The organism is Bacteroides sp. 3_1_13, assembly GCF_001185845.1.
Lineage (GTDB): Bacteria > Bacteroidota > Bacteroidia > Bacteroidales > Bacteroidaceae > Bacteroides > Bacteroides xylanisolvens.
Genome location: NZ_KQ236956.1, coordinates 1,226,164 through 1,283,834 on the forward strand (window position 1 = coordinate 1,226,164; position 57,671 = coordinate 1,283,834).

General features: G+C 40.0%; 36 protein-coding genes and 1 pseudogene (2 of these 37 only partly in view). 13 read left to right on the forward strand and 24 right to left on the reverse strand.

Annotation, left to right across the window (positions count from 1 at the left end; all coding sequences use genetic code 11):
- The 3 genes from HMPREF9009_RS17605 to HMPREF9009_RS17615 all read right to left on the reverse strand — a co-directional run.
- Positions 1 to 438, reverse strand: partial view of an AraC family transcriptional regulator gene (locus HMPREF9009_RS17605; RefSeq protein WP_004314666.1) — the 5' portion only. 408 nt of this gene lie to the left of the window's left edge; 438 of the gene's 846 nt are visible here — the first part of the coding sequence; the start codon lies at positions 436 to 438; the stop codon falls past the left edge of the window.
- A gap of 199 nt (positions 439 to 637) precedes the next feature.
- Positions 638 to 4,849, reverse strand: a complete 4,212-nt coding sequence (locus HMPREF9009_RS17610; protein WP_049702867.1) for a beta-d-glucuronidase/beta-L-arabinofuranosidase — start codon at positions 4,847 to 4,849, stop codon at positions 638 to 640.
- Between the two features lie 312 nt (positions 4,850 to 5,161).
- Positions 5,162 to 7,861 (reverse strand): alpha-d-galacturonidase, encoded by a 2,700-nt coding sequence (locus HMPREF9009_RS17615; RefSeq protein ID WP_049702868.1) that lies wholly within the window; start codon positions 7,859 to 7,861, stop codon positions 5,162 to 5,164.
- Positions 7,862 to 8,077: 216 nt separating this feature from the next.
- On the opposite strand from HMPREF9009_RS17615, the gene HMPREF9009_RS17620 reads away from it, so the two are divergent.
- Both HMPREF9009_RS17620 and HMPREF9009_RS17625 read left to right on the forward strand, forming a co-directional pair.
- Positions 8,078 to 10,510: a sensor histidine kinase gene (locus tag HMPREF9009_RS17620; RefSeq protein WP_049702869.1), complete on the forward strand. Its 2,433-nt coding sequence runs from the start codon at positions 8,078 to 8,080 to the stop codon at positions 10,508 to 10,510.
- A gap of 114 nt (positions 10,511 to 10,624) precedes the next feature.
- On the forward strand, positions 10,625 to 11,155 hold the full coding sequence (locus HMPREF9009_RS17625) for a GNAT family N-acetyltransferase (RefSeq protein ID WP_049703370.1): 531 nt from the start codon (positions 10,625 to 10,627) through the stop codon (positions 11,153 to 11,155).
- Between the two features lie 122 nt (positions 11,156 to 11,277).
- On the opposite strand, the gene HMPREF9009_RS17630 is transcribed toward HMPREF9009_RS17625, so the two are convergent.
- Positions 11,278 to 13,482 (reverse strand): alpha-L-rhamnosidase-related protein, encoded by a 2,205-nt coding sequence (locus HMPREF9009_RS17630; protein WP_049702870.1) that lies wholly within the window; start codon positions 13,480 to 13,482, stop codon positions 11,278 to 11,280.
- A gap of 285 nt (positions 13,483 to 13,767) precedes the next feature.
- Here HMPREF9009_RS17630 and HMPREF9009_RS17635 point away from each other — a divergent pair, with 285 nt between their 5' ends.
- Entirely contained in the window at positions 13,768 to 14,919 is a 1,152-nt protein-coding gene (locus tag HMPREF9009_RS17635) for an ISAs1 family transposase (protein ID WP_008018700.1), read from the forward strand.
- A 37-nt stretch (positions 14,920 to 14,956) separates the two neighbouring features.
- Here the strand turns inward: HMPREF9009_RS17635 and HMPREF9009_RS17640 are convergent, their stop codons facing one another.
- From HMPREF9009_RS17640 to HMPREF9009_RS17665, 6 genes are all read right to left on the reverse strand, one after another.
- On the reverse strand, positions 14,957 to 16,816 hold the full coding sequence (locus HMPREF9009_RS17640) for a right-handed parallel beta-helix repeat-containing protein (protein ID WP_049702871.1): 1,860 nt from the start codon (positions 16,814 to 16,816) through the stop codon (positions 14,957 to 14,959).
- Between the two features lie 35 nt (positions 16,817 to 16,851).
- A complete protein-coding gene (locus HMPREF9009_RS17645) occupies positions 16,852 to 18,948 on the reverse strand; it encodes an aceric acid hydrolase (RefSeq protein WP_049702872.1) in 2,097 nt (698 codons plus the stop codon).
- 140 nt (positions 18,949 to 19,088) lie between these two features.
- Positions 19,089 to 19,823 carry a DUF5131 family protein gene (locus tag HMPREF9009_RS17650; protein WP_004318385.1) on the reverse strand — a complete coding sequence of 245 codons (735 nt, stop codon included), beginning with the start codon at positions 19,821 to 19,823 and terminating at the stop codon, positions 19,089 to 19,091.
- 421 nt (positions 19,824 to 20,244) lie between these two features.
- A complete protein-coding gene (locus tag HMPREF9009_RS17655) occupies positions 20,245 to 22,194 on the reverse strand; it encodes a protein-disulfide reductase DsbD family protein (RefSeq protein WP_049702873.1) in 1,950 nt (649 codons plus the stop codon).
- 58 nt (positions 22,195 to 22,252) lie between these two features.
- A complete protein-coding gene (locus HMPREF9009_RS17660) occupies positions 22,253 to 22,744 on the reverse strand; it encodes a hypothetical protein (protein WP_032848910.1) in 492 nt (163 codons plus the stop codon).
- A 2-nt stretch (positions 22,745 to 22,746) separates the two neighbouring features.
- The gene (locus tag HMPREF9009_RS17665; protein ID WP_049702874.1) at positions 22,747 to 23,997 is read right to left on the reverse strand and encodes an RHS repeat domain-containing protein; all 1,251 of its coding nucleotides are present in this window, start codon (positions 23,995 to 23,997) and stop codon (positions 22,747 to 22,749) included.
- Positions 23,998 to 24,174: 177 nt separating this feature from the next.
- Here HMPREF9009_RS17665 and HMPREF9009_RS17670 point away from each other — a divergent pair, with 177 nt between their 5' ends.
- Positions 24,175 to 25,338, forward strand: coding sequence for an IS4 family transposase (locus HMPREF9009_RS17670; protein ID WP_049702635.1), 1,164 nt, complete (start codon positions 24,175 to 24,177; stop codon positions 25,336 to 25,338).
- A gap of 12 nt (positions 25,339 to 25,350) precedes the next feature.
- On the opposite strand, the gene HMPREF9009_RS17675 is transcribed toward HMPREF9009_RS17670, so the two are convergent.
- On the reverse strand, positions 25,351 to 27,123 hold the full coding sequence (locus HMPREF9009_RS17675; RefSeq protein WP_157446488.1) for an RHS repeat domain-containing protein: 1,773 nt from the start codon (positions 27,121 to 27,123) through the stop codon (positions 25,351 to 25,353).
- 233 nt (positions 27,124 to 27,356) lie between these two features.
- Here HMPREF9009_RS17675 and HMPREF9009_RS17680 point away from each other — a divergent pair, with 233 nt between their 5' ends.
- The 7 genes from HMPREF9009_RS17680 to HMPREF9009_RS17715 all read left to right on the forward strand — a co-directional run bounded on the left by HMPREF9009_RS17680 (position 27,357) and on the right by HMPREF9009_RS17715 (position 33,427).
- The gene (locus HMPREF9009_RS17680) at positions 27,357 to 28,589 is read left to right on the forward strand and encodes a site-specific integrase (RefSeq protein ID WP_049702876.1); all 1,233 of its coding nucleotides are present in this window, start codon (positions 27,357 to 27,359) and stop codon (positions 28,587 to 28,589) included.
- Between the two features lie 17 nt (positions 28,590 to 28,606).
- Positions 28,607 to 28,999, forward strand: a complete 393-nt coding sequence (locus tag HMPREF9009_RS17685) for a hypothetical protein (protein ID WP_049702877.1) — start codon at positions 28,607 to 28,609, stop codon at positions 28,997 to 28,999.
- Between the two features lie 599 nt (positions 29,000 to 29,598).
- The gene (gene mobV, locus HMPREF9009_RS17695) at positions 29,599 to 30,966 is read left to right on the forward strand and encodes a MobV family relaxase (protein WP_049702879.1); all 1,368 of its coding nucleotides are present in this window, start codon (positions 29,599 to 29,601) and stop codon (positions 30,964 to 30,966) included.
- Positions 30,967 to 31,304: 338 nt separating this feature from the next.
- The gene (locus HMPREF9009_RS17700) at positions 31,305 to 31,760 is read left to right on the forward strand and encodes a hypothetical protein (RefSeq protein WP_049702880.1); all 456 of its coding nucleotides are present in this window, start codon (positions 31,305 to 31,307) and stop codon (positions 31,758 to 31,760) included.
- A 25-nt stretch (positions 31,761 to 31,785) separates the two neighbouring features.
- Positions 31,786 to 32,439 (forward strand): exodeoxyribonuclease X C-terminal domain-containing protein, encoded by a 654-nt coding sequence (locus HMPREF9009_RS17705; protein WP_049702881.1) that lies wholly within the window; start codon positions 31,786 to 31,788, stop codon positions 32,437 to 32,439.
- A 19-nt stretch (positions 32,440 to 32,458) separates the two neighbouring features.
- Positions 32,459 to 33,028, forward strand: a complete 570-nt coding sequence (locus HMPREF9009_RS17710; protein WP_049703371.1) for a hypothetical protein — start codon at positions 32,459 to 32,461, stop codon at positions 33,026 to 33,028.
- Positions 33,029 to 33,040: 12 nt separating this feature from the next.
- Positions 33,041 to 33,427, forward strand: a complete 387-nt coding sequence (locus tag HMPREF9009_RS17715; RefSeq protein ID WP_049702882.1) for a hypothetical protein — start codon at positions 33,041 to 33,043, stop codon at positions 33,425 to 33,427.
- A gap of 89 nt (positions 33,428 to 33,516) precedes the next feature.
- Here the strand turns inward: HMPREF9009_RS17715 and HMPREF9009_RS17720 are convergent, their stop codons facing one another.
- From HMPREF9009_RS17720 to HMPREF9009_RS17775, 12 genes and pseudogenes are all read right to left on the reverse strand, one after another.
- Positions 33,517 to 36,720: an FG-GAP-like repeat-containing protein gene (locus HMPREF9009_RS17720; protein ID WP_049702883.1), complete on the reverse strand. Its 3,204-nt coding sequence runs from the start codon at positions 36,718 to 36,720 to the stop codon at positions 33,517 to 33,519.
- Between the two features lie 129 nt (positions 36,721 to 36,849).
- The gene (locus HMPREF9009_RS17725) at positions 36,850 to 38,694 is read right to left on the reverse strand and encodes a S41 family peptidase (RefSeq protein ID WP_049702884.1); all 1,845 of its coding nucleotides are present in this window, start codon (positions 38,692 to 38,694) and stop codon (positions 36,850 to 36,852) included.
- 35 nt (positions 38,695 to 38,729) lie between these two features.
- Positions 38,730 to 41,270 carry a PL29 family lyase N-terminal domain-containing protein gene (locus HMPREF9009_RS17730; RefSeq protein ID WP_049702885.1) on the reverse strand — a complete coding sequence of 847 codons (2,541 nt, stop codon included), beginning with the start codon at positions 41,268 to 41,270 and terminating at the stop codon, positions 38,730 to 38,732.
- 82 nt (positions 41,271 to 41,352) lie between these two features.
- On the reverse strand, positions 41,353 to 43,578 hold the full coding sequence (locus tag HMPREF9009_RS17735) for a hypothetical protein (RefSeq protein WP_049702886.1): 2,226 nt from the start codon (positions 43,576 to 43,578) through the stop codon (positions 41,353 to 41,355).
- A gap of 21 nt (positions 43,579 to 43,599) precedes the next feature.
- Positions 43,600 to 44,655: an Omp28-related outer membrane protein gene (locus tag HMPREF9009_RS17740; RefSeq protein WP_049702887.1), complete on the reverse strand. Its 1,056-nt coding sequence runs from the start codon at positions 44,653 to 44,655 to the stop codon at positions 43,600 to 43,602.
- Positions 44,656 to 44,664: 9 nt separating this feature from the next.
- The gene (locus HMPREF9009_RS17745; protein ID WP_049702888.1) at positions 44,665 to 45,783 is read right to left on the reverse strand and encodes an Omp28-related outer membrane protein; all 1,119 of its coding nucleotides are present in this window, start codon (positions 45,781 to 45,783) and stop codon (positions 44,665 to 44,667) included.
- A gap of 5 nt (positions 45,784 to 45,788) precedes the next feature.
- A complete protein-coding gene (locus tag HMPREF9009_RS17750) occupies positions 45,789 to 46,886 on the reverse strand; it encodes an Omp28-related outer membrane protein (RefSeq protein ID WP_049702889.1) in 1,098 nt (365 codons plus the stop codon).
- Positions 46,887 to 46,921: 35 nt separating this feature from the next.
- Positions 46,922 to 48,526: a DUF6029 family protein gene (locus tag HMPREF9009_RS17755; protein WP_049702890.1), complete on the reverse strand. Its 1,605-nt coding sequence runs from the start codon at positions 48,524 to 48,526 to the stop codon at positions 46,922 to 46,924.
- A gap of 33 nt (positions 48,527 to 48,559) precedes the next feature.
- A pseudogene (locus HMPREF9009_RS17760) lies at positions 48,560 to 49,047 on the reverse strand (TlpA family protein disulfide reductase).
- A 36-nt stretch (positions 49,048 to 49,083) separates the two neighbouring features.
- Positions 49,084 to 49,977, reverse strand: a complete 894-nt coding sequence (locus HMPREF9009_RS17765) for a Calx-beta domain-containing protein (protein ID WP_049702891.1) — start codon at positions 49,975 to 49,977, stop codon at positions 49,084 to 49,086.
- Positions 49,978 to 50,014: 37 nt separating this feature from the next.
- A complete protein-coding gene (locus tag HMPREF9009_RS17770) occupies positions 50,015 to 51,598 on the reverse strand; it encodes a RagB/SusD family nutrient uptake outer membrane protein (RefSeq protein ID WP_232313602.1) in 1,584 nt (527 codons plus the stop codon).
- Between the two features lie 20 nt (positions 51,599 to 51,618).
- Positions 51,619 to 54,588, reverse strand: a complete 2,970-nt coding sequence (locus tag HMPREF9009_RS17775) for a SusC/RagA family TonB-linked outer membrane protein (protein ID WP_049702893.1) — start codon at positions 54,586 to 54,588, stop codon at positions 51,619 to 51,621.
- 936 nt (positions 54,589 to 55,524) lie between these two features.
- Between HMPREF9009_RS17775 and HMPREF9009_RS17780 the strand changes: the two genes are divergently transcribed.
- A complete protein-coding gene (locus tag HMPREF9009_RS17780) occupies positions 55,525 to 56,013 on the forward strand; it encodes a hypothetical protein (RefSeq protein WP_008775756.1) in 489 nt (162 codons plus the stop codon).
- Positions 56,014 to 56,137: 124 nt separating this feature from the next.
- Here HMPREF9009_RS17780 and HMPREF9009_RS17785 read toward each other — a convergent pair whose 3' ends face one another.
- Positions 56,138 to 57,202, reverse strand: coding sequence for a hypothetical protein (locus HMPREF9009_RS17785; RefSeq protein ID WP_049702894.1), 1,065 nt, complete (start codon positions 57,200 to 57,202; stop codon positions 56,138 to 56,140).
- A gap of 304 nt (positions 57,203 to 57,506) precedes the next feature.
- Between HMPREF9009_RS17785 and HMPREF9009_RS17790 the strand changes: the two genes are divergently transcribed.
- A protein-coding gene (locus HMPREF9009_RS17790) for a GNAT family N-acetyltransferase (RefSeq protein ID WP_049702895.1) crosses the window boundary here: on the forward strand, positions 57,507 to 57,671 show its 5' portion. 333 nt of this gene lie beyond the right edge of the window; only the first 165 of its 498 coding nucleotides appear in the window; the start codon lies at positions 57,507 to 57,509; its stop codon lies beyond the right edge, outside the window.

A 57,671-nucleotide genomic window follows, 5' to 3' on the forward strand; every position in this document is an offset into this window, starting at 1 on the left:
CTTATTTTCGCGCGTCCTAAGTGAAGCGTATGAAAGAATAGATGATTCATAAAACATTTTATAACTACAGGCCTGAAGTGGAGATAAAGCAACTATCGGATTCTCCATAATTACCGGAAGAAGGTGCTGGGTAGCTTTCATCAAATTTATACTTTCTATAAAATGAGATGAAAAGCCTGCATAATAAATCTGGATATCGGATGAGAATGTGTGCACCTCTAATATGCAATTAGGCGGCAAAGTTATTAAATCATTTTCACTGATATGATGGGTATTGGTATTGATCGTCACCTCCATAGTGCCTTTTATACAAAGAATAAATAAGCCGGATTCAATCTTACATGGAAAATTCTTATAGCTCTTCAGTAAATCTTTTGCGAATCCCTCTCCTACAATATAATCAACCGGCAAATCATACTTTGGTATATTACTTTCCATTATTGCTCTTTTTGTTTGTCCTCAAAGATAGAGATTATTTAATTCCTATCTTTTAAATAATTAAAATCGGAACATTGAATCATAAAAAAATAACATCTATATTCTATTTCTAAGAAAATGATCCGAATATAAAGAAACGGGATGCGGAAAGTTTACCTTATCCGTATTCCGTTTTATTGAAATCAATTGATAGAAAGATTTATTGAATATCCAATGCATCAAAAGCAATTCCGTCCATATTTTCTGCCGAAAGTAATACTTTGTAATGTCCGGCATTGATAAAGGTTCCGGTAGTAGTGCTCATCATCTTCCACTTATCCGGTGTTTCCGGGAAGTTCAATACGTCCTCTTTCAATACTACTCCTTTTGAATCAATGAATTTCATTAAGACAGGTATTGGCTTTCCGGTAGTGTTCATATATTTAAAGCGAAGGGCGTACACTTGCGCCAACCCGGTAGAAACATTCCATTCAATGCTGTTGCCTTTTCCTTTACCAAAAAACACTCCCATCTGTTTGCGATGTTCTTTCTTTTGGAATTTGCCTTTCAGTACAGCCGTTTCTGCTTCGTATGATATACTGACACGAGCATTTTTGTCTTCCGGAAGTAACTCTTTCGGAGTCTTTTCCATTACTTCTTTATCCGCCTTTTCCCAACTCCAGCCGGACGCAGGGAATACCGTCGGTTTCAGCTCCCGATCTGTGCTGGCAATAGCAATGCCTGAAATCAAGGCTTGTCCTGCTTTCACTTCCGGGAAATGAATTTTCAACATTCCACCCTTCACTGTGGCATATACTACTTTCTTACAAACTCCGTCATGACCGCTTTCAGCCCAAATATCCAAGTCGTCTAATACAACAGAATCATTCACGGCAACATCAAATATACGCAGTCCTTCACAGTCGGTAAAAGCGCTTCCGCCCGTACCATGCCAAGGCTCTGTGAAATACAGTTCAATACGATATGTTCCGTCTGCCACAGGGAAACGATATTCCAGCTGATGACGTCCGAAGCGGAAATGTTGGAATAACGTCCAGTCGTGGGTGCCACGAATCGGATCATTGGTAGTACGTTGACTGGCAAGATAAGGATTCAGATCCTTGAAATTCTCCGCCCATGAACGCGAATAATTCGTATTGTCCTGTAACCAGAGCTGTCCGAAGCTATCTGTATAATCATCCCCTCCACAGTTGAGACGATACAGATAATTATATCCTGCCTCTCCTTTCAATATCTTTTTATCATCCTGATAAAGAAGTTCGAAGTTAGGGGCTTGTTCCAGGCCATTTAATAGGATCAGGTCTTCTGCCACCGGCTTACCTTTATAATATCCTACTGCACGAAGCACGTTATAACGAATATCCCGGTTTTCCCACATAAAATGAGTGCCTGTTCCGTTGTTCTTTTTACGTCCGAGGAAGGTTGCCTTTTCATTTGTCAGATCGTTGTATAGCAATACAGAATCACAATTGCTGTAAGCCTCGATAGTGGCACGGCGACGTCCTTTTTCAAAGCGGTTGGCCCATGTATGTGATATCAGGTAAACCATCGGGTCTTTTGCAGCCGGAACATAGTTGGCGCGATACATATAATATACGTCCAACGGTTCTTCCCACGGAGTAACCAATCCTTTATAATTGAACGGACCTACTTTATCTATCTTGCGATACGCTTCATCCGGTTGGCGGCGTCCGGGATTGTCATGACTGCTATATATCCACTGGAATTGTCCGCAAACACTATCTTTAGCCTGTTCTGCCAAACGGATTTTAGTTTCCATCAGCTGACACATACGGTCTTCACTCCACACTCCGTTCACCTGGAAATCTCCCGGCTCCGTATGTAGGTCGATGCTTCTCCACGCTCCATATTCTCCGTTCAACAATTGGTTCGCTTGAGAGAGCTCACGACCGTATTTCGTCACATCTCCTCCATACGTACCACTCCAATTTTGAATTACATTCCAGTCTGTACCTTCACCGCCATTACAGGTTGTTATGACACGCATTGTCTTGGCAGTCGGGTCCATCTCCCGGATAAGGTCACTGCACTCTTGTGCAAACTCACGAGGCAAAGTGCTTTCATTCTGCAATCCCCACATCACCACTGACGGAGAATTACGACGCTCTTTCACCCATTGACGAAGCAACTTTTTAAAGTTCTCACGAAACTCCGGAGTGTCATACCACACGTGGGCGGAAAATTGTGTCCAAAACAAGATTCCCTCTTCATCCCAGTACTTCTGATAATCGAGATGATGGGGCTGATGAGCATCGCGGAATGCATTGAAACCGGCTGCACGTATCTGTTTTACCCTTGCGGCAACCTGTTCATTACTGAACGCATGGCTTTGTCCGAACTGATGCTCATACTCACATACTCCATTGATAAACACCGGCTTTCCATTCAGGTAAAAACGTCCGTCTCCATCGTTTCGTTTTACTGGCCAGCTAATGGTACGAATACCGAAGGGTGTCGAAATTTCATCCGTTGTCTTCGTATCGCGCTTAATCATGCTAGCCAATTTATAGAGATATGGATTTTCTGTATTCCACAAGACAGGATTCTCAACAGGAGCCTGCTGGCGAATCACTTTCATTTCTCCCGGAGCTAAAGTTACTTTTTCAACCAAACGGAAAACTTGTTTTCCATCGGCATTGCTTAGTTTATTGACTAACTCTACCGTTTCTGTTGTTTTACTATAATTCTTAACCTCTGTTTCTACAAATACGTTAGCAGCCTTTTCGTCATTCCAAATATGTACACCGAAAGGTTCTATGCGAATCTCATCCGTTACTTCCAATACCACAGGACGGAAGATACCTAACGGTTGGGAACCCTCACTGAATCCCCATTCCGATGAACATCCTCCACATACCCAAGGCATATCGGCAATCATTTCAGGATGCTCGGCTTTCACTTCCAGGCTATTTACTCCCTGTTTCAATTCATCTGTGACATCCAAAGTCAACGTAGTGCGCCCTATGGGATGACGACCGAAGTCCTTTCCGTTCACTGTAATGGTGGCGTATGTACCTACTCCGTCAAAACGAAGGAAATATTTTTTAAGTTGAGAGTTGAGAGTTGAGAATTGAGAGTTGTTGAGGGTGAAGTCCTTTTTGTAAAGAACGGTTCCGTGAAGATTGCCGTGAGTCAATTGACGATACCCATAATAATCATCCCAGTTATGAGGTATATTCACAGTCTTTTCACTCTCAACTCTCAACTTTCCATTCTCAACTCTCCAAGTTTTCCAGCCTTCATTTAATTCAATAATTTGCCGGCGGTTCTTGATTTCCGGTTTCGGGAAACGGACAGCCGAACGTCCCATCGGCTTACTGGTAGCAATGGCAATGCCACGTTGCTCTGCGTTGTTTACCGCACAATAGAAATGATAAACCACTCCGTCATGTTTCACCACATAGCTCTTATGAGCAAACAGTTCATCGTAGTTCTTGGAGGGGATAATCAGGTCGGCCCCTTTCCAGTCGGTCCAGTTCACTAAATCATAGCTGGCGGCAAATGTATTGAATGCTTTATATTTACGCGAAGGTTCAAAAGCAGAGAAATAAAACATCACATACACATCTCCCATCTTTTGGATATGCGCATCTCCTGTAATGGTTCCATCAGCTTCATGCGCAAAGACCGGATTTCCGGAGTAGCGTTTCCATGTTTTCATATCTTTGGAAAGCGCAATGCCGACACGTTCGCCCTTTAAATTCGTTTCCGGATGATGCCCGCCCGCGTTGTAATACATCACAAACGGAGCTCCCAATGTTTTATCTTTATCCCAATAAACGGTACTCTTATATTGAGTCAGTTTTTCCCACCATTGGGCATCTTTATCATGGATGCTCAAAATCGGTTTGTCCAGAGATTCCCATTCATGTGCCGTAGAAATATCTCCTTTCGTCCATGCCAGTCCGACATAAAGCGGAGCTTTTACAGCTTCGTAGCCCGTTCCTTCACCACCGATATAAGTCATCCAATGGCGACCTTTATAAGTCTGAAGCTCATAGCTTCCACCCCATTCCATATCCGGCAATGCAGGAAATCCGCCACGCTGATTGCAGTCCCATTTTCCATCCCGATAAGAAAGAACCCGTCCCAAAGTGCGCCATTCGAGCAAATTATCACTTTCTGCTATCCAGGTTTCATAACCACGACCATCGGTTCCACCTTTACCGTTGTAAACCACATAAGTCATCAGCCACTTGTCTCCCTGGCGAAAAACGGTAGGACAATCAATCTTATGATAATTGTCTGCCGGGGCAACTGCGAGCCCGTACTTGTATGGTGTCTTTACTTCCTCGTAAATCTGCTCCATTCGTTCCTGCGGAACTTCCCTTTGCGCATACAGAGAGAAAGTGGTGGCTATACTAAAAACTGCCAGCAATAACTTCTTCATGATACTTTTTCTAATCGTTTAATACTTAAATAGTGCATAACCACTAAATGATAATTTTGCGGAGTGCCCTGAAAGGGCTTAATTATATAGCGTAGGGCAACGCCCTACGTAAAAACGACAATCTGAATTTGCGCCCTGAAAGGGCATAATTGTATACAGTTCCGCCCTTTCAGGGCTTGTGGCTGATGTGCCTTTTTCGTAGGGCGTTGCCCTACGCTATATAATTAAGCCCTTTCAGGGCACCCCAATAAATATATAATTGTAAGGCTTTCAGCCTAACCGATAAATTCCCATTTAACTGCTAAATTCCCATTAATAAAACAACCAATCCATTGTCTCTTCATCCCCGGCAAGCCCGGCATTACGAACTTTCGTTTCCGCAGCCGTGAATCCTAACACTTGCAGATAACCTTTGGGTAACATCAATGTATGCTTTCCAGCCGGAAAACTATATGCATGCACATTTGCCAAAGGCATTCCGTTGATACGGACAGCATTCGTCAACACGGGTTCCGCCTGACCGTAATCATTGGCTGATGCATCAATTTCCAGTTTCGGAGCTTTTGCATACTTTTTCTGGTCGTCTTTGAAATAAGCGACTAACAATTTCACCGGAGCATCCGTTTCGAAAGTGATGCTTGTGCCTTTCTCTCTCTGCTCATTTCCATTGAAGCGGAGCGCCTTCATTCCTTTCAATTCCGGAGCTACTGCTTCTATCTTACCTGGGACATCCACAAATAAAGAAATACCCTCATCCACTTTCACTGTCGGATAATTAGAGATCAGTTTCACGTTTGCAGGAGTCCAGGCAGCAATCTCGATAGTTTCAGTCACCGCATTTCCATTCTGTTTTTCTTTCAACAAAGCGAGGTTGGCTTTGAAATTTTCCAATTCCTTCTCATAGTGTACCAGCAATTCTTTCCAAGTCTTATTCTTTCCATCATCTCCACCAATAGGAATACGACGTTGGGCAGTCTGCATACTGTTGGCATACAAGTAATGTTCGTTCGTCAGTTCCACCAATTTGCGATAGTGTTCCAAGCTTTGTTCCATCAAAGGAATAGCTTCTTCAAGATTCTTAATCTCTTTTCCCCATTGATAATCCAATACCAGTTTGGCAGCTTTCACTTTCAGGTTGAACGCATACGCAAATTCACGATAACAATGCATATCATTCTGCAAACGTGCAAATTCATCCTTATTTGAAGAGACGGAACCTGCTGCTTTATCAATAGCCGCTACTGCTTTATCTCCATGTTCTATTACTTGAGCAACAATATCCAAAGGCATTTCACCTACATGAGGTTGCTTTTTCCATTCTTTTTCTACATACTCTATCAGCTTCTCTCCTTCCGGTCCGCAACTTTCATAGAATCCCGGATAGATCGTATATTTGTACGGATTGACAAGCTGACTCATAAACATACCCAGCAATAACGTTTGGCGATTTCCTTCTGTGATACCGAAACGACGCAATAACTTCGGAGCAATCTCACCGCTTTCTTCATAAGCTACACGGATATTGCTTGCATTTTCGTCAGATGTTCCGTAGAATTTGCCTAACTGATGGTTCCAGTAACCCATTTCATCTGTACGGTCGCGATGGCAGTTCCACGCATAGCGTCCCCAGGTCTGATACCAAATCCAGTCACGATCCAATTGGAACTCACGCTCATTGTTCGGCAATTTATCAGCAGTATAAGGCCAATCCCAATATGAAGCCTGTGGATAAAGGTGCAATGCATTGGCACCATGTACATTGTGCATGGCAGTTACCGCCTTCTGAACGAAATCCGGAGATCCCCAGCGGAACGGTTCCAAATTTGCCAGAATATGCACGTTACTGATGTGAATGGAACCCAACGAACTCAAATCTGTATGAATTTTCGCCCAGGGACCACGAGGCTCATAGGTAGTCAACGATTCACCATTATACTTATGCATCGTATAAAGATTCTTATAGAGTGGCAGTGCAGCATCCATCACCAGTTTACAGTCCGTATCGTGTGCACGCAATAAAAGGGGCGGTTCATCCGTACGTCCCAAAGCCTGTAATCCGTCTTTCACTCCCGGAATAATTGTTTTTGTAAACCATTCTACATCGTCCTCAACTGTACACATCGCTTCACCCAGACAAACAAGTAATCCTACATTGGGATATTTTTCAATGAAAGCAGCAATGCTCTTGCGTGTATAATCGGCAATCAGAGGAGTAATGGGACGGTTACGATCCTGTGTTTTCAGTCCGTAATGTTCAGCAAAAGGTTTGGAAAGAATAATATTATAAAACATCTGTATCACAAAGATACCGCGTTTGTCCGCTTCTTCTGTGAGGAAAGAGAACATTTCTTCATTCATCTTGAATGTTTCTTCATCTACTTCCAGTGCAAACGGATAATCTTCCAGTTTCACCAATGACGCAAACGGATGACCGTTCCAAAGGTACAGCGAATTCATGCGGTTGGCAACCAACATATCCAAGTATTTAATCCATTGTTCTTTATCATAAAACCAGGGGAAACTTTCCGGCGTATACGGATATTCGTATACACCATGTCCCGGCAGGTAGGTCATCTTCTGTAATCCTACACATGCACCACGCAATACCATTTCAGGACCGTCTTTCAGTTCCTCCGGGAAGTTCAACTTACCATCCGAATCATTCACACGGTCAATCAGTTCACGGCATCCGTAAATGACACCACTCCCATCCCTGCCGGACACTCTGGTCAGATTGCCCGTCGTCGAAATATGAAAACCTTCTTTCTTGAGTGTCGTGTCATTTACTTCCGTCAACAGAATCGTTTTGATTTCAGGATCGGAGAATGTCGTGTCTCCCTGTTGCATCATTACCTGATAACCGGCTTTATCCAAGGTAGTCTGTAACTGCTCCGCACCAAACAAAACACGATTTGACGCATCCGGCGGAGTCATAATCTTCACGGTTTGCCTGCCACACGCTGCCAAAAAAAGTGTGCATGCCGCAAACATGAATAATCTGGTATTTTTCATTCTTCTGATATATATTATAGATTATATAATTCACTTCTTCACTAAGAGAAAGACGAAATAATCCCCTGTTTGTACTCATTTGTCTCTTTTTCCACTTTTCAGCACCAAATTTCCACTTTCATCCTGCTGTGATATGCAAACGCCTCATTATTTAAAAGTTATGCTTATCTTTGCCGGCTAGCTTATAATATAAAACAGAAAACAAGAGCAAACAATATGAAAGAACAAACAAATTATGACTATGAAAAATACGTTCAGATAGCAAAAATGGCCAAAATGGGATGGTGGGAATCTGATTTGAAGAATCAAGAATATATCTGTTCCGACTTTATTGTTGACTTACTCGGTCTTGAAAGTAACCGCATCAGTTTCACCGAATTTCACCAAAGAATACGTGAAGATCACCGGCTGCGTCTTAAAAATGAATATATGTCTCTTTCTTATCTGGAGACATACGAACAAATGTTCCCAATCCGGGCAAAAGACGGGGAAATATGGGTGTACTCTAAGATTAATTTCCAAAAGCCCGATAAAGAGGGATATAGGAATATGACGGGCTTTCTGCAATATATTGACAGACCGATCGATACTACGAATGAAAACATTGATTTCTTTCAAGTGAGCAATCTGCTTTACCAACAAACTAATATTTCATATTCATTGCTTGCTTTTCTGCAATGTGATGATGTCACTCAAGTGGTTAACAAGACATTAGGAGATCTCCTCAACCAGTTTTTGGGCGATCGTATCTATATCTTCGAAATAAACCGAAAAGAACAACGCCAGGATTGCACTTATGAGGTTACCGCCGAAGGAATATCCAAGGAACAGGAATTCTTGAGCAATATTCCCTGGGACCCTTCTACCTGGTGGAATCATCAGATAGCCGAAAGAAGGGCTATCATTCTGAACACGCTGGACGACATGCCCGAAGAAGCTGCGGAATATCGTCAGACGTTGGAGATACAAGATATCAAGTCGCTGATGGTAGTTCCGCTAATCTCTAAAGAAGAGGTATGGGGCTATATGGGAATTGATATGGTAAGAACGCAGCGTAGCTGGAGCAATGTGGATTATCAATGCTTCTCCTCTCTTGCTAATATTATCAGTATTTGCATCGAATTGCGAAAGTCGGAATTACAAGCCAAAGAAGATCGTCTAGCTTTGGACAACAGCGAAAAGATATTGAGAAACATCTATAAGAATCTTCCGGCTGGCGTCGAACTTTATGACAAAGACGGTTATCTGGTAGATATTAATGATAAAGAGCTTGAAATATTCGGCTTGTCTGACAAGAATGAAGCATTAAGAGTTAATTTGTTCGATAATCCCAATATTCCTTCAGAAGTAAAAGAGAAATTAAGAGCGAAAGAAGATGTCGATTTCTCCATTGATTATGATTTCTCAAAAATAAGCCAGTATGTGAACACCCGGAGAAATGGGATTATCAATCTTACTACAAAGGTTACTGCTCTCTATGATTCTCAAAATCAGTTTATCAACTATCTGTTTATCAACATAGATACGACGGAAACGACCAATGCATACACCAAGATACAGGAATTTGAGAATCTGTTTCTTCTAATTGGTGATTACGCCAAGGTAGGATTTGCTCATTTCAATGTATTGACAAGAGACGGATATGCCCAAGATACATGGTACAGGAATTTGGGAGAGAAAGAAGGTATTCCCATGCCACAGGTTATCGGAGTATATGCACATGTGGTTCCTGAAGATCAGGCTGTTCTGAAAAACTTTGTAGGTGAAGTGAAAACGGGAAAGGCAACCAGTTTGCGTAAAGAAGTTCGTGTATGCAGGGAGAATGGCAAATATACATGGACCAGCATTAACGTAATGGTCAGAGATTATCGTCCGCAAGACGGCATTATTGAGATGTTGTGTATCAATTATGACATCACGCCTTTGAAAGAAACTGAACAGAAATTGATTATTGCCCGCGATAAAGCGGAAGAACTGGATCGTCTGAAGTCGGCTTTCCTAGCTAACATGAGTCATGAGATCCGTACTCCTCTCAATGCTATTGTCGGTTTTTCCAGTCTTCTGGCAGAAACGGACAGCAGAAACGAACGGCAGGAATATATCAAGATTGTGCAAGAGAATAATGAACTTCTCTTGCAACTGATATCGGACATTCTCGATCTTTCGAAAATCGAAGCGGGAACATTTAATTTTGTATATACCAATGTGGATGTAAATGAGACGTGTGCTGAAATCATCAAATCAATAAGTATGAAAGTGAGTAAAGGTGTTGAATTGATTTTTGAGGAACCATTCCCGGAATGTTATATCTATACGGATAAAAACAGATTCACCCAAGTAATCAGTAACTTTATAAATAACGCGTTAAAGTTCACCCAGCAAGGCAGTATCACCCTGGGATATGAACAAGTATCCCATCAGAAAATAAAATTCTATGTGCGCGACACCGGAATGGGAATACCGGAAGAAAAGCAAAAGAGCGTATTTGAACGTTTTGTGAAGCTCAATACCTTTGTTCAGGGTACAGGACTTGGACTTTCTATCTGCAAAAGCATTGTTTCCCAAATGGGAGGAGAAATTGGCGTGGATTCGACCGAAGGAATAGGTTCCTGCTTCTGGTTTACACACCCGTACCATGCTGCTGACTAGACTGACCATAAGTGAAGAGGGGATTCAATGAATAATAGTTAATACTTATAATAATGAATAACCTCCAACAAGGAAAAAAGAATTGTATCTTTGCATTCCATTATTATCATTATTATGCAAAAGTATATAGAAACACCCCGTCTGATTCTCCGCGACTGGAAAGAAGAAGACATCCCGTTTTTTGCCCGTATGAATGCCGATCCGAATGTGATGGAGTTTTTTCTTAGTTCATTGTCATCGGAAGAATCATTTGCCTTTTATCAGCGTATTCAAAATGAGTTCCAAACCTGTGGCTTCGGTTTGTATGCTGTAGAACGAAAAGAAGATCATGCTTTTATGGGCTATACCGGACTACATCAGATTACATTTGATGTAGACTTTGCTCCGGGCATAGAAATAGGCTGGCGGTTAGCACACGAATATTGGGGACAGGGTTATGCTCCTGAAGCTGCAACAGCTTGTTTGGAGCATACACGCAATAAAATGGATATAAAAGAACTCTTTTCTTTTACTTCCCTTCTCAACCAACGGTCAGAACGTGTAATGCAGAAAATAGGAATGGAACGAGTAAGGGAATTCGATCATCCGCTTGTCCCTGGTGAACATCCGTTGTGCAGGCATGTGTTGTATCACATCAAATTTTAAAAAGCTATTGACTTTCCTCTTTTAATTTCGTATATTCCAATAAAAAAGTCCCCGATTAACAATCCCCATTAAAATGAGGAACCGTTAATCAAGGACTACTCCACTAACTAATTAACAATGTATTATAAATGATAGGTAACAATTCTTTCTTCGGGTGAATCGATCCAGAGGCGCCATACTCCTACCGACACTTTTTCCGGTGTTCCGATATTTGCTTTAGGTGGACGACGGCTTTTGATGGTCAGATAGCCTTTCCCTTCTGTTGCTTTCACTTTCATCGTTTTGCTGTTCATATAGACATGGATATTGCCATTTGGAGTGGGCACAGTGCCTTCCATCCATTTCAATCCTCCCAATACAGGAGCAATAGCAAACTCTTTATATCCTTCTTTTACAGGTTTCACTCCCAGATAATATTTGCCCAACAGGTAGATAGGACTCGCTCCCCAGGCATGGCACAAACTCTTTCCGTATGGACGGCCATACATGGCAAGATGTTGCGTTCCGGTTTCTTCCGGGTTATATTTTTCCCAGAAGGAGGTAGCTCCTTCCTTCAACATTCCTCCCCAATAGGCTTTCATTTCTTTCATTACAGCATCTTGTTCGCCAAGAGCACAAAGTGCTTCCAGTTCGTAAAAACGCATATAGGGAGTCGTTATTTTCAGAATACTGTCATTTAGCAAAACAGACTGTTTAATGGCTTGTTGCTTATCTTCATTCAAATATTGAAAGAAGACAGAAAACATATTCGCATAACGGGTGACCGCATCACTTTGCTGACCGTTGACGCAGTTATGTACAAATGCCTGTTTCTCGTTATTCCAGAAGGCAGGTTCTAACTTTGCTTTCAAAGCAGCAGCCAGTTTCTCGTATTTCTGTTTGCCATTGGCATCTCCAACCAGTTCCGCACACAAAGCCATTGTTTCCAGACTTCTGCAAAATAAGATTTGTTCAAAAGAGAGTTCGCCTTTTTTATCCAGATAGCCGTCTGCCCAGTCCACAAATACCCAGTCGCCGGTCATGCCTTCTACCATGCCATTCTTATTGGTACGTCCCAACACGTAATCCATCATTGTTTGCATACGTGGATACAGTTGGTTGACAAAATGGCGGTCGCCACTATACATATAATAGTCATATACGCTAAGGAACCAGTAGAAAGTATAATCCATGATTGTATTACTGTGGCTGGTCACAGGGTCTTTGCCACGAAGTAACCAGATTGTACGTTTGACGGACTCGTTATCAAAGAAAAGATAGTAGTTCATCAAATAACTTTGGATGGCATCGCCACTCCATACCCAACGGTCACGTTTGATACCATCAATGAAGAATTCGCGGGTAGTGAGATGCATGGTGTATGCGCCAACTTCCCAAATACGATTCAGTTCTTCATCATTGCAACGGAAATTTCCGCGGTATTCTTCAGGAAGATATTCATATTGCATGGAGACTTCTCCAATCTGTACACCCGGCTCGTGAGTTACATAGACATAACGGAAGGCTTTGCTGTTCTCCAATGTATATTCGTTTTCAGAATTACTCAAAGGAGAAGTGCTGCGGATAGCAAGGTCGGTCACTTGTCCCGGTTCGAGCAAGAGTTTGTCCAATGTTTCGCAATATGCTTTATCTTTTGCTTCTTCCGGGCTTTCACCATAATAAATTTCTATTTTTCCTTTTCCGGAAAGATTCTTCAATGTGATAAATCCGAATGTTTCTTTTCCAAAATCATAAAGGATACCTCCTTCGGGCTGTTCTGTCTTCGTAACAGGTTGCTGCGGTTCACGCATCAGACTGAATTGGGAAGGACGTTGGGTAGCTCCGTCAAAGTTCCAGCATCCGGCATCCATATAGATAGTGGCAGATGTGTCACTCGCTTTTCCGCTCTCGTCAATCCATTCTTTATCTTCGTAAGTTACACGCCAGGAAGAGTCTGAATTCACTGTTTTTCCCTTCACATAAATAGTGGGAGGAGTTGCCTGATTCCAGACTTTGATGTTCAGATTATGTTTTCCGGCCGGAAGCAACATGGTTTCCGGCATACCGAACTGGAGCTTTCCATCCAGTTTGACGTTGTACTTTCCTTCGGCAGCAATAAAGATTTCTTCCGGCTCGGAAAGATTCAGTTGCTTGCTGAATTCTACGACAACATAATGACTGTCCGTTTTCCAAAAAGGAGGAAAAAATGCACCTCGTTCCGTACGACGGTTATTCATTTGATTTCCCAGCCAGATTTCGTAGTCTCCCGGATACCATATCCAGGTCTGGGCAAATGTGCTGCTTGCCAAAGACAAGGCACTAAGCAATATCATATATTTCTTTTTCATTTTTCTTTCTATTACTAACAAACTGAATCATAAGAAATAATTCGTTCCACAGTGGTTGACGTTTAGTTCCACATCTGTTTCCCTTTAGTTCTACAATTGTTTTCCTTTAGTTCCATATCTGTGGAACGAATCACGTATTACAGTTAAACAGGGTCGACGCATTATATTTTTTACTATCTTACAACTTGTATTTTATTTTTATATTATTGACTATTAGTGTATTATCTATTGTATATGTCGATTATTTTCCTTATCTTTATAAGATATTATAAAACATAAACTAACATGAAAATTGGCATAATTGACCTTTGTAAACAAATAGAAGATCCTAGGATGAACCGCAAAAAAGTACATAAAATGGAAACTATTATCTATATATCCATTGCTGCTGTAATCTGTGGCGCCCAGTCTTGGAATGAGATTGAGGAATTTGGCAATGCGAAAATTGCTTTTTTCAAAAGTCGCATACCTGACCTGGAGTTCATCCCTAGTCATGATACTTTTAATAGATTCTTCAGTATAATAAAGCCCGAGTATTTTGAGTTGATCTTTCGTAATTGGGTAAAACAAGTTTGTCAGGAGGTGAAAGGCGTTGTAGCTATAGATGGCAAGCTCATGCGTGGTCCAAGCCAATGTGATGGAGAGCATACTACGGGAAAAGAAGGATTCAAATTATGGATGGTTTCCGCCTGGTCTGCCGTTAATGGAATTTCTTTAGGTCAGGTAAAAGTAGATGATAAAAGCAATGAAATCACAGCTATTCCATTGTTGATTAACTCTTTGGAACTAAGTGGTTGTATTGTTACAATTGACGCGATGGGATGCCAGAAAGATATAACCCAGACCATTATTGAGCGTGATGCAAATTATATTATAGCTATAAAGGAGAATAAGAAAAAAAATTATCAACTAGCTAAACAAATTATTGACGATTATCAGGATAGAGATGAAATAATCAATAGAGTCACCAGGCATGTGTCGGAAAATACCGGACATGGAAGAGTTGAGAAAAGAACCTGTACTGTAGTCAGTTATGGTTCTATAATGGAGAAAATGTTTAAGAAGAAACTTGTGGGGTTGAAGTCTATTGTAGGGATAAAGTCGGAGAGAACAATAGTAGCAACAGGAGAATATACTCAAGAGGTCAGATACTATGTAACTTCACTTGATAATACCAAACCGGAGGAGATTGCATCTGCCATCAGACAGCATTGGTCTATTGAGAATAATCTTCATTGGCAATTGGATGTTACCTTTCGAGAAGACTACAGTAAAAAGGTGAAAAATGCAGCCAGAAACTTTTCGGTGGCAACAAAGATGGCACTTACCATACTAAAGAAGGATAAAACAACAAAAGGAAGTATGAATCTGAAAAGACTAAAAGCCGGATGGGATGAAAAATATTTGTCACAACTTTTACAGAACAATAATTTTTAATGCGTCTGCCCTGTACAGTTAAATGACTTGTCAATACCTACTGAATATTTAGTAAATCCTTATATCCTGCTTCCAGTCCCGCACGTTCACGAATAACACTATCCACTTTCGGGCCATTGTTTTCCCATACATTTCCCGGACCATTGGCATTTTGCAGATACTTCTCTCCTTCTGTCCAATTATCACGTACAGTGATAAAGGAAGAACCTTCATCCGTATAAAGATAGAACCAGTGATTAGGATCGTGTACATACCCCGGCTTATAAATACTATGCACGCAATTCTCCGTTACATAACTTTTCGGCTGCGAACCGAGTGTGTAAATACCTGCCACATCATACATGTGTTTCGCATAATGATGAATCAGATTGGCATGTACTCTGTTATTACGCATACAATTCACAGTTTGCGTCCATCCCCAACCAAGACTGATACCACTATAAGGCACTTCACTGATTTCATTATGCTCGATATTGACGTCTCCTACATATCCCGCAGCAATGGCAAGGCATCCCCAATCTTCATTGCCTATTTCCGTGAAATAACAATTATTGATTTGTTGCTGTGTGCATACTTCCCGACGATCAGCAGGATCGTATGGCAAATGCGTCTCATGGGCAGCCGGAGAAAAACTGCCGACTAACAGACCATTTCCGGCAATATCGCGGAAGAGACAGCCACGAACAACACCGCCTTGCACCGCTTCTTCATAATCCAATCCGGTTGAACCTAAATGCTCGAACCGGCAACGCTCGAAATCAATCTGCCTTGCAGCAGCCACACGAACAGCAGCTGCGGGACGTCCCAACCATCCTTGGTTATCCAACGGATGATTCAAGTAATCCCGTTGCATTTTCGGATCAATCCGGTAACCATCTGTCAGATACATACCTGCCTGAAGAGGTACATGTCCTTTTTCTGACGGACGCATCCATGTAGTATAGGAAAAAGTAATTTTCTCGAAACGAATATGACACACAGGACGATCCACAGTTCCTTCCACCCGTACTAATGTCTCAACAGCAGGTACGATCACTTTCGCCTCCTGCATCTTCTCTCCTTCCCGTGGATAATAATATATCTTACGGGCATCTATATCATGATACCATTCTCCGGGTACATCCTGCAATTCGCGGGCATTTGTCAGATAGAAAGCAGAATTATGTCCGTCTGTCGTCACCATCGGACGCGGCCAGGGATGCTCAAACTGAATCCGACTTTCCGGTTGATGAAAACGTATTGCCGCGCTATCTCCCTGCACTTCAACTGAACGAATCCGAAGATTGGCAACACACCACATCTGATGTAATACCATCTCGGCATATTTAGCTTTCAAATTCCCTTTATTATCAATAAGCCTGCGAATGGAAACTGCAGGTACATAAAGAATTTCATTCTTCTCATCCACACTGCAAATGCGATTCATCTTTTCGAAATCCTCCACATCACGGGCACGAACTGCCTTTTTTCCATTCACCCACAACTGGCGGAAATCCAATGGACGTCCATTAAATACCGGTACATCTGCTACCCAAACTTTCCCTTGCTTCTTCCAGCCATTTATGCTGATTCCTCCACTCAATATCACTTTTTCATCGCCTACCGAGCGAATGATTGTGGGCGATTCTTTGGTTCCGCTATCTTCCGGACGGATAAAAAACGGTTCATGGAAGGCATAGGTTCCACCTTCCATATAGATTGTGATTCCACCTTGAATACGGTTATCCTCTGTCCTGCGCCATTCTCGTGCTTGTCGTAAGGCAGAAGTCAGCGTGGCTTTAGGAGATTGACGAGTTCCGTCGTTGAAGTCACTACCCTTGGGAGAAATCCATATCTCACCGGCCAATAGCCAGTGACTGCACAAGATACATATAGCCGTTACAAATAACTTTTTCATGATTTTTTTCATTTCTGTATACTAAACAATCCGGACTATCTGGCAAGAGGCATCCATACAGTCATTTCTCCCTTTTCTCTGTTTCCCCAGGCATAATAAGGAATCAAACGGATATTTACTGTCTTTTCAGCCTGAACAACCGGCCGGTAAAGCACTCCTTCCCACGAAGTTGCAGATGCCAGACGTGCCATTCCTTCAAGTGCAACAATCGGACTGCCTTCAATTGTGATTTTCTTCGGAGTTAGTTTTATATCAGCGGGAATCAATACGTTATCAATCTTTTCCCCGTTTGCAATATCCATACTTTCCAGACAGTAAACCAACGGCCCGCGCTTCACGACCACCTGATTACGAATCTCCTCTGCTAACGGATGGGCTTCGAGCAAACGGACAGGCATATCCATCACCAGCTCCACTACATCCCCCTTCTTCCATGTACGATTTACTTCCGCATACGAATTTGCCTTTGCATTGGTTTGCAGCGGCTGTCCATTCACTGTGAGCGTAGTCTTTTCGCACCATTCAGGAATACGTAAGAAGAGCGAGAAAGCACCCGCCTTACGAGGAACTCTATCCAACGTTACGCGTACCTTTCCTTCCCAGGGATAATCCGTCTCTTGTGTTAATGCCAGCTCTCCTTTGTCTTTCCAAGTCGTAGTCAGCGTATTTGCACCATACAAGTTACAGTAAATGCCTTCCGGACTCAATGTGTAGGCGTAATTCTGTGCCTGACACAATGTACGCAATGTATTCGGCGGGCAGCAGAAACAACTGATATATTCCGTCCGTTCTTTCGGCCAACGAAGCGTGTAAGGAAGATCGGCACTGATACGAAGCGGATTGGTATAGAAATATTTCTTTCCGTCCAGACTGATACCGCTCAATACGCTATTATAAAGACAAGTCTCTACAAGATCAGCATATTTCGCATCCCCTGTCACTTCCAGCATACGCCAGTTGAAAAGCATATTTCCGATATTGGCACATGTTTCATTGTGCGCTGTACTATTCGGCAACTGATAAGGACGTCCGTAGCTCTGATGTACCTTCTGAATACTATCCGGCTCATAGCAAGTCCCGTCCGGTGACGTTCCATCATAAAGAGCACCACAAGCTCCGGTCACGTACATCTTCCGGGTGACAATATCATTCCAGATACTAGTCAGATTTTTCATCAACTGTTGTTCGCCTGTCTCGGCATATACATCCGCTACTCCTGCATACAGATAATTTGCACGTACGGCATGCCCCATTGCACGATATTGGTCGCGGAAAGGAATACGATCCTGATTATCATCCGTTCCGTTTTCCACCATACCGCGAATATCAATCAGGTTCTTCGAAAGTTCCAGATAACGGGGATTTCCTGTGGCACGATACATTTCGACCACTCCCATATAATGTGAAGGGCAAATGGCATTGCGAGCCAGTTCGGCAGAAGCCGTTTCGTAAAAGTGGCAAAGAAAATCTGTCGCTTTCACAGCAGCATCAAAAAGAGTAGTCTTTCCGGTGGCACGACGATGCACAATACCCGCCATCATCAGGTGTCCCAGGTTATATGTCTCAAAGTTCAGCCGATTGGCAAAAGCTCCTTTTTCATTCTCGTCACCTACTTTCGTTCCAATGACCGTTTGTTTATGCTGATCCCCTAATGCATGAGAGTCAATACCTTTATTCAGTTCTTCGATAACAACAGGCGTATGTATATAACCGTCTGCACGTTGGGCTTTTACGACACAAGTAATAAAGTTATCCATTAACTTATCCAGTTCCGGATCTTTGTTGACAGCATAGACAGAAGCCACACCCTCCATCCATTTATACATATCTCCGTCATGGAACGGAGGTCCCCAATGTTCACCCTTACACACACCAGCGGCAATCTCAAAATTACGGAAACCGTGAGAGATCTCCGGCGTGTTCCAAGTGTTCCACATACTTTGCAGGGAAGTCCGGCTAAATACCTGAAAGCGATCTCCCCAGAATCCATCTGTCCAATGTACGGCACTGATTCCGGTATTCGCCATCTTCGCAAAACGGCTCTGACTCATATCCGTCAATCCATTGCTTTGCGCAAGTGCTCCCGTAACGGAGGCGGAAGCTAAAAGAAGTAACAGTTTTATCTGTTTCATTAATATGGATAATTTAAAATTTACACAATATCTTTATAAAAAGACGTGATTATCCGTATTTTGTACTCAATAAAACGAAAGCGAAGATTGCTAAGCAACCCTCGCTTTCAGTAAAAAAGATCTATATTAATCTTTATTTCTTATTTATCAGGTGTATAATTCAACTCCGCCTTTCTCGCCTGCGAATGTTGAAATTGTCGTGCAACCTTATACTCATGTCCGTCTTTTAATAAATAACTCCCTGTCTGCTTAAACCAAAAACCGACATTCGCATCTATACATTGCTGCCGGATATCCAATACCCACTCGTAATCACATACCCGGACTTCTTTTCCTGACTCTCCTCCTGCCACTACCTGTTCCACCCACTCTCCCAGCTCACCTCTGAAATCAATCCGACTAAGAAGCGGCTCGCAGATAATGATTTTATGTTTAATAGGGATTTCTTTATAAATAGGTAAACGATAATCCACTCTATCCTGGTTCTCCATCGTGCAGCAGATGGTCACATTGTCATAGCCATCTCCCCAATCGGGAGGCAGACACTGTTGCAACCGGTCTATCCTCTTAGTGATAAAGAGGAAACGAAGATCCTGCCGTATCCGCATCATCTCCCACGCTTCGGCACGCCATTCATCTGCATCTTCAATGAGAAAATCTGAAGTAAAACAGGTATATACCAAATTCCCCGAAGGTATCTTATACGTACCATTCTTTTTACGCTGCAAGGGTAAATCGAACTTTTCTGTCTTTGCCACCACCGAACTGTCTTTTCCATATTTACCATCCGTCCGGTATACATAACAATGACGGCAGCCTTCACTTAATTTGTGACAGCCGTGCCATAGATTCCACATTGAAGCTTTTTCACCCATCTTCTTTTTTCTTCAAAAATATATTTAATATTACATATACATAACTATAAAAAGAGTGCACCTTATTCTTTATCAGAAAAAAGGTGCACCAAAACACAAACAAAACAAACAATAGAGCGACCTTCACAGGCAGCCGATCCACGAGGGATCTTTATCTTAATCTGCCCATCTTGACAAGGGCAACATTCACATTTTCAGATCATGTAATTCAGAGCATCACAGCAGAAATTTTCGCCCTCATGCTGCTTATATGTCAGACACAAATATTATTATACAATTTGCTCTATTAAACCCGATGTCACTTTACAAAGATAACACTATTCTATGTATTTCTATGAAAATGCCCAAAAAGAATTATTCTTTTTCTCATTCCAAACTTTAGCTATAAGCCATAACATACAAGCTGAATGTCTAATATCCATCATTTCACATATCGCTCCAGCCCTTCCTGCAGGAACTCTATATATTTTGGAATATCTTCATTGTATGCATAAGATTTATTCAACGGATTACCGTCATTATCCAGCAATACATAAAAAGGTTGGGCATTTGCTCCAAACTTCACCCGTTGCAGATAGCTCCATTTATCGCCTACTGTTCGTAAAGTGCGTTCCGTATCATTCTCCACAACATTTATAGGCTCATTCAATGGAGTTTTATCATCCACATACAAAGAGATAAGTACATACTTATCATTGATGATACCACCCACTTTACTATCTGTCCATACAGCCGCTTCCATCTTACGACAATTCACACAACCATATCCGGTAAAATCGATCATCACAGGCATTCCCTGTTGTCGTGCATACTCCATACCTATTTCATAATCCTTGAATTTGGGGTGGACCTCATTCGAATATAAATTAAAGTCCTGTGTCATCACAGGAGGAGCAAATGCACTGACAGCTTTCAAAGGTGCCCCCCAAAGTCCGGGAATCATATATACAGCAAATGCTAAAGAAACAAGCGCAAGAAAGAAGCGCCCCACGCCTACCCTGTTTTCATCACCGTCATGCGGAAACTTGATCTTTCCCAACAGATATAACCCCATTAGTCCGAAAATCACAATCCATAACGCAAGGAAAGTTTCCCTATCCAGGATTCTCCAGCCATAGGCTAAGTCCGCAACCGACAAAAATTTCAAAGCAAAAGCCAGTTCCAGAAAACCCAATGTCACTTTAATTACATTCATCCACCCTCCTGACTTAGGCATTGATTTCAGCCACGAAGGAAAAAGAGCAAACAGTGTGAATGGTAAAGCCAAAGCGATGGCAAAGCCTAACATTCCGATAGCAGGAGCAATCACGCTACCTGTCGTAGAAACCTGTACGAGCAGAAAGCCGATAATCGGCCCTGTACAAGAGAAAGACACTAGAGATAACGTAAATGCCATCAGAAAAATGCTTAATAGGCCACTCGTCGCTTCCGCTTTGCTGTCCACTGCATTGCTCCATTTAGAAGGTAAAGTAAGTTCAAATGCTCCAAAGAAAGAAGCTGCAAAAACAACCAACATCAGGAAGAAAAGAATATTGAATACGGCGTTTGTTGATAAAGCGTTCAATGCACTGGCACCAAATATTAAAGTAATTGCTAATCCCAGTGTTACATAAATCACGACAATTGAAGCACCATAAGTCCATGCATCCCGAATTCCTTTCTTCTTATCCTTGTTTCTTTTCAGGAAAAAACTCACAGTCATAGGAATAATCGGCCATACGCAGGGAGTGAACAAAGCCAATAATCCGCCAAGAAATCCAGTGACAAAGACATACAACCAAGATTTATCCTCTTGAGAATGTTCTTCACCTAACACCTGTAATTCATTGATTACCGGTTTCCAAAGATCACTTTCCGATTGCTTCTCTACCACATTTACCGGAGCCTCTTCTTTCCCTTTTACAACTATTAAATCTGCTTCTGCTTTTTTCCCATATTTAAAAGGAATTTGAGTCGGAGGTAAACAGCTCTCATCGTTACAAGCTCCAAACTCCAGAAACCCATCCATAAAGTAATCATTTCCTGTAAATTTCACTTTTTGGATAAACTGTACCGTATCTTCAAAATAGCGCACATTCATCTCGAACATCTTATCATAGATGCTGATTTCTTTTCCAACAGGTTGCAATTTACCCATTGTTTCTACATGATTACTCGCATTGATGTTGAAAGTAGCGGAAATAGGTCCATCATCCCCTAGCCCGGTCGAATACACATGCCATCCTTTCTCTATCGAAGCAGTAAACACGATTTCCGCTTCCGTTTCAGATGTCATTTTCAACTCATTTTTGAACTTTACAGGCTCTTTGATTTGTGCTTGTATATTTCCGATTGTGTACCAACCCAATAATAAAAATAAAATAATTCTCATTTTTCTAAGTTCTAAATTATAATCTATTATACAACAAATTTATTTCACTGTTTATATTCTATTGTGCTCGTCGGTCTCTTATATCTTTCAGCATCTCTATATATTCTGGAGAAGGATTCTTATTAGAGGTATCTGCATTTGATGGCGGGGGTATCACTTTGATGAATAAGAAGATGCAGAATATTACCCAAATAAGATTTATTGCTAAAAAAATCCAAACTTGCTTCATACGTTGTCGTTGTTTTTCTTTAGTTTCATTACGATATTTATCAGCAATAGACAAATATTGTCCATCACTAATAAATAATCTATGAGCAACAAAAGTGAATATAACAGCCAAAAGTATACCTAACTCTTCATTGTTTGGTACTTCCAATGAATGTAATACTCCAACTATTGGGCCAACAAAAACAAAAGTAAACAATGAAGTCGGTAGTAATAACCCTGCTACTTCTGGCGACCGCTTTTCTCCCCACAATCTAAGCTGCCATATATATGTTCGATAAAACAGATATTCATATATCTCATATATTTGTTTAAGTATATTCATTCTCAATATATTTTTTTATATGGTTCAACATAAGTATTATCAGATGAACAGAAAGTCGGTTCTGTTATCGGACAAAATATAAATCCATGAGGAGCGAAAGTCATAGAATAATACATTGTTCCCACAATCATTCCAGGAGGTCCACCATAAGTAGAAATATATCCGAAAACAATATTTGCCGAAGATTGGAATATAAGTTCGTAATTATTTTCAGAAGCATTGTTCCAAATTACAACTCCATTAATTACAGCATCAAGACAGAACATATATTTACCAATTTTCTCTAAACGTAGAGCCTTTTTCATCACAGTACTACGAGCCCCTGTATATTGGTTACCTCCCCAAGATGTTTTGTACCATTTACCATCCATTCCACGCCACATTCCATCATGTACACGCGAGTAAGCTTTTATTCCAGTATATGTCCCTACTGCATAATTTATCATAGAATAAGCATCACCTACACTAGGAATGCCAGTTTCCTCTTTTTTCGGAAGCTTCCCATGAATTGTGATTTCCCCATCACTTATAGTCCCATAACTACTCAAGTCATAGCTACCATTGTAAGAAAATACAGCAACTCCATATACTGCATAGGCTCTAACAAACTCATCATGAGTTAGATAAAACCAATCATTACTTACAGAATAAGGTTTGCCAAACATATTCTGGCCATCCTTGTATAAATTAAACATCCGGTCTATCAAGTCAGGGTCAGACGTACTCCACATATCTTCTCCTGTTAAATCAATCCATTTTAATGGATTGCCATTACAATAAGTATAAGGATTAATTATATAATTCATGGCAGCGTGAGGATCAACACTAATAAAGCAACCAATTAAAGGATCATAGATTCTCGCATTCATATTAATCAGGTTCATTTCATCAATATGCTCATGAGTTGTAAATCCACGTCGCGTAATACGATAAGAATCGATCAATTCTATAGAAGTCAATTTCTCGCCAGTCAATGGATTGCGACGTTGCCCCCATGCGTCATACCCCAACTGTTGTACTACATTCCCTTGAAAATCAGTCAAGCATCGAATAGAACCTAAATTATCAGAATAGACAAAATATATAGCCACCTGATTTTCAGTAGTCTTTCTTAAAGCTACCAAATTTTCACCTGCATAAATATAATCAATATCAGTCGATTGGTTATCAGTACATTCTTTTTCATAATTAGAAAAATAATATTTAGTTAATCGTACAATACCATTTTCTTCCAACACCGCTTTTGCACGCATCTCATTTACATCATAATCATAAGTCCATATCTTATCTTTTTCTTGTATTGTAGCATTGCTGTCCCATTAAAATCTAAAATAGCTCTTTGAAATATTTGAAATTTAGTTAGTTACAGCGTTTTTTCGATTAAACGGATTTCAATTTGCATTTTTGCATCTCTGAAAGGAGATTTGCAAATGCATAAAGAAAAATACGTTTTCTCTCAACTAGTGTCATTCTTAGATAGGAATAAGTTCAACTACATTGTGCGCAAGTATGATGGCGACAAATATGTGAAGCACTTCACCTGCTGGAATCAGCTACTTGCTTTGATGTTTGGTCAACTTTCTAATCGTGAAAGTTTGCGAGATTTGATAGTTGCTCTTGAAGCTCATCATTCCAAATGTTATCATTTAGGGATGGGTAAAAACGTATCAAAGTCATCGTTGGCAAGAGCAAATCAAGATAGAGACTATCATATCTTTGAAGAATACGCTTACTACCTAGTTAGCGAAGCACGGCAAAAGCGTGTTAATCATATTTTCAAACTTGGCGGTAACGTTTATGCTTTTGATTCGACAACTATCGACCTGTGTCTTTCAGTCTTTTGGTGGGCTAAATTCCGCAAGAAGAAAGGAGGTATCAAAGTGCATACATTATATGATGTAGAAACACAGATCCCTGCATTTTTTCATATCACGGAAGCATCCGTACATGATTCTAAAGCTATGATTGAAATACCTTATGAACCAGGTTCTTATTACATCTTTGACCGCGGATACAACAACTTCAAGATGCTGAATAGGATTCATCTGATTGAAGCCTACTTCGTTGTCAGAGCAAAAAAGAACCTTCAATGCAAATTCATCAAATGGAAACGCAGACTGCCTAAGAATGTGCTTTCAGATGCGAGTGTTCTTCTGACTGGATTCTATCCTAAACAATACTATCCAGAGCCTATTAGACTTGTTAAATATTGGGATGAGGAACAAGAAAGAGAGTTCATATTCATAACCAATGCCATGCATATATCTGCGCTTCAAGTGGCTGAACTTTATAAAAACCGCTGGCAGGTAGAGCTGTTTTTCAAATGGCTCAAGCAGCATCTTAGAATCAAAAGATTTTGGGGTACTACAGAGAATGCCGTTCGAATACAGATATATGCTGCAATATGCACTTACTGTTTGGTGGCAATCATTCAACACGATATGCAACTGGATAGAAGTACATATGAAGTGCTACAAATATTGAGCATCTCATTGACTGATAAAACTCATCTGAAAGACCTTTTTGACAAAACTAAATTTCAAAATGACAAAGAACGATTCGGACCAAATGGGCCAAGTTTATTTAATTTTTAATTTGTCCCAATTTTAATGGGACACTAGTGGTATTGTAGCAATACGATTATTTGTTGAAAAGGTTAATATCTGTGAAGGATAATAATCTCTTTCTGACACTGTGGATATGCTATGAATTCGAGATTTATCGCTAGTATATAAATAACTCCCTATGTCGGATTTTGATGCAATCCGATAACCGGAAGAATATGAAACCTCTTGGCCTGTTTTTCCTTTTCTTTCAGATGCAATAAGCCTTTCATAAGTATCATAGCTGAAATGCTCATCAAATCCTTTCCATAAATCATCCGTATAAAACTTTTCTTTACGTGAAAGCATCAAATCACGATGATCATATTGATATAAAAAATCAATAACGCCCGGAGAATAAATATGTGTATATTCTCCACGATTATTATACGTATAATCTACTGTTCGATTATCTCCATTAATAACCTGTGAAATATATCCCAAAGAATCGACCTTCGTGCGTTTCCATAGAATTTTTGAATCGCCTGTAGTTATATCACGAATCTCAACCAATTCACAAAATCTATCATCATATACATTCTTTTGCTTGAAACCAGACGGAGAAGTATACACTGATAAACGTCCAAAGTTGTCATACTGATATTTCTTGACCATCGGTATCCCTAATGTCGTTTTCTTTTCTTCAATAACCCGTCCTATATTATCATATAAATATTCCAGTTTATGTGATAATGATTCAATTCCTTTTAGCCAACCAGTAAGTGCGTCATAAATATAATGAACAGTATTTTTTCCTGTCGTTTTTGTTATTATTCTTCCCTCTTTATCATAAGCATATTCAATCTTATTTCCTTGACCATCAACTTCTTTAACTAATTCATTGAAATTATTATATTCATATGTCGATTTACCTGTAGAATTATTGAAATGAGAAACTCTCAATCCATAATCTGTATATTTATCCTCTGTCGGGTATCCTACCGTTCGTACCTTAATTAAGTTATCAGCACTATCATATTGGTAAACTATTGAATCACTATTTTCAATTTTTAATACAGGTAAAGCAGTACGATTATATATCATTGTTGTAACAATAGAATCAGTAGTAGATACATTAGTTATTACAGCTTTTACCTTTTTCCCTCTCCTGACATTTGGATCATAATAAACATAGTCTATAGTTTTTCCATTTTTGCCCACATCAACTGGAGATGATATTTTCTCTTGTATAATACGATTCTTATTATCATAATACATTTCTTTCGAATTTACTAAAACTTTCCCTCTATATGAATACAACTTTTCTGATAACCCTTTTTCGTTATAAAAAATATCAATATGCTCATGTGTTCCATTTAATAGAACTTTTTCTTTTCGAATTTCTCTCCCCAGACAATCGTAGTGTATGGCATTATTAAAAATAATACTTTTTTCTGTATTTCCATTCAATATAACATAATTCGCAACATAGAATCCTTGTTTATCACGTCCTCCTCTTATTGCTTTCCGGACTGAAACAGTACCATCGGGAGCCTTAATTTTATAAGGTCTGAATAAATCATCATAAGTATAATATGTTTTCAGATTTCCCGGTCCGGTATTAATAAGAGTATTTCCGTAGACATCAGCTGTATTAGTTGAGATTAAGCCTGTCGGAGATATAGTCTTACTCCGATGTAAAAAGTTAGTATCATATTCATAAACAAATTGTTTTTTAGTGATAGAATCTTCTATACTCTCCGCAACCAAAAGACCACATACATTATATTGATATCTTTTAAAATAAACACATAGCGAAAAAGCAAATTTGGGCAAAGCGTAGCGAATTAGCTGATACAGCGTTCGTTACGCTTTGTTTTTCTATGGAGCAGAGCCAACGAAATGCCACCTCGAAGCCAAACGGTGCAGAAGTTCAGTTACCACCTCATTACTCCCGTAACGGGTGCAGATTTCTTGCTAAATACTTCTGTTTCTGCGTTTTGCGTCGATTTGCATAGCTGTCGGTAACTCACTAATAACTAATTTTGTAACCCAAAAAAGGAGTGAGTATGCGAAGTACATTCAAGGTATTATTTTACGTGAAGAAAGGCAGCGAGAAGCCGAACGGCAACCTGCCTCTGATGTGCCGTATCACGGTGGACGGCGAGATTAAACAGTTCAGTTGCAAGATGGACGTTCCCCCACGGTTGTGGGACGTGAAGAACAGCCGTGCTTCGGGCAAGAGCGTCGAAGCGCAGAGAATCAACCTTGCGGTAGATAAAATCCGTGTGGATGTAAACCGCCGTTATCAAGAACTGATGCAGACGGACGGTTATGTTACCGCCGCCAAACTCAAAGACGCCTATCTCGGTATCGGCGTCAAGCAGGAAACCTTGTTGAAGCTGTTCGAGCAGCACAACGCCGAGTTTGAGAAGAAAGTCGGACACAGCAGGGCGCAGGGGACATTTACCCGTTATCGGACGGTCTGCAACCATATTCGGGAGTTCCTGCCCCATGCCTACAAGCGTGAGGACATCCCGTTAAAGGAACTCAACCTCACATTCATCAACGATTTCGAGTATTTTTTGCGCACGGAGAAGAAATGCCGCACCAATACCGTGTGGGGCTACATGATTGTGTTGAAACACATCGTTTCCATTGCGAGGAACGACGGGCGTTTGCCGTTCAACCCCTTTGCGGGATATATCAACTCTCCCGAAAGCGTGGATAGGGGCTACCTCACCCAAACGGAGATACAGACGCTCATGGACGCACCGATGAAGAACGCCACCCATGAACTTGTACGGGACTTGTTCGTCTTTTCTGTTTTTACGGGTTTGGCGTATTCGGACGTGAAGAACCTTACCATTGACCGCCTGCAAACATTCTTCGACGGCAATCTGTGGATAATCACCCGAAGAAAGAAAACCAACACCGAATCGAACATCCGTCTTTTGGACGTTCCCAAGCGTATCATGGAGAAATACAAGGGGCTGGCAAGGGACGGTCATGTTTTCCCCGTTCCGAGCAACGGAAGTTGCAACAAGATACTTAAAGAGATAGGCAGACAATGCGGCTTCAAGGTACGTTTGACCTACCATGTTGCACGCCACACGAACGCTACGACCGTACTTTTATCGCACGGCGTACCCATCGAAACGGTGAGCCGTCTTTTAGGGCATACCAACATAAAGACCACCCAAATTTACGCCAAAATCACCGCCCAGAAGATAAGCCAAGACATGGAAACCTTGTCGCACAAGTTGGAAGATATGGAGAAGAATATCTGCCGAGCCATCTAATTAAAAACAGAATCCCGATGAAAGAAAAAAGGAATATTATCACGATGGACGAGCAGGGCAATATCTTCCTGCCGAACGATATAGGTGCAACCGCCATGACCGAGTGGGAAATCTGCGAACTGTTCGGGGTTATCGTCCCGACGGTTCGGGCAGGGATAAAGGCACTCTGCAAAAGCGGAGTTTTGAGTATATATGACATAAAGCGCATTATCCGCATATCGGACAGATACAGCGCGGAGGTTTACAACCTCGAAACGATAGCCGCCCTCGCTTTCCGTGTCGAATCGTTCGGGGCGGCGAAAGTCCGCAGGGCATTATTGGAAAGGATTATACACGGGCGAAAAGAGAAAACGACGGTATTCGTGTCGGTTGTTTCGGACGGCAAGCCCAACAGCCGTTGGAAAGCGTGATGATATACCAACATATCAACATACCAACATGCAAACATACCAACATACCAGCATACCAACATGCAAACCTATCACTATGGTGATATATATTGCAGGTTCTATTCCTCTTTTCAGAGGAAAGCGGAGCAATCATTTCCGTTTACAAAGGCAAAGCAAGCACGGGGCTTTATGTCGGCTAAAAGGTCAAGCGGCTGCGCCGTTTCCCGATAAATCTTCCTCTCGCTTCGCTGCGAGCGTATTTATCGGGAAAACCTTGTATCCGACCGCCCCGTGCAAAAGAGCCTTTGAAAACGGAAACGACCGCCCCGCCGCCCACCACCGACCGAAAGGGAAAAATAATAAGGTGGGGTTATACGGGTAAGCAGACGGCAGGGACAGCCACCGCCGAAAGGCAGACGGGCAGCACGCCGCAGGGTATTTACGAAGAAAATACCATAGCTTATTAGGGAATTTTCCGAGCCGCATTGCAAGCAACGCTGAAAATTCCCCAATAAGGCAAGGGGCAAGCCCCTCTGCACACCCCATCGGGGACGGCATTTGCCGCCCCCGAAAATACAAAAAATCATTGTTTCACAAGCCAAAAAAGAAAGGAAGAATATATGGGTTTCGTAGTTTTACACATGGAAAAGGCGCACGGCAGCGACAGCGGAACGACCGCACATATCGAGCGTTTCATCATACCGAAGAACGCCGACCCCACACGCACGTACTTAAACCGCAGGCTCATCGACTACCCCGACGGGGTGAAAGACCGTTCGGCGGCTATACAGCGGAGATTGGAAGAAGCGGGGCTGACACGCAAAATCGGAAGCAACCAAGTACGGGCTATCCGCATCAACGTATCGGGAACGCACGAGGACATGAAGCGGATAAAGGAAGAGGGACGTTTGGACGAGTGGTGCGCCGACAATCTGAAATACTTCGCCGACACGTTCGGAAAGGAGAACATCGTGGCGGCTCACCTGCACAGGGACGAGGAAACGCCGCACATACACGTCACGCTCGTCCCCATCGTCAAAGGAGAGCGAAAGCGCAGGAAAAGGGAGGAACAGACGAAGAAGCGATACCGCAAGAAGCCGACCGACACCGTGAGGCTGTGCGCAGACGATATTATGACACGGCTGAAATTGAAGTCCTACCAAGATACCTATGCCGAAGCGATGGCGAAATACGGGCTGCAAAGAGGCATAGACGGCTCGAAAGCTCGCCACAAGTCCACACAGCAGTATTATCGGGATATACAGAAACTTGCCGACGACCTCAAAGCGGAAGTGGTGGATTTGCAACAGCAGAAAGAAACGGCACGGGAAGAACTAAGACAGGCGAAAAAAGAAATACAGACCGAGAAGCTGAAAGGGGCAGCAACCACCGCAGCCGCTAACATCGCCGAGAGTGTCGGTTCTCTTTTCGGCAGCAACAAGGTCAAGACATTGGAAAGGGAGAACACCGCCCTGCATAGAGAGATAGCCGACCACGAGGAAACCATCGAAGCCCTGCAAGACAGAATACAGAACATGCAGGCAGACCACAGCCGACAGATGGCAGAAGTAGAACGGAAGCACCGCAGGGAGATAGCGGACAAAGAAACGAAGCACAAGGAGGAAATATCTTTCTTGAAAACGGTAATTGCAAGGGCTGCGGCATGGTTTCCCTATTTCCGTGAAATGCTCCGTATCGAAAACCTCTGCCGCCTTATTGGGTTCGATGAAAGACAGACCGCAACGCTCGTCAAGGGAAAGCCGTTGGAGTATGCAGGGGAACTCTACTCGGAAGAACACGGACGGAAATTCACGACCGAAAAGGCTGGGTTTCAAGTAGTGAAAGACCCCACGGACGGGACGAGATTAGTTCTTGCCATCGACCGAAAGCCCATTGCCGAGTGGTTCAAGGAACAGTTCGAGAAGTTAAAGCAGAACATACGCCGACCTATACAACCGCAAAGGAAAAGCAGAGGAATGAAACTGTAGAATTCCGATTTTAAACAGCGAGCAAATAAATCTGTTGCAACATAAGTGATTATCACAACTTTTCATTACTTTTGTGTTTGGATTGGGGAAACTCCGTCCAAGACATATTAGAAAAGAAAGAAGCGTTATGCTTATCTTGTTGTTGAAAACGTAGGAAATTTTCAAAATGAGCAAGGATGGCATAGTGGTTCTCACGCTATAGCGTGGGCTGCTATTACTACATCTGCTCATTAGGGTTTTCCTACGACCTTCAACAAAGACGTGGCATTGCAGTTCCACGCTTCTGTGTAATTAACGGCTTTATTGGAACTTAATGAGCCATAGGAATAAAGAAAAATATGAAATTAATCAAACAAATTATACCTATCGCTATTATTATAACATTAATGACATCTTGTGCATCAAGCAGGATTGTACTATCAAGCAATGCAGATGTAAGCAAGTACAAGTATGTTATTTTTGGTAGTGAATCATCAGGTGATAGAGAATTAGATGATATTATAATGGCAGTTCAAAATCAAATTGCAGAAACAAATCTAAAAGTGTTATCTACCTCTAATATCTCAAAGGTATTGGAGTGTTCTGATAGCATTCTTACGCCTAATATCCATGTTACTTCTGAAAAATGGGATGGAGGACATACATATATTACAGTAACATTTTACGACTACAATAACAATCAACGTATAGCAGTAGTAAAAAGTAGTGGAATAGGAATGACTGTAAGCCATGACCAAAATATAGCGTTAGGCGCAATAAGAAAAGAACTTGACAAATTATTTAAAGATAATTGAGTGTCCACCACAATGAGAATAAGATATGTACCCACACGATAATATTTTTAATATTTATTACAATATAGGTAAGCGAACACCATTTTTAGTTAAACGGTGTGAGTTGGGTTTAGCACGCTCATCAAGTGAAGAGAGGCGTATTGACCCTAATCGAGATAGAACCTTTTTAGTTGAAACAGTAAAGCCACGTGGTAAATATGGAAAAGCTTATGGTAAATGCTTTATGAATGGTAAACCTGATGACACTTATAGGAAAGAGTGTTATCCAAATATCAAAGATGAAGAAATCCCTTGTGCCGGATGTGGAGAGTGGGTTTTAATTGATGTTCCTGGCGTATCTCTTGATGAAATATTTCCTATTCACAAAGCGGATGAGATACTTATGTTTGGGAAATATAAAGGGAAATCTTTGGGGGATATTTATAAAATGGATTATCAATATCTTTATTGGTTAGAAACGACAGATAGGCTTTTCAAAATAGACTTTAAAGAGCTTAAACGATTGTATCCAAATGTCGAAAAAACTTTGGATATATCTATTTCAGAAAGGATTATTGATTTTGGGAAATATAAGGGACAAAAATTTGGCGATATTAAAGATGATATTTCTTATCTTGAATGGCTTGTTTCAATAGGTAAAATATCTATTGAAGACTTTAATTTATTAACTACTATATAACCAATTAAATATGATAAGTATGAAGAAAATTTTAATCACCTTAACAGTACTCTTTGCAGTCATTGACATTATGGCACAAGAGCACCTTTCGTTTAAGGGTATTCCCATTGAGGGAAGTATGACAGAATTTTGTCAAAAGCTCAAATCTAAAGGATTTACTTCAATTGGTCGTGAAAACAATATAACTTTGTTTTCAGGGGACTTTACAGGTCGTCAAGCAACGGTAGGGGTAACTGCTACAGACGATGGAAAAAATGTTTTTGCAGTTGTCGTTTTATTTGACCCAAGTGGGGAGTGGAATACCCTTGTTAATACTTACGACTATTATAAGGATTTATATACTCGTAAATATGGCAAGCCGACAATTTCAAAAGAAAACAACCCTGCCCATTTAGATTCCAATACCGCTTTAATGGCGGAAGTGCATCAGGGAACGGTTGTATATGGTAGTGCATGGGAAGTGACAGGAGGAGATATACAACTTTCAATTGAAAAGTCTTCTGGAGTTTATGAAGGTATGGTAATGATTCGCTATCGTGATTCTCAAAATGTTGAAGCCAAAATCCAAAATGATTTGGATGATATTTAGACAAGGACAGCTATGAAAAAAGTATGTATATTCATTGGTGGTGTTGTCACTGGAGCTATTCTAGTGGTTGTTGTTTCCATGCTTATAGCTGGTGGAAATTCTACTTATAAAGGAATTACATTATTTGAAAAAGAGGGAGAATGTATAAGTGAAAATTCTTTTAAGGTATTTCAAGTTTTGGATTCAGGTGAAGCCTTAGCTAACGAAGTAAAACAAGGATACTTGATACCAACAGGATTAACTGTGTTATTTTTGAATGAGGATGGACTGTCTTACTATGACGACCAAGTTATTAAGATACCTTCAGGTAAATGTGCTAAACAAATAGGGATATTCAAATATTCCGCTAAATCGGGTATGGAAAAGACAGTTCCTATAGTTGGTATACGTAACAAATAGAAAAGGTGGTCATTGACCACCTTTTCTATTTGTTACATAACATAACCTCATGAATGGGATGAATGATTTTCTTTTTTCGCAAGCCGATTTTATAAAATTGCCACCGATAGTTCGTACTTTCGGAAAAAGATATTATATTTGCAAATGAAAGAGTTATTTGACAGTATAGCAACGCAAAACGCTGAATTTCGCACAGTTGCTAAATCGTTACCTCTATTTCTCAAATAATTCGCTAAAAGTTTATTCTTCAATCGGTTAAGTCGAACCGATAAAAATCTAAAATATGAATTAAATGATTCTAAAGAAATTTTTCCTTGTGGAGTATAAGCGTATCTTTTTGTTTGAGTGATACTATTAGCTCCATCTCTTGTGTAGACAGTTGTAATTTTTGAAGGTTTCTTTTTATATAATAGATTATCCGGACGTACATATTGATAATTGGTTAAAATTCTTTTTTCTGGCATATTATTTACCCTAGCAAATCCTTGATAACTAACATCAGAGATTATGATATTATCTATTTCATCATAAGTATATTGCTCCACTTTTTCACATTGCTTATCCAAGTCTGTTTCAAAAACGGATGTATGTCTCAAATAATAGCTCCCTGACAAATTATGTAATTCAGCTCCATAGTTAGTAGACGAAACGATTTCATGTCCAACACGATACTCGCTTTTGGCAAGATATAATATACAGGGAGATCCTAATACATTATAAGTGTTAACCGTTATAGTATTTAAAAGAGAATCTGTTATTATTTGTTTTTCAAATCCAACAAAGTTACCTTTATCCTTTCTATAAAAAGGAGTAGTATATGAATATGACTTCTTACCAATATGAATGTCTTTATGTAAATCGGATGTTAGTACATAATTTACATTTCGAATTAATGAGTATTGCTTATTCCAATGAGTATATAATCCTTTTATTAGCGGATTCTTACTCACACGTGATTGTACATGACTATTATATTCAATAGAGCGCCTACCCGCATTACCATCTATGATATCAATCACCACATCAGAAGAACATTGTTCATCAAAAGTTACCAAACTGTATTTTACGTCACGAAAACGTGTAATCACCCCCGGCCCTGTTACTCTGGATTGAGAAATGGCTAATACATCAGCTCTACCATCCCCTGTAAAATCACCGGCAAAAAGATCATGTTTTATAGGATAAACATAAGATTTTCCCTTATATGAATACACATCATCTAATCTTGTAGTTCCAGGAGAAATATCAGGAGATAGAAATAAATCCGTAACATCAATATCATAGATATTATTCGTAAAATGACATCCGGGATAACTAACAATCGTAGCTCTAGCCTCTTTATCTTGATCAATTGTATAATAACAGGACATTAATTCCGATATACCATCATTATTAAAATCCGCAACTAAAAAAGATAAATTAGGATGTGATTCTGTAATTTCTCCTTTAATAAATTCTTTTCCATTATAATAATATATCAATTGTTTGTATTGTTCCCCGGATTTACAATAAAAAAAGATATCTGCATATCGATCATTATTGAAGTACCCGAATTTGAGATCATTAATTTCCCCTTCATTAAATGAAAAATGCGTCAATTCAAAGATACTCCCATAAGAATTAATAGCATAAGCCACAACCTCCTTCTTTTTTTTATCATACACAATGATATCGTCATATTTATCTCCATCAACATCTATGACTGCATAACTCCCATTGTTTGGCAAAGTCCCTTTTATTTCTAGGGAAGTATATTTTACTAATTCATCATCAAAAGAGTAGCATTTATTTCCGATTAGGAGTTGATCTTTTCTATTTCCCTCAAAATGCCCAACTAATACAGGACTAGCAACTCCCCCCAAACGGGTTGTTGTTTTATAACCTAATTTACCTTCCTCATTCAGATACGCTTTCATAATTATGAAATGCGTATCATCCTTAGTTAACATAGCTAAATCCAATAAACCATCTCCATTAAAATCTCCAGGAATAACAGTAAAAGAATAATTTTGGTCATAAATGGTTGTAGTCCATATTTTTTCACGATTTCCTTTTTTATCTATTGTTTGGACCTCTAATACAATATTTATAGAATCCATATATTCTGGAGGTCTCATTATATATTGTTTATCTATTGTTAGAAAATCTTCTATTCCATCACCATTAAAGTCTCCTTGGATCACATCTGTCGGACGATGTTCAAATGCATATTTTTGCAAACATTTCTCACCTTGATGCTTTCCCCAGCCTATTATAATAGGATTATATGCTACATTATTCTTTCCAAACTCTTGTATGTTATTAAGTTTTGGATATATATCTTTTTCATCTTTGATATACTTCATTTTATAGATACGTACCTGTTCACTTCCTGCAAAAACAAAAATTTCTTTCAATATCTTATCACGTTTAACCCTGAAACCATTCAGAAAACCAGTTGGAACATCTTTCACACGATTATATAAGAAATCAATTCGATTGGTTTGTGTGTAATTGCATGAATCATTTAATGTATATTCAATTGACTTCAACCATATATCTGCATTTTCAATATCTTGTTGATAATTATACAATATATAATTTCCATAAGGATCTTCTTGACAAGCTAAATACCAGGAAATAATAGTAGTTTGGTCAGCATTAGATAATTGGTATGCTCTGGTACCTTTGTAATCACCATAATAATATTTCATTCCATCTTGAGTGGTCAATACAAAGTAACGTTTATAGTCATCTCTGGTTATTAAGGAATAATCATTATTTTCTTTATAATAGACTGTTTTTCCATCCACCCATTTTGCTATTAGAGGTATACCATCCAAATAATATTTATTCCAAGAATATAATTCATTAAATCTAGACTCTTCATTACTACGAGTTATCGAAGATAAACATGACAAATTTATTCCTGTACCTAAAACTCCATCTCCACTATAACTATTGTATACAATTTCCAAATTAGGTCCTATTCCACCATTGCCAACAGGCAATGAGAGAGGAATTGAAAAATTAGAAGCACCATTTGCTGCTATATCAAAAAAATAAGGAGTAGATCCTACTGCTAAAAGTGTATCAAGAGTATGATTATTTACATCAACAGCTACATCATATTCCAAATATGGAATATCAACAGAAGCAGTAATCATTATTCGATGATCTTTACTCTCAATATTATTTGTCCGTGAAATTCGATTTCCATTATTATCATAGTCATAAAACAATCGATTATTCTGTGATAAAACCGAATTGTTTCCTAATAATAGACTTACTAATGCAATTTTCCAGAATCCCATAATATGTCATAATTATTACATGTGATTTTATAGTATTAAAGCAAAATGGGGATGCTCTCACTAACACCTTATCGAGAAGCATCCCCTTTAACTTAAGAGAAAATTTATTTCACAAGAGATTTAGTCTTACTAATATAAGTTTTCTACTTCCGGCTTGTTGTAAATGAGCGAGCCAAAAGTTCCCGCAGGGCGTTTCAAAGGTACAGATGGTACTCTGATGATTTCATCTTTTGAAGAACGTGTCAAACCAGCTCTTCCACTACGTTTCACAGGTTCTCCTGTAGTCGGATCCACCCCTTGAACATCGCATAGTGCCCAATATAATGGATAATTGAAATCAAAATTGTCCCAATCTCCGAAAGCATAAGGGAATACATTATCAATATCATCTTCATAGCTTGAGTTTTGATTATTCAACATGACATCCGGGTCAATACCGTCAGCATAATCTCCCCAGTCTTTTGCATTGAAAGAACGGAAAGTAATTGGAGCAAATTCATAATATTTATTTCCATATTTATATTCTTGCACTTCCATTCCTACGTTCTTTCCTTCCGTGCGGCTACCAAATAATTTCACAGGAAAATCTATGCCTCTTAATCCACTAATTATCAATTCACTGGCGGAAGCCGTTTCTTCCGAACAGATGATTCTTACAGATTTAAGATTTAGATCATCACCATCTCCAAAACGGATATATTCATCTGCACCGGAATTACGTTGCATTCTCATAAATACATCCGAACGATGTGATGTACCAGCGATAGAAGCGGCTAAATAACGAGCTAATTCAACAGAACCTCCATTGTTAAAACGTAAATCCAAAATCAAATCTGTGATGCCCTCTGTCTTGAACTGTTGAATTACATATTTCAAATCTTCCTCAAAATTCAAATCAAAACCTAGATAAACTAAATAACCGATATTGAATTTATTCTCTTTTTTGTCTTTGATAAACATTGAATTCAAGATAGGACTATTATTGTAACTACCAGTGGTTAATGTAGTAGTTCCATCCACCAAATCATAGCCGCCCCGGTTTTCATCAAAGATTTTACGCCTGTAGCCGATCTTAAAAGTTTCACCTCCACCTGCATAAAACAAAGTGCTCATATATTGCTGGTAATTACTCTTATTCAAAGTCGTACCATTCACAGCAACAATTACATCCCCCCGTCTCAATCCGGCTTTTTCAGCAGGAGATTCTAGATATACATATCCAATGGCTAATCCAATAGTTGTTTTATCCGGCATGTAAGAAGAGAAAAACGTTCCAAGTCCCGATCCTACAACACTTGTTGCACGAGTATTTGCACGAGTTCTACTGGAACCAGTTTCCATAATATAAGAATAGATATAACGCTTGCCTGCATTGACTGAAAATGCACGATAAGTTCCGCCATCCTCAATATTAGTTTTCATTGGTAAAAGATAAGTTGACAGAAAATTATCATAAGAAACCGATGCATAATCTACATCTAGTGTATTATATTCTTCTTTAAAGAGATAATGTTCCTTCAAATATTTATCCATATACTCATTAAGAGCTAGATCTTCTGCTGCTCCGGATCCTCCTCCTTGTGTGATAGTACATACTGTAACAGGAGTTTTATATCCCTCCACTTGCACAACCACAGTCAATACTCGCTCTTTTCCGGATTCGTTTTTATTAATTTTCACCTTTAATCCCCCTTTACCGGCAGCAGAGTTACCACTGGTATTAGTTATAGCAGCCCAATCTGCTCCTGTAGAATATTGCAAAGAAGGAGTCCATTTTCCAGAAGCCGTAAACGAAATCTCAACAGTCTCTCCATAAATAGAAGCCGTCTTTTCCGTTTCAGTACCAATCGCAGTGATTCCATTATCAGTATCACCGACATCTCCCCCGTCGTCGCTATCCGAACAATTACTGAAAGCAATCAGACACAAGGCAAGCAATACTATACTATAAAAGCTATTAAATAAGTTTTTCATCTATCATTATTATTAAATTAGAAAAATTAAAAAGATTATTGTGCCGGAGCTTCTACTACGGTTTTAGAAACCTCATAAAAACGTCCTTCTTCGTCCATCCAGGTTACATTGATATTAGTAGGTAATGTTCCGTAAGCACTTCCCGAATAAGTAGTTGTTTGTTTTACTCCGTTTTTCATTACATACCTGATTTGTTCATCATACATACCAGTCAGATAATCTGCCGGCCCGGCAAATACATAAAATACTTTGCAAGCAGACTTAGGTTTCACAGTGTAAGAAACGGTATAGAACTTATCTTTTTCTATCTTGTCAATCGTCACTTCCGGCACACTGGCATTCCATAAGTCCGCATCTCTGTCTTTCCTTACAAAAGTCGGTTTTGCACTAGTATACTCCTTCTTTGCTATGGTTGACGCAGGATTACCATCAGCATCAATAGCTATCATGAACAGTATATATTCTGTATTAAACTCGACATCCTCAATGGTCAATTGATGATTCTTCAGTTCAGCGGCAACAATTTCAGTTACATCACTATTCATCACCAAAGCCTGTTTGACCGCTTCTTCATTTCCCCAATACGGATAACTATTTGTGAAGTCTTTCAATTTCATGTGAACATAACGGTATTTTACCGGATTCCCGGTTGGTGTCAACGTTAAAGTTGTAGATAGAACACTTGCCTCTATTGCCACATCTACCGAAATTGAAGGATTATAAGATATTTCTTTGGAGTCAGCCTGTATTTTCACTAACGAACCGAGCTGACCTTTTTCATTCAAAGCTACCGCAACAATAAAACCTTTTGTTCCCGGGTCTAAAGAGATCCTTTCAAAGTTTTTTGCCTCTTTGGAAGAATCCCCGCTTTTGATAAGGTAAGAGATTACGTCCTTGTCGGTCGCATAATTGGCCAAAGTCTGTTCTTTCATATAAGAATAATAGAACTTATAACAACCTGTTCCGGGAGTAATAGTCGCACTAATGCTTGAAACCGTAGTAACAACACTACTAATATTTATCGCCGCTGTCCCGTCATACGTCAAGGCAGGAACTGCAATTTCAACCGCCACCAGTTCTTCTGTCTTATAGCCCTTCTCCTCCTTATAAGGAATGGCCCAAAGTACATACGTTGTTCCCGGTATTACTGTCGGAAGAAAATCTAACACCTTACCTTCCAACGGCCCGGTATAATCTGAAAACTGTTTGGTTCCTCCCCCATAAGCCAGATCTTCAATAACTCTTTCGGGTGAATAATTCGGCTTATCTAAAATCCCTGTATAATAAACGTCACAACCCTTTCTGATCGCAGAAACCGTTGCACCTTCAAACGTTATATCCGAAACCTTCAGTTCTATTGTTGCAGCAGTCTTAATCACGCTGGCAATCACGTCATCAGGCAAATATTCACTACCAGCTTCAGATGGAGGTACTGCCCAAATCATATATGTCTTTCCGGCTTCAGGATCCTTACCTATCAGTTCTGCCAATGGAACTTTATCAAGAGCCTCTGTCTTCATATACATACGGGCAACATATCCATTCACTAATTCAGCTACAGCCTCTGCACTATATTCATTAATTTCCAGCACTCCCAAATAATACATTTCTATACCACTCGTTAAAGTAGTAGAAACCGTTTGGCCCTCAACAGATATAGTAACAGGAGCCTCACCTATTATCACCGGAATCTCCGAGATTATGCTCTGCCCATTAGACGCAACAGCCATTACTGCCACTTTGCCCCCCGTTTCTGCATACTGATTCTCTGCCACAGGAGCAGTAATAGTCAGTCCCTTTCCTGTCAGTGAAACTTTCCAACCATCAGGCTTCGTTACGGTATACTTCGAAATACCACTCATTTCAACTGAAATCAGTTTCTCCTCGCCGTTTGCAAAATATTGTTTTCCTGATAATATCTCACATTTCAATTCCTTAGATTTCGACAACTTTAATATTGTGCCATCCTTCAGAGTAAAATACGCATAATCATCATCCTGACTAACTCCACTAAAAAGAGAGGTATCTCCTGTTCCTTCACCAGATGCGTAAACACCAGTAGACTCCCAAGTCTTTCCACTATCCGTAGAAATCTCCCACTCTTTCGTGTTCGTATTAATGCGAATCTTAGGAGCGGCAGCCGTTACAGGCATCATTTTTCCTTCTCCATCTTTCAAGAATGTCTTTTTACCGTCTGTACTAGTTATTCCCCAATAATAGATACCATCCTCTTCGTTCTTTATCACGGTTATTTGCGGAGCATCCTCCCCATTTTCACCATTACGAATAGTTACTTCCGTCTTATCTGAAAACTTAATTGTATAACTTCCGTCTTCATTCTCCAACACAGAAGCGATTGATTTATTTTGAGATAAAGCATCAGTCAGCGTCTTCAATGTGGAAATATCTGTCTGTACACTTTGTAACGAAGCTTCCAACTTATCCATGCGGTCTTCCAGACCGGAAATTGAGTTTTTTAAATCATCGTCATTATAACATGACGACAACATTACCACACATACTGCCAGGAAACATACATATTTCCCCATACTACATAAAAAATATTTTCTTCTCATATCTATGATAATTTAGATGATTAGAGAAAACCGCACGACAGACTTTCACGCTATCGTGCGGAATAATTGTGCCAATACTATATTATTTGGCGTGAGGATGTTTACCCAATTTTTTCAAATCAAGATAAATAGTACTTCCGCTCATCATCGCACCAGGAGTACTCTTATCCACTTTTTCCTTAATAATCGTATTTGCAGGAATCCGGTTATCTTTCTTCACTACTTGAGGTTTCACTGTTCCCTTTATTCCCTCCTTCAACTTCGGAGCATCCGGGAATAATACGGAAGGATCAGTAATGATACCTTTCTCTTTATCATAGAATACTGTATAAAGATCGCCAATCACTTCATTTCCATCAGCATCGGCACCAATAGGTACACATAGGGCAACCAGTCGTTTGGCTTCACTTGTCTTATCATATGATTGAGTAGTTGAGTTAACACCAGATATACCATAATCTAGACACTCTTCTTTCCATACATCCATACATTCCTGGTAAGTATAATCACCACTTGCGGAATAGTTATCTTCTGTTATGGCATAATATAGTTTGGCAACATCCTTCACAATAGAATACTGAACTGTAAAGTTACCCAAATCACTCATGTAGGCATTCAGTTGTATCGTCGGATTCGGACCTGCCACAATTGCTTCAGTGGTAGCTTTTACAATCTTCACATCCGTCAATACGCCATTCCAGTCTTCAGCCATATATGCAAATATATATTCGGTAGCCGGGTCTAATCCTGTCCAAGTGAAACTTTCCACCCCTCCTGTTGCATCAGCAGGCCATACATTAGAGTCTTCAGACAATAAATAATTGATTAATTCCGCTTTATTAGCATCTTCCAGTAAATCCGGTGTCATAATATACTGATGATAGAATACGGCTGTTTTCTGATTATATGAATAATTCAGTTTCAGACTTGTACGTCCCGGATCAGTGATCGTTATATCAATATCAGCTTCAGATGCATCCGGAGTATCAGTAATACGCGCTTTGGTAGAAAATGAAGCATGCTTTACTTCTTTGGATAACTGCCCATACTCATTACGCCCAATGTAAGCCACGACATAAGGAGCATCAGGAAGCAAATCAAATTGGAATTCTGTACCTTTATAGGAACCTTTTTGAGCAAAATTCGTATTTTTCACACCCCATCCTTCCTGGTCTAAAGTCCGTGCTAAAGTAGTCATGGTTGCTTCATCTGCATTTTCATAAGGAGCCCACTCCGAAGCCTTAAATATACGATAAAACATGGCTACGCAATTATCTTCCATTTCCACATTCATATCAACCATGGAAGCACCAATCCTGCTAATTTCCAGTTTGCACTCTGGTAATTCTGCATTCGGGCCTATTTCTTTCAAATGAAAGTCCTGACGGACATACTCACCCGGAGTCTTGTTCTCATCCAGTCCGATGCTGGTAGCGGTTATCATTCTTTTTGCATCTGCCGTATAACCGAAATCTACCGTATAATACAATTCCTCTTGAGGAACCTGTGCATCTTCCGCTTTTTGAATCCAGTGTCTCATAAAGTCTATATACATCGACTTTCCATACGTATTTATAAATGCATCAATAGGTTCTGAATCTCCACAGAATTGATAAAAATATTTACTATCCGTATTGGGGAGGTATTGGATACCGACTGCATGATAACTTGTAGTAACATCAATATCCACACGAGGAGTGCCTATTACACTCTGAACTGGTGTTTTTAGATAACAGATTTTCATATCCGCCGGATTCTGTCCGCCTTCATCATTACAACCGACTGTTATAATCAGGTATTCCGCTCCCGGTACAATCTCCGATTGAGCATATTTGGAATTTACCCAGTCAAATTCTGCATTCGGATAACTATCTCCTAAAGTAGATCGACTAAACGTATATGCACCTGCACCTTCAGAATTATAAATAGCCTCCATTATTAAATCTTCCACTTCCTCCTCTGTTGCCTGTACTCCTGCCCCTACACTTTCCAACAGGTAATTGTACATGCGGCATAAAGGATATACATCCAACCGATAAGATTGGACTTTAGAACCCGGAGTACACTCAAATACAAAATTATGTTCAGTGTTACTGGTAACTTTTATACCTACTCCTCGTTCGCCGCCGTCCACTTCATTTTCAACCCATTTGATAGGTGTAGGGTTTGGAGGAAGCGGCACATCTGGATTCACAGGTACATCAGGTTCTACACTCGGTTCATCACCATCCGAACACGAAAGGATCATAGAACTTATCACAAAGATAAATCCCAACATGAGTAATAAACTAAATAAATTCTTCTTCATAATTAAAAGTGATAAATGTAATTAATCATTTACATATTCATAATCGGCATCTCCATCAATTGCCTTGCAGACAGCCAAATTATTTACATATCCGTTTTCATCAGTAACCAATGCATAAAAAGAAAGATTCTCCGCATTCCATTCTTCTTCCATTATAACAGTATAACTCCTGCTCGACTCCTTACCGGTCGCTATATATCCCAATTTATCGCCATCAACGGTAGCAGACAGTAATTTACGTACCACATGGTTATGTGTGTAATCACGATAAATTCCCCCGTCATTCTGTTGGTACTTCAATCCGTTTTCTACCGCATATAAAATCAAACGATATTCAGCGTCTTTTTCTGACGTAATCCTCACTGTCACATCAGCCTGTCCGTTATATTGTGACTGGATGGCCACTCCACATGATGCGGGATACTCCTCCAAAGACTCATTAAATATAGCCCGCATGACACTATAGTTTTCAGATAGTCCCATTGTCCCACGCATATCAACCACACATGAAGGATAACCGGAGATAGAAAACTTTCTGGAAAGGATCGAAGACTGTTCGATTGTCATCGGATCAGCACTTGTTCCATCGACATGAAATGACATCAGATAAATAACTCCCTCATAACTCGAACTTATCAGATAGTTCAGGCGAGTCATTCCTGCCGGACACATGGCACACCATGTTCCGGTAAACTCCATTGCACAAATGCGTCTTACAAACTTAGAAGGTGTACCTGATGCGGCACTCGCAACTACTGTTATCAATTTAGATACATAGTTACCATAAGATGCCTCAAAAGCATAGGTTCCGGCTTTAGAAGTGGAAAACGTGCTTCCATCCAAGGTTTGCCCATCCATCACGGAACGGATGATTGCATCAGCTGTTACATCTATTCCCGCATGCATTACCGTAAAGGTTATAACATCCTTTCCGTCAGCAGTCAACGTATTTTTATTGACGCTCAAAATCACTTCTGTCTGCTCCGAATCATCGGAATTGCCAGAACAGGAAATCCAGAAGATTCCTACACAGCATATACAGACCAGCAATATTATTTTATAGACATTTATACACATAACTCGTCTTTATTCGTTATACAAGTAATCTGCCGATTCTCCAAGTTTGCACTCATTTACGTTGTTACACGTATAAGTTTTTCCCCCATCCAGCGTTGTCAACATCGACACAATCACACGCATATTATCCGCATTCCATCCCGATTCCAACTGACAAGATCGTTGCATGGTAGATTCTATTCCCGCATTTACTTCTCCATTGAAACGGTCGCCGTTCAACGATGTGGACACCACTGCACGTACTACATTATTATGAGTATAATCATTTCCTCCATTCGTTTGAAAGTATTTGATACCATCCTCTACCAGATAAATCAAACAACGATAGGTATTTGTTACGTTGGAAGTTAATTTGGCAGTAATCGTCACCGTACGGTCAGAAGCATTATATACAGATTCAATCGCTACCCCGCAAGAAGCCGGATAGTTACTTAGTTCTTTTTGAAGTTCCTCTTCAATCTGGCTCTTGATACTGATCATTTCTTTAGTACCTTTACGCAGATTGTAAAAGAGACGAGGCAGTCCGGAGAAATTGCCGAGAATATTAGTCCGGTAATTATTGGTAGCTGCCGTACTCATGGGATCCGTCATTCCCCCGAAATCCATGTGGTAAGAAGCTACCGCCAGTCGTCCCGGTTGTTCATTCTGAATTGCTTTCAATGTAGTGCTAAGTGCCGGACAAGCCTGACACCCGACAGAAGTAAACTGCATCCCCAGTAATTTATGATAATAGCTGGTTCCTCCTGATACGGGAGTAACCTGAACGGTCACTTCATTTTCACTAACCATTGCTTTTCCCTCATAATAGCGGGCTTTAAAAACATACGTACCCGGCACTGAAGTGCTGAAAGCACGAACGCCATAATCCAGATTTTCTTCTCCCGACTCCTTTACCAGAATCAGATTCATCGTGCTTTCTTCGCTTACATCTTGTGTGCCCAGTTTGACCGTAAAGGTCACTTTTTCTACCCCATCTGCCTGTATAGCCGTCTTATCGGCTGTAATCCGCAAAATGCCGTCATCCGTCCCTCCATTCTCCGTTTCGTCCGAACTACCGGAACAGGATGACAGCATTGCTAAACAAAGGATCATTACAATTGGTAGAATTGTCGAGTATAATTTCTTCATAAGCCTCAATCATTATAGAGATAGTCTATGCTACCGTTGATAGAACATTCGGTTATATTATCCACCATATATGCGTCATCTACTTTACGTAATGCATAAACCACTACACGCGATGTGGCAGGATTCAGGTTCTTTGCATTAGAAATGCTGAAAGTAGCGGCAGTGTGCTCCTGATTTGCATCCACAGTAAACCGTCCGTCAGTTGACATCGACAGATAATTGTTGGAAATAGCTTTTACCGTATAATCGTATGAGTTCTCATTTCCTCCGGATGCTGTCAAGCCATCAGTCACCAAGACATAAACCAGGTCATATTCTCCTCCCTCGCTCGACTTCAATGCAGCATTTACCGTAATTTCGCCAGTAGAAGAATTATAGGATGTATTTACCTTGATTCCGCATGTAGCCGGATATTTTCTAATTTGGCTTTGTAATGTCTGTTTGATAGCACTCACATTCCTGTCTATTGACATCACTTTTAAATCATAAATACAGGTAGGAAAGCCGGATGCTCCAAAACGGCTCATGATGGTGCTTGTCTGTGACAAATGGAAGGGATCAGTCGCTGAACTGCTGGAAGAATGAAAAGCCATTTTCACCATACGACCCGGCATCAGTTCTTCTACCTTCTTTAATGCCGAAGTCATGGCCGGACAATAGGTACACCAAGTCCCGGTCATTTTAAAAACACCCACCTTGCGATAGAAAAGTTCATAATTCTTACGATTCTGTGCGGTTACGGAAACTTCATCCGACTCCCAGTCCAGATAATATGCTTTAAACTTATGAGTCCCGTTTTCTACTGACACGAACGTATTGGTCCGTCTCTCCAGATAATCACCGGTAGTAACATCTTCAAAATATACATTCTTCATATATTCAGAGGTCGTCAGTACTTTCCCTTTGGCATCAGTCACCGTAAAAGTCGCCATATCTGTCCCGTTAGCTTCAATCTTGGCTTTATCCACAGTCAAAGTAATAGGTCCTGTCACTTCGCCGTTGTCCGGCTCTTCACCATTGTCGTCTGAATTGCCGCTGCACGCTGTAAAACATCCGCACATGCATATCAGACTTGACATAAAAAACATTGTAAATTTTCTCATATTCTATATTCTAATTAATAAATGTTTCGATAAACTCAAAATGAAGTCGTTATAGTCAGGTTAGCCCCTGTATATTTAGGAATCGTCCGGCAAACTCCACCGGAACAGACATACCCTTCCCTGTTACGACCATAACTCAAAGCTACACGCGTACGGGATTTGGCATAACTGGCTCCCACATTGTAATAATGGATTTTCTCCTTGCCGTGATTATACATATCACTTCCATAAATACTCCATGCCGGAGCAAAATTTATTTCCAACAGGGCCGCCATCCAGTCCTTTTGATCTTCCTTTGTAGTTAGGTATTGCAACTCCATGCGAGTTGAAAAAGAAGGTGTGAACTTATATTGTAAATCTGCTACAAAAATATTCGACAGGTTGGTCGCCTTATTCGCTCCGTACGAAGGACTATATTCTTGCATGGAATAAAGCAAATTCATTTTGAATGACTTCGTCCATTGCTTTTCCACATCAATACTAAAATCACGGAATGACAAGTTGCCTATCTGGGCTGTACCTTCTTTTTCTAAAGCATAATAGGAAGAAAAGTTTGCATGTAATTTCAAACCGCGTTTGCCTCCGATGACCGTTCCTCTTTTGAAATGATAAAAAACATCCAGTTGTCCGCCCATCTCCCCGCTGATTGCTTTTGTCACCTCTCCTGTTTGTGGAGTGTGAGGATGCAAGTTGGTCAGCATATAGGTATATTGCGTACTCATAGCCGGGACATAATTCAACAGATTCGAAGTCGAACCATTACCGGCAATAATCTCACTGTTCATCCATTCCAATCGACGTCCGGTCAGATTTATTCCCAACCCGTTACCGCTATATCCCAGTTCCAACAGTTGCGCATTGGCACGTTTCTTCGCATAAAGCTTGTCATCATGAATGAAATCATAATACTTATTGCCACCATCTACATATTCACCTTTTACCGTAAATCCGGAGCGTTCAAAATTAACCCGCCCCGAAAAACCGTTCGAATAAGGTTTTCCTCCTTCTTCTTCAAGGTCAATACTGATCTTCTCATACCGGTTCAACGCCCCTCCTTCGATACTCAAGGACGTATTTTGCCAACTAAGCATTTCAGATAAGGAGAAACTTACATCTATGCCACGTACTTGTGTATCGGAAAAGTCCATACCAAAACGTGGAGTACCCCAAATGGCTTTCAACCCCACAATATTCTTGTAATTGTAGGTAAAACGTGCTCCCATCACTGCATTATTTAATCCCAGCATACGATCCTCCCAGCTACGAAATAGTAGTCCACTCCCGAACTGCTCATAAAACGTACCCGCTGTTACGGAAAAATCCTTATCAGCCCAGGATACATAATAATTGGTCAGCTTTGCTTTCTCCAATTCTGCCGGGTATCCCACCAGTACCGGTTCATAGGCTTCCAACTGTACACCTACGGCAAACTTACCCTGATAGTAATCCAGTTTCAGATAATTGTTCGATCCGAAATGATCTTCCGGTGATTCCGCTTCTGTTTTACTATCATCTTTGTAATATATCGTATTCGTCTCAAAGCTCCCTGTCAGATAACCTTTCTTGTTATCTTCCTGCGCATAGGTCAATGTCGATGTTAACGCTAACAAAGCCAACACCTGAATTCTTATTTTAGTCATGTCATTGCGTTTATCTATGGATAATAACAGTTTCTATTTCTGTAGTTTTTTTATTGCTTTCAGTAGTTCCAGCTCACTTCCCGGCGCATATCCGGTATGTGAATAGACTATTTTCCCGTCAGCATCCACCACATATACCTGTGGAGTCAGGCTTACATTCATAGCTCGCATAAATTCCTGATTTTTATCATACAGCATGATAAAATCATCCCATCCATGTCCCTCTGCCAATGCACGCGCTTTAGCTGTAGAACGGCTGTCATCTGTCGAAACAGCTACTACACGGAATTGGCTTCTTCCAACCAATCGGGCAATTGTTCATTTATGGCATCCAATTCACGAATACAAGGTTTACAGGTTGTTGCCCAAAAAGAAATAATCATAGGCGTTTTGTGATTAACCAAGGATGCAGTGTTAACTTGTGCCCCCTTAGTATCTTCAACCTTAACCGATGGTATTTGTGCCATAGTACAGGTTAACAAAGCAAACAACAGTGTAATGCAGACAATTAGTGCTCTCATAAGTTCTTTTTATTTGTTATGTTAATAATCTTGTTTTTATCTGATGTGTTCCATTTTACAGCCAAATAGCCTGAATTTCTGTATTTGTATCAGTCCGTCCTTATACATATCACCAATTAGATTGGCATTCTCGAAAGTGACTGTTTTAGTTTCGGCATCATATTCTCCACGATATACGTCAGAAGTACTTCCGTCTAATGCCAGTCTCCTGAAACGAATGGTATACGGACCATAAGAAGCGACATCTTCACCCGGTACAATGGACAGGTAGGTTTTCTGCGCCTCCGAATCATATTCATAATGCAACCGCCAACTAAATTCCCATTCAATATCATTATCCGGATCAAATCCATTCTTATTCGAACAGACCAGATAGTGCTCGTATGCCTCCGTGCCTTCTTCCGCTGTATTTACTCTTACGGAGAATCCCACTTGCACATTGGAAACATTGGTGGCAGAAGCCGTTCCGGTAAATATCCAAGTTCCTGAAAGCGTTTCATAAAAACTGGAATCATTGTCTTTGATAGTCACCGTCAGTCGCTTGTTCTCACCAATAGACGCCCCTTTCACATCAGCAATTTCAACATCAAAAGAACGGTCGTCATTAACAAGCTTGTCATCAACGGTCTTAAACTCAAAATTCATTGTTTCCTGCCCGGCAGGAATAAGTAACGTTTTGGTTGTGACAATATAGTTTTCATCCTCTTTGGCGTTATGATCTTTTAATTCGAACGTCACACGGATAGTTCCGGTATGTTCGCCCGTCACAACAACAGGCACAGTACACAAACCGGCAGATTCTTTCACCGTCATTGCAGTTTCCTGCAAGTTTACCGTAGCCGCTCCGGAATTAAACTGTTCCTCATCGTCCGAACAGGCGGCGATCAGAACGGCACATAGAAAAAGGGTGTATATTTTCAGATAGTTCATTTTACTCAAGTGTTTGATAATTTACGTTATTCATTGATTAATATCCCGGATTTTGCTGACCTGCCAATTGAGGGTTGGCATCCATTTCTGTTTTAGGAATAGGCCAAAGCATCCGCTGGTCATCCACAGGTTTATCCAGTCCGTCAGTACTTGCTTGTCCCGGGAAAAGCACCAGTCCTTTGCTTTGCGGTTTTCCACGCTTCACACCTTTCCCCCAACGCTTCAGGTCCATCAACCGGTATCCCTCACCTACAAGCTCCCGTTCCCGTTCGTTCATGATTTCATTTAATAAAGCTTCCTGATCGTAGGTTGCATCAGTCCATCCCTCAATTCGCGCTTTTTTTAATGCATTCAAAGCGTCATTACCCTTTTTCACAGCAGCTGCCGTTCCAATCTTTGCATTAGCTTCAGTGGCAATCAGATACATTTCAGCAATTCGGAATGGTTTCGGCTGATTCAAATAGCGTGTTTCGCTTCCTAATGCATTGTAATATTCATTGCCTGGATATTTATTAAAGAAATAGATATCCGCCGCATTACCTGACGATACGGTTAAGTGATATTTTCCGAAATAAGTCTTTAGCCGGATATCTTTTTCATTGTATAAGTCAATCAGTGTTTGTGTAGGAATATAATCCTTCTTTGTAGTCGGATAACCAATGAAAATAGTCCCCAGAGGTACACCGGCATCGTCGGCACTAGTCATGGCAATCTGCCAGATGGTTTCCGTTCCCTTGTCATTCTTCCATACGCTTTCAAAATCTGTTGCTGTGTTCGATAATGGATATCTGTTCGAATTAACCAGGTCACCTGCATATTTGGCTGCATTTTCATAGTCGTCCATTTGTAGGGCAACACGCGCTTTCAAGGCAGTCACTACATCTACCGTGATATAATTCCCACAATTCTTGGGAGCCGTGTTGACTGTCACGTATGCACCATTAATATACCTGTCATAATCAGCAATGCCATTTTTTGCAGTCTCTATACGTTCTTCGGCTTCTTCGAGGTCCTCCAATATCCGTTTGTAAGTATCTTCCAGTGAAGATCGTCCCGGATATTGGGTAGCAGAAAGTTTAGGCTCATATTTTACCTGAAGCGGCAGTCCCGGAGTACTTGCTGCGGTAGCTACATCGTAATCGCGGCAAAATAAAGTAGCCAGATAAAAGTAGCAGTATGCTCTTGTAAAATACGCTTCCCCCTCATACACATTGATCTGTTGTCTCTGGGTTTCAGTCAATTCGATTTCCGGGTTCTCATCGATCTTACCTACCCCGTCAATAAAGAAGTTGACACGTCCGATAGCGGCATAGTAGTTCGACCAGATTGTTTCTACGGTAGAGTTGGTACTCTCGAAAGTCCAACGGTGCAACTCACCATATTTATTAGAGAAATCCGCCACTGCATTAAAGGCATCTGCCTGAACTTCCGGAGCTAATACATAGCTTCCTCCTGTCAGTCCTAAATATACGGAATAGATACCGGCACGTGCTTCTTCAAAACCGACTATGGTCGTTAACGCTTCTTCTGTAGGAACAGCATCGTATGGCATTTTATCCATATCACAAGAAGTCACCCCAAGTGTCAGTATAGTCAATGCTATCATAGATATTTTCTTCATATTCACCATTCTTTATGTTTTTAGAAAGTTAGTTCGACTCCGAAAGAATATTGTTTCGTATTGGGATAGTTACCCAATTGGATATTACTGTCTACTTCCGGGTCATATCCTTTATATTTAGTCACTGTGAGTAAATTACGTCCTACAAAGTAGATTCTGGCGTTACTGATTACTCCTGTTTTCTGAATCAGTTTGGCCGGAAGGGTGTACCCGATAGTCAGGTTTTTCATACGCATAAATGAAGCATTTTCCAGTAAATGCGTATCAAACTGCATCGGGGAGTCGGGAGTGGCAATTCTGGTTATATCTCCCGGCTTCTGCCACATGGTAAGCATTTCTACAGTTTGATTGTCCGAACCTGCAAAAGTGGGATTCTCTGTAAAAAAGCGCTCATTATTCAACATATACTGGCCTAGCATAAAAGAGAAGTCGGCACTAACAGAAATCCCTTTCCATCCGAACTGGGTGCCAAAGCCACCGGACCATGGTGCATAGCGTTGTTTACCGACAAAAACTGCATCTTCTTCGGAGTAACTCTTCGTCAGATTTCCATTTTTGTCGTACCACATATTATATCCGTCACGCGGATCGACTCCTGCCCATTTCACATAGTAATATTCTCCCCAAGGTTTGCCGACCTTCATCTTCAAACCGGTATCAGGCAAGGTATATTCATCCAATCCGTTAAACAGTTTAGTTATTTCATTCTTATTATAATTCAGGTTTCCGGAGACACTCCATGAAAAATCTCTCGTTTTCAGAATATCCACTCCCAGAGTAATATCGAAACCACGATTACGCATACTTGCTACATTTTCCACACTGCTTCCGTGTCCGGTAGTATATGACAATGGATACCCCATCAACATATCATCCGTCTGACGGTTATAAAATTCCAGTTCTACAGAAAAGCGGTCAAACACTCTTGTACTGATGCCTACATTCAGTGTTTTCATACTTTCCCATGTCAGGTTATCATTTCCGACGGTAGAAGGAGCAATACCCGGTTGTCCGTTATACAGCAAACCGGAACCAACCAATGCCAACGCATTATAGGCGCTGATACCGGAATTACCAGTTGTTCCATAGCTCACCTTCAACTGTAAACTGTTCAACCATGAAACGTTCTGCAGGAAATTCTCTTTTCTCATATCCCACATGGCTCCCAAAGAATAAAAGTTTGCCCACTGGTTGTTTTTGGCAAACAGAGAAGAACCGTCCCGCCGTGCTGCCAAATCGACATAATAGCGATCAGCAAAACTATAACTGATTGTGCCGAAATAAGAATTGAAAACCTTGTCATACATCGAATGTATCGGCACTTCTGACTCTGCTCCAGCTGCCATCAGCATCATTTGTGAGTCTACCATTTTTTTAGAAGTTGCCGAGAAATTCTCATTCTTTGTGATAATGGACTCCTGGCCTGCCAACACGGTAAAAAGATGCTTGTCTGACAGACTGAACTTATATTCCGCCGTATTGGTGAAAGTAAATGAATAATAACGTTCGAAAGACTCGGACGCCACCCCTGCCCCTTCAAAAGGGCCTTCCGGATAGGCTTTATGGGAGTTACGATAATCAAAGGCATCTACTGCCTGCGAGGTACGTATATTCAATCCTTTTATCGGGTTTATATTAAAGAAGGTATTGCCATTGATACGTACCGTACTCCGGTCATTAGGTTGAAGTTCTGACAGGTAATACGGATTATAATATCCCATATCGTCAAAATAGTCCAATCGTTTTCCATATCCTGTAAAGTTGCCTTCTTCGTCGGTCAATATCTCGTTCATTGTTTGGTCGGGACGATAAATACGGGCAGCATACGCTTTATTATAAACGCTGTTAGCTTCCGTTCCGAAAGTTGTCGTGTTATATTTCTGATAGGAAAGGTTCACGTTAATCCCAGCTTTCAACCAGTCGGTCACCTTTACTTCCACATTACTGCGCAAAGTCTCACGGCGCAATGAAGAATCGTCCATAATTCCCTCTGTATCATAATGTCCAAATGAAATATAGTAGTTGATCCCTTCGGAACCACCAACCACATTTACATCGTATTGTTGGGTAGGAGCTGCATCTCCGAAGAAAACATCTGCCCAATCTGTAGATATACCATTATCTATATAGAACTTCTTCCGTTTTTGAAATGTAGTGTCGTATGCTTTTCCCGGGTCCAGCATTTCCTGCAGGTTAAGCCATTGTTCGGTATTCATCATCTCTATATTATCTCCCGTCATTTTCGACCAGCCATATTGCGCATTGATACTAACACGGGCCTTCTGTCCCATTTTTCCTTTCTTGCTAGTCATTATCACCACACCATTAGCAGCACGGGAACCATATATAGCTGTTGAGGAAGCATCTTTCAATACGGTCATGCTTTCGATGTCGTTCGGATTTAATGCTGTAAATGCTCCGGATGATATAGGTGAGCCGTCGAGAATAAAGAGAGGTTCTGTATTTGAATTGATCGAGCTGACTCCACGCAATCGCATTACAACACTTCCACTTGGTTCTCCACTGGGAGTAAATACTTGTAAACCGGCAACTTGACCTTGTAATGCATCTCCGGCATTAGCAACCGGTCTATTGGCTATCTTGCTATTATTTACCGTTGTTACCGAACCGACTACAGACCCTAGTTTCTTTGCTGATCCGTAACCTACCACAACAACTTCATCCATCAGTTGTGTATCAGACTTTAAGATAACTCTAACAGTCGGTTGAACAGAAACCGACTCCGTTTTCATACCGATATAAGAGATTTGTAATATTTTTGCTGAATGTGGTACATCCAATAATGTGAAATGCCCGTCTATGTCTGTTATTGTACCTAAGTTAGTGCCTTTTACGACAATTGAAGCCCCTACAACAGGTTGTTTGTCATCATCGGAAATCACTGTCCCCGTGACTTTCTGCGTTTGAGCTGTTATCAGCCCGATACCTATAAAAAGGTATCCAAATAGCAGCGCTAATTTTTTCTTCATAAATCTCTTTTTAAATTATTAAATAGCCCTAAAACATTTAAACTCACTTTTTACACTTAGATAAGTTCTATCAGAACTTAATTATAATCCATTGTTTTTGTAGTGTTTTTACATCAAATATGTAATTCTGGAAAGAAATGTTGCTTGATTTTACTTTTTCAATCAATTTAGATGACTATTCCATAAAAAAAATATGTCTTTTCGTTGTTTTTTGCAAAAAGAATATATACTTTTGTTCCATTATATAATACCAAACCGGAACTGTTAATAAATACAATCCGAAAAAGAGATATAATTTGTATTTTAAGAACTATATATTTATTTTAATAAGAATAGAATATGAAAAAGCACTAAGTTCTGATAGAACTTAGTGCTTTTTCGTTTTAAGGAGCTATTATTAGCCATTTTACTTGGATTTCCTTCCTATTCTACTTTTCAGTTACATTATAATTATATTTTAAATCTCCCTCAAACATAAAATAAAATCAGAAATATAAAAGAGGCTCATTTAAACTATGTTAAATAGACTTCATCTAAAATTTCTTCATATATGACACTCTGTATATTTCTTTATATAGATAAAAACAAGTAAATATACAATAGTACTATTTATTTACATCAAAAACAAACAAGTTATTTTATGATTTCAAAATTTCGAGAGATTTATTCTAGCTTTATCTCTTGATTTTAAGGAGCACCTCGTTGCATTAAAACCAACGAGGTGTTTCTCGGTGTGCAACGGGTCGTTCCTTTAAAAGGAACGACCCGTTGGTTTAAAACCAAAACCCACTTATGTAACTATCTGAAAAGCAAAGCATTACAAAAGCGTCCTCCCGGCCTTTCTTTTTAAGTAAAATTTTCAACAAAAGAAAACGGATACCAATATCAAACACGGTACTCCACTGATAAATATTTTACAAATCAAATCTAAAAACAATGGTTACAGTTACTTTTCAGATCAAGCCCTATCTAGCGGCTTACATGTACATGCGCTACAAAAATCACCTCGACGTACCTCCAGACCGCTCTTCTTCCTCACTTTCCGCGATCCATCTTCTCGACACCCAGCCCATCTACCACTTTCTCCACCAGCTATCCATTCCCCACCCTCCCAACGCCTCATGGCACGAAACCGGAAATATTACCTTCACCCTCCCCCATCCCAGAAACGGCAAAAATCCAAATGTATATAATTATATAGGTCATAACAGTGCACTTATCATTGAAAAAGCAATGGAAGTAGAAATGAGGGCCGAACTTTATGAATTTCTACTGGAAAATAAATACTGCCACGGCATCATGTTCAAAAAATCAATGGAAACTTTTGTCGAACATTATAATATGGTAGGGTTAGTGGAAGAAGAAAGTTTAATGAGGGCGTTTCAGAGGTGGAGGAAGATGATGAAGGAGGAGAAAAATAGGTGATTCTTTTATAGGGTGTCACATAAAATGAGACACCCTGCTTTTACTTTTGCCCCAAACTTCATTAATAATCAAAACAAAAGTAGTATGGCAATAAAAAAAAGTATCGAAACAGCAGACATCCCTTTTAAGTAGCTATTGAAAAGGCTTCAACAATTGGATACACAAACGAAATACTTTCATCTGTTTTAACCTTGATTAGAGTGGGAAATAAACAATCCTTTGAATTATCGATAATAGTTTCACTATTAATCAAATATTGTGCAGAATTATCTTTGGTTATCATATTGAAAGACAGCATTTCAGAATGAGAATTTGTCACCCTATGCCTATAGTCTAAATTCAGCAATTCAGGGTTGTTATAATAGATCATCTCTCCCACAAGAAAAACAGCAATAATATCAGCTCCTGCTTTTATGTCTGACGCAATCTCATTAATCTTTCTATATGTGGTCGTTTTTATAGAGGATTCAAACATAACCATAGACAAAACACCATCTTTATGCAAAGTCAGCAAGGTAGGCATAATTTTCTTTTGCTTAGAAAAACTTACAATATGCATTCGCTTAAATGCCTCAAAAGTATCTTGTATAAAGTCATCTGTGATTTCTACATGAAGTAACTCACAAAAATGAGTATACTTAACTCCGGTTGTAATAGGTGTAATGACTTCAAATCTTTCACCCTTCTCGAAAACATTACCTTCCCTATAGAAAACATAATCATCAATAAACCATGCATCCTTGGGGATTCTATGAAACTTTAATTTAGCTATCTTGTCTTGAAGTATTTTACGTGTTTTAGATGCTTCTATACCGATTTCTTTATCAAGCTCTATAAGTAATGAGAGAATAGAATCTATTCCATAATTTATAGTACTAAATAGATTGATATCTGAACCTTTTTCTTTATAAATAAACTCTGTAGAAAAAAAGACTTCGATGGCTGGGATACTCCCTATTCTATTTTTTACAGATTCAATTAATGATGCATAGTCTACTTCATCTTCAATAGTATAACTTTCGGAAGGAATATGTGTGATTCTGCACCTGGGTTCATACTCAAATGAGTAACTCCCATTGTCGTTCTCTGTTAGAGTTCCGGCTTCAATACCTTTTATATATATTTTGCACTTCGCATCGCTTATCGATTTAGTTGTTTGTCCCCCAAGGTAATCTCTACTCCAACACATCTAAGATCTTGACCTGCAATTCGATAGTAGGATTTGCCTGTCCACGCTCAATTTTGTAGAGCGTATTGACTGTAATGGGTAACGATATAGAAATGAGCGAACCACTTTAGTCTGCTGTGTTTTTCCATCGCTTCAAATAACTTGATTACAAAGATATAAATAATCGTTTAATCTATATTGCTAAATAAAATATATTTCTCTTGCAAAACTCTCAATTTTAGGTGTAAATATGAAATTTGATTCATTTTTACACCTAATCATCTCATAAATAGGCATATCTTTGTAAAAAGATAAAAGTATAGATATGATACAGTTGCGTAAAATAGAAAATGAATCACCTTGGGTAATATCTCAGTTAGCAAATAATTATGAGATTGCTAAAAACTTACGTGATATATTTCCTCATCCCTACACGATTGATAATGCAGTTTCTTTTATTGAATTAGCTAAGACAGGAGAATTAGGACTC

Bases quoted from the DNA above. Each gene is read 5' to 3' on its own strand.
- HMPREF9009_RS17715 (WP_049702882.1), top strand. From the start codon at position 33,041: ATGAAAAAAGTATGTATATTCATTGGTGGTGTTGTCACTGGAGCTATT.
- HMPREF9009_RS17785 (WP_049702894.1), bottom strand. From the start codon at position 57,202: ATGTGTTGGAGTAGAGATTACCTTGGGGGACAAACAACTAAATCGATA.
- HMPREF9009_RS17625 (WP_049703370.1), top strand. From the start codon at position 10,625: ATGCAAAAGTATATAGAAACACCCCGTCTGATTCTCCGCGACTGGAAA.
- HMPREF9009_RS17655 (WP_049702873.1), bottom strand. From the start codon at position 22,194: ATGAGAATTATTTTATTTTTATTATTGGGTTGGTACACAATCGGAAAT.
- HMPREF9009_RS17635 (WP_008018700.1), top strand. From the start codon at position 13,768: ATGAAAATTGGCATAATTGACCTTTGTAAACAAATAGAAGATCCTAGG.
- HMPREF9009_RS17710 (WP_049703371.1), top strand. From the start codon at position 32,459: ATGAAGAAAATTTTAATCACCTTAACAGTACTCTTTGCAGTCATTGAC.
- HMPREF9009_RS17755 (WP_049702890.1), bottom strand. From the start codon at position 48,526: ATGACTAAAATAAGAATTCAGGTGTTGGCTTTGTTAGCGTTAACATCG.
- HMPREF9009_RS17775 (WP_049702893.1), bottom strand. From the start codon at position 54,588: ATGAAGAAAAAATTAGCGCTGCTATTTGGATACCTTTTTATAGGTATC.
- HMPREF9009_RS17645 (WP_049702872.1), bottom strand. From the start codon at position 18,948: ATGAAACAGATAAAACTGTTACTTCTTTTAGCTTCCGCCTCCGTTACG.
- HMPREF9009_RS17765 (WP_049702891.1), bottom strand. From the start codon at position 49,977: ATGAACTATCTGAAAATATACACCCTTTTTCTATGTGCCGTTCTGATC.
- HMPREF9009_RS17640 (WP_049702871.1), bottom strand. From the start codon at position 16,816: ATGAAAAAGTTATTTGTAACGGCTATATGTATCTTGTGCAGTCACTGG.
- HMPREF9009_RS17725 (WP_049702884.1), bottom strand. From the start codon at position 38,694: ATGAAAAACTTATTTAATAGCTTTTATAGTATAGTATTGCTTGCCTTG.
- HMPREF9009_RS17660 (WP_032848910.1), bottom strand. From the start codon at position 22,744: ATGAATATACTTAAACAAATATATGAGATATATGAATATCTGTTTTAT.
- HMPREF9009_RS17730 (WP_049702885.1), bottom strand. From the start codon at position 41,270: ATGAGAAGAAAATATTTTTTATGTAGTATGGGGAAATATGTATGTTTC.
- mobV (WP_049702879.1), top strand. From the start codon at position 29,599: ATGGGTTTCGTAGTTTTACACATGGAAAAGGCGCACGGCAGCGACAGC.
- HMPREF9009_RS17685 (WP_049702877.1), top strand. From the start codon at position 28,607: ATGAAAGAAAAAAGGAATATTATCACGATGGACGAGCAGGGCAATATC.
- HMPREF9009_RS17740 (WP_049702887.1), bottom strand. From the start codon at position 44,655: ATGTGTATAAATGTCTATAAAATAATATTGCTGGTCTGTATATGCTGT.
- HMPREF9009_RS17780 (WP_008775756.1), top strand. From the start codon at position 55,525: ATGGTTACAGTTACTTTTCAGATCAAGCCCTATCTAGCGGCTTACATG.
- HMPREF9009_RS17745 (WP_049702888.1), bottom strand. From the start codon at position 45,783: ATGAAGAAATTATACTCGACAATTCTACCAATTGTAATGATCCTTTGT.
- HMPREF9009_RS17720 (WP_049702883.1), bottom strand. From the start codon at position 36,720: ATGGGATTCTGGAAAATTGCATTAGTAAGTCTATTATTAGGAAACAAT.
- HMPREF9009_RS17680 (WP_049702876.1), top strand. From the start codon at position 27,357: ATGCGAAGTACATTCAAGGTATTATTTTACGTGAAGAAAGGCAGCGAG.
- HMPREF9009_RS17630 (WP_049702870.1), bottom strand. From the start codon at position 13,482: ATGAAAAAGAAATATATGATATTGCTTAGTGCCTTGTCTTTGGCAAGC.
- HMPREF9009_RS17615 (WP_049702868.1), bottom strand. From the start codon at position 7,861: ATGAAAAATACCAGATTATTCATGTTTGCGGCATGCACACTTTTTTTG.
- HMPREF9009_RS17700 (WP_049702880.1), top strand. From the start codon at position 31,305: ATGAAATTAATCAAACAAATTATACCTATCGCTATTATTATAACATTA.
- HMPREF9009_RS17770 (WP_232313602.1), bottom strand. From the start codon at position 51,598: ATGAAGAAAATATCTATGATAGCATTGACTATACTGACACTTGGGGTG.
- HMPREF9009_RS17750 (WP_049702889.1), bottom strand. From the start codon at position 46,886: ATGAGAAAATTTACAATGTTTTTTATGTCAAGTCTGATATGCATGTGC.
- HMPREF9009_RS17620 (WP_049702869.1), top strand. From the start codon at position 8,078: ATGAAAGAACAAACAAATTATGACTATGAAAAATACGTTCAGATAGCA.
- HMPREF9009_RS17670 (WP_049702635.1), top strand. From the start codon at position 24,175: ATGCATAAAGAAAAATACGTTTTCTCTCAACTAGTGTCATTCTTAGAT.
- HMPREF9009_RS17610 (WP_049702867.1), bottom strand. From the start codon at position 4,849: ATGAAGAAGTTATTGCTGGCAGTTTTTAGTATAGCCACCACTTTCTCT.
- HMPREF9009_RS17665 (WP_049702874.1), bottom strand. From the start codon at position 23,997: ATGCGTGCAAAAGCGGTGTTGGAAGAAAATGGTATTGTACGATTAACT.
- HMPREF9009_RS17705 (WP_049702881.1), top strand. From the start codon at position 31,786: ATGTACCCACACGATAATATTTTTAATATTTATTACAATATAGGTAAG.
- HMPREF9009_RS17735 (WP_049702886.1), bottom strand. From the start codon at position 43,578: ATGAAGAAGAATTTATTTAGTTTATTACTCATGTTGGGATTTATCTTT.
- HMPREF9009_RS17650 (WP_004318385.1), bottom strand. From the start codon at position 19,823: ATGGGTGAAAAAGCTTCAATGTGGAATCTATGGCACGGCTGTCACAAA.